The 55,869-nt window shown below is 62.8% G+C and carries 56 protein-coding genes (2 of these 56 running past the window's edge); 13 read left to right on the top strand and 43 right to left on the bottom strand.

Features of this window, described 5'->3' with window-relative positions; genetic code table 11:
* From IB267_RS00635 to dusB, 7 genes are all read right to left on the bottom strand, one after another.
* Window positions 1-528, bottom strand: partial view of a D-amino-acid transaminase gene (locus tag IB267_RS00635; RefSeq protein WP_192446015.1) — the 5' portion only. 336 nt of this gene lie to the left of the window's left edge; 528 of the gene's 864 nt are visible here — the first part of the coding sequence; the start codon lies at window positions 526-528; the stop codon falls past the left edge of the window.
* 10 nt (window positions 529-538) lie between these two features.
* The gene (gene trkA / locus IB267_RS00630) at window positions 539-1,915 is read right to left on the bottom strand and encodes a Trk system potassium transporter TrkA (protein ID WP_043622072.1); all 1,377 of its coding nucleotides are present in this window, start codon (window positions 1,913-1,915) and stop codon (window positions 539-541) included.
* 47 nt (window positions 1,916-1,962) lie between these two features.
* Entirely contained in the window at window positions 1,963-3,327 is a 1,365-nt protein-coding gene (ntrX, locus tag IB267_RS00625; RefSeq protein ID WP_192446014.1) for a two-component system response regulator NtrX, read from the bottom strand.
* On the bottom strand, window positions 3,317-5,587 hold the full coding sequence (locus IB267_RS00620) for a PAS domain-containing sensor histidine kinase (RefSeq protein ID WP_192446013.1): 2,271 nt from the start codon (window positions 5,585-5,587) through the stop codon (window positions 3,317-3,319). The genes ntrX and IB267_RS00620 overlap by 11 nt, the downstream gene beginning before the upstream one ends.
* Window positions 5,588-5,808: 221 nt before the next feature.
* Window positions 5,809-7,263 (bottom strand): nitrogen regulation protein NR(I), encoded by a 1,455-nt coding sequence (gene ntrC, locus IB267_RS00615; protein ID WP_034795776.1) that lies wholly within the window; start codon window positions 7,261-7,263, stop codon window positions 5,809-5,811.
* Window positions 7,260-8,411: a nitrogen regulation protein NR(II) gene (locus IB267_RS00610; RefSeq protein ID WP_192446012.1), complete on the bottom strand. Its 1,152-nt coding sequence runs from the start codon at window positions 8,409-8,411 to the stop codon at window positions 7,260-7,262. The genes ntrC and IB267_RS00610 overlap by 4 nt, the downstream gene beginning before the upstream one ends.
* Window positions 8,408-9,451: a tRNA dihydrouridine synthase DusB gene (gene dusB / locus IB267_RS00605; protein ID WP_192446011.1), complete on the bottom strand. Its 1,044-nt coding sequence runs from the start codon at window positions 9,449-9,451 to the stop codon at window positions 8,408-8,410. Before dusB ends, IB267_RS00610 begins: the two co-directional genes overlap by 4 nt.
* Before the next feature lie 148 nt (window positions 9,452-9,599).
* Between dusB and IB267_RS00600 the strand changes: the two genes are divergently transcribed.
* Together IB267_RS00600 and IB267_RS00595 are read left to right on the top strand one after the other, a co-directional pair.
* The gene (locus IB267_RS00600) at window positions 9,600-10,805 is read left to right on the top strand and encodes a bifunctional 2-C-methyl-D-erythritol 4-phosphate cytidylyltransferase/2-C-methyl-D-erythritol 2,4-cyclodiphosphate synthase (protein ID WP_371742509.1); all 1,206 of its coding nucleotides are present in this window, start codon (window positions 9,600-9,602) and stop codon (window positions 10,803-10,805) included.
* Window positions 10,805-11,302, top strand: a complete 498-nt coding sequence (locus IB267_RS00595) for a CinA family protein (protein ID WP_192446009.1) — start codon at window positions 10,805-10,807, stop codon at window positions 11,300-11,302. The genes IB267_RS00600 and IB267_RS00595 overlap by 1 nt, the downstream gene beginning before the upstream one ends.
* Here the strand turns inward: IB267_RS00595 and IB267_RS00590 are convergent.
* The 16 genes from IB267_RS00590 to IB267_RS00515 all read right to left on the bottom strand — a co-directional run bounded on the left by IB267_RS00590 (window position 11,290) and on the right by IB267_RS00515 (window position 25,508).
* On the bottom strand, window positions 11,290-11,739 hold the full coding sequence (locus IB267_RS00590; RefSeq protein WP_192446008.1) for a type II toxin-antitoxin system RatA family toxin: 450 nt from the start codon (window positions 11,737-11,739) through the stop codon (window positions 11,290-11,292). The genes IB267_RS00595 and IB267_RS00590 overlap by 13 nt on opposite strands.
* 9 nt (window positions 11,740-11,748) lie before the next feature.
* Window positions 11,749-12,339, bottom strand: coding sequence for an AAA family ATPase (locus IB267_RS00585; RefSeq protein ID WP_192446007.1), 591 nt, complete (start codon window positions 12,337-12,339; stop codon window positions 11,749-11,751).
* Between the two features lie 90 nt (window positions 12,340-12,429).
* Complete coding sequence (gene lipA / locus IB267_RS00580; RefSeq protein WP_192446006.1) at window positions 12,430-13,401, bottom strand: lipoyl synthase; 972 nt, start codon at window positions 13,399-13,401, stop codon at window positions 12,430-12,432.
* 131 nt (window positions 13,402-13,532) lie between these two features.
* Window positions 13,533-13,784 carry a GlsB/YeaQ/YmgE family stress response membrane protein gene (locus IB267_RS00575; RefSeq protein WP_192446005.1) on the bottom strand — a complete coding sequence of 84 codons (252 nt, stop codon included), beginning with the start codon at window positions 13,782-13,784 and terminating at the stop codon, window positions 13,533-13,535.
* Window positions 13,785-13,858: 74 nt separating this feature from the next.
* Window positions 13,859-15,304, bottom strand: coding sequence for a dihydrolipoyl dehydrogenase (gene lpdA / locus IB267_RS00570; protein WP_192446004.1), 1,446 nt, complete (start codon window positions 15,302-15,304; stop codon window positions 13,859-13,861).
* 18 nt (window positions 15,305-15,322) lie between these two features.
* On the bottom strand, window positions 15,323-15,904 hold the full coding sequence (locus tag IB267_RS00565) for a GNAT family N-acetyltransferase (RefSeq protein WP_192446003.1): 582 nt from the start codon (window positions 15,902-15,904) through the stop codon (window positions 15,323-15,325).
* 2 nt (window positions 15,905-15,906) lie between these two features.
* Window positions 15,907-16,548 carry an SGNH/GDSL hydrolase family protein gene (locus IB267_RS00560; RefSeq protein ID WP_192446002.1) on the bottom strand — a complete coding sequence of 214 codons (642 nt, stop codon included), beginning with the start codon at window positions 16,546-16,548 and terminating at the stop codon, window positions 15,907-15,909.
* Window positions 16,549-16,614: 66 nt separating this feature from the next.
* Window positions 16,615-17,934, bottom strand: a complete 1,320-nt coding sequence (locus IB267_RS00555) for a pyruvate dehydrogenase complex dihydrolipoamide acetyltransferase (protein WP_371742508.1) — start codon at window positions 17,932-17,934, stop codon at window positions 16,615-16,617.
* Window positions 17,935-17,967: 33 nt separating this feature from the next.
* Window positions 17,968-19,338 carry a pyruvate dehydrogenase complex E1 component subunit beta gene (locus IB267_RS00550; protein ID WP_043618014.1) on the bottom strand — a complete coding sequence of 457 codons (1,371 nt, stop codon included), beginning with the start codon at window positions 19,336-19,338 and terminating at the stop codon, window positions 17,968-17,970.
* A 17-nt stretch (window positions 19,339-19,355) separates the two neighbouring features.
* The gene (gene pdhA, locus IB267_RS00545; RefSeq protein WP_192446000.1) at window positions 19,356-20,402 is read right to left on the bottom strand and encodes a pyruvate dehydrogenase (acetyl-transferring) E1 component subunit alpha; all 1,047 of its coding nucleotides are present in this window, start codon (window positions 20,400-20,402) and stop codon (window positions 19,356-19,358) included.
* A 136-nt stretch (window positions 20,403-20,538) separates the two neighbouring features.
* Entirely contained in the window at window positions 20,539-20,859 is a 321-nt protein-coding gene (locus IB267_RS00540; protein ID WP_192447137.1) for a septum formation initiator family protein, read from the bottom strand.
* Window positions 20,860-21,005: 146 nt separating this feature from the next.
* A complete protein-coding gene (eno, locus tag IB267_RS00535) occupies window positions 21,006-22,280 on the bottom strand; it encodes a phosphopyruvate hydratase (RefSeq protein ID WP_034795843.1) in 1,275 nt (424 codons plus the stop codon).
* A 135-nt stretch (window positions 22,281-22,415) separates the two neighbouring features.
* Window positions 22,416-23,258 carry a 3-deoxy-8-phosphooctulonate synthase gene (gene kdsA, locus IB267_RS00530; RefSeq protein ID WP_192445999.1) on the bottom strand — a complete coding sequence of 281 codons (843 nt, stop codon included), beginning with the start codon at window positions 23,256-23,258 and terminating at the stop codon, window positions 22,416-22,418.
* Window positions 23,258-24,148, bottom strand: coding sequence for a VOC family protein (locus IB267_RS00525; protein WP_192445998.1), 891 nt, complete (start codon window positions 24,146-24,148; stop codon window positions 23,258-23,260). The genes kdsA and IB267_RS00525 overlap by 1 nt, the downstream gene beginning before the upstream one ends.
* 180 nt (window positions 24,149-24,328) lie before the next feature.
* Window positions 24,329-24,499 carry a hypothetical protein gene (locus IB267_RS00520; RefSeq protein ID WP_156134117.1) on the bottom strand — a complete coding sequence of 57 codons (171 nt, stop codon included), beginning with the start codon at window positions 24,497-24,499 and terminating at the stop codon, window positions 24,329-24,331.
* A 196-nt stretch (window positions 24,500-24,695) separates the two neighbouring features.
* Complete coding sequence (locus IB267_RS00515) at window positions 24,696-25,508, bottom strand: class I SAM-dependent methyltransferase (protein ID WP_192445997.1); 813 nt, start codon at window positions 25,506-25,508, stop codon at window positions 24,696-24,698.
* 531 nt (window positions 25,509-26,039) lie between these two features.
* On the opposite strand from IB267_RS00515, the gene IB267_RS00510 reads away from it, so the two are divergent.
* From IB267_RS00510 to IB267_RS00490, 5 genes are all read left to right on the top strand, one after another.
* Complete coding sequence (locus tag IB267_RS00510) at window positions 26,040-26,684, top strand: lysophospholipid acyltransferase family protein (protein ID WP_192447136.1); 645 nt, start codon at window positions 26,040-26,042, stop codon at window positions 26,682-26,684.
* Window positions 26,681-27,631 carry a phosphatidate cytidylyltransferase gene (locus IB267_RS00505; protein ID WP_192445996.1) on the top strand — a complete coding sequence of 317 codons (951 nt, stop codon included), beginning with the start codon at window positions 26,681-26,683 and terminating at the stop codon, window positions 27,629-27,631. Before IB267_RS00510 ends, IB267_RS00505 begins: the two co-directional genes overlap by 4 nt.
* Window positions 27,628-28,026 carry a hypothetical protein gene (locus tag IB267_RS00500; protein ID WP_192445995.1) on the top strand — a complete coding sequence of 133 codons (399 nt, stop codon included), beginning with the start codon at window positions 27,628-27,630 and terminating at the stop codon, window positions 28,024-28,026. Before IB267_RS00505 ends, IB267_RS00500 begins: the two co-directional genes overlap by 4 nt.
* Window positions 28,010-28,666 carry a CDP-alcohol phosphatidyltransferase family protein gene (locus IB267_RS00495; RefSeq protein ID WP_192445994.1) on the top strand — a complete coding sequence of 219 codons (657 nt, stop codon included), beginning with the start codon at window positions 28,010-28,012 and terminating at the stop codon, window positions 28,664-28,666. The genes IB267_RS00500 and IB267_RS00495 overlap by 17 nt, the downstream gene beginning before the upstream one ends.
* A 243-nt stretch (window positions 28,667-28,909) precedes the next feature.
* Window positions 28,910-30,097, top strand: coding sequence for a DUF418 domain-containing protein (locus IB267_RS00490; protein WP_192445993.1), 1,188 nt, complete (start codon window positions 28,910-28,912; stop codon window positions 30,095-30,097).
* A gap of 74 nt (window positions 30,098-30,171) precedes the next feature.
* On the opposite strand, the gene IB267_RS00485 is transcribed toward IB267_RS00490, so the two are convergent.
* The 7 genes from IB267_RS00485 to IB267_RS00455 form a co-directional block, all read right to left on the bottom strand.
* The gene (locus tag IB267_RS00485; RefSeq protein WP_210335732.1) at window positions 30,172-30,351 is read right to left on the bottom strand and encodes an alpha/beta fold hydrolase; all 180 of its coding nucleotides are present in this window, start codon (window positions 30,349-30,351) and stop codon (window positions 30,172-30,174) included.
* Window positions 30,352-30,523: 172 nt separating this feature from the next.
* Window positions 30,524-32,161: a CTP synthase gene (locus IB267_RS00480; protein ID WP_305877765.1), complete on the bottom strand. Its 1,638-nt coding sequence runs from the start codon at window positions 32,159-32,161 to the stop codon at window positions 30,524-30,526.
* Window positions 32,162-32,299: 138 nt separating this feature from the next.
* A complete protein-coding gene (secG, locus tag IB267_RS00475) occupies window positions 32,300-32,791 on the bottom strand; it encodes a preprotein translocase subunit SecG (protein WP_043617978.1) in 492 nt (163 codons plus the stop codon).
* A gap of 131 nt (window positions 32,792-32,922) precedes the next feature.
* Complete coding sequence (gene tpiA, locus IB267_RS00470; RefSeq protein WP_192445990.1) at window positions 32,923-33,693, bottom strand: triose-phosphate isomerase; 771 nt, start codon at window positions 33,691-33,693, stop codon at window positions 32,923-32,925.
* A gap of 146 nt (window positions 33,694-33,839) precedes the next feature.
* Window positions 33,840-34,733 carry a class I SAM-dependent methyltransferase gene (locus IB267_RS00465; RefSeq protein WP_192445989.1) on the bottom strand — a complete coding sequence of 298 codons (894 nt, stop codon included), beginning with the start codon at window positions 34,731-34,733 and terminating at the stop codon, window positions 33,840-33,842.
* Between the two features lie 61 nt (window positions 34,734-34,794).
* Entirely contained in the window at window positions 34,795-35,280 is a 486-nt protein-coding gene (locus IB267_RS00460; RefSeq protein WP_192445988.1) for an N-acetyltransferase, read from the bottom strand.
* Window positions 35,281-35,465: 185 nt separating this feature from the next.
* Window positions 35,466-35,945 carry a hypothetical protein gene (locus tag IB267_RS00455; RefSeq protein WP_192445987.1) on the bottom strand — a complete coding sequence of 160 codons (480 nt, stop codon included), beginning with the start codon at window positions 35,943-35,945 and terminating at the stop codon, window positions 35,466-35,468.
* Between the two features lie 190 nt (window positions 35,946-36,135).
* On the opposite strand from IB267_RS00455, the gene IB267_RS00450 reads away from it, so the two are divergent.
* Both IB267_RS00450 and IB267_RS00445 read left to right on the top strand, forming a co-directional pair.
* Window positions 36,136-36,756, top strand: a complete 621-nt coding sequence (locus tag IB267_RS00450) for a cytochrome b (RefSeq protein WP_192447135.1) — start codon at window positions 36,136-36,138, stop codon at window positions 36,754-36,756.
* Entirely contained in the window at window positions 36,753-37,352 is a 600-nt protein-coding gene (locus IB267_RS00445; RefSeq protein ID WP_192445986.1) for a YceI family protein, read from the top strand. The genes IB267_RS00450 and IB267_RS00445 overlap by 4 nt, the downstream gene beginning before the upstream one ends.
* A 36-nt stretch (window positions 37,353-37,388) precedes the next feature.
* Here the strand turns inward: IB267_RS00445 and IB267_RS00440 are convergent, their stop codons facing one another.
* From IB267_RS00440 to IB267_RS00415, 6 genes are all read right to left on the bottom strand, one after another.
* Window positions 37,389-38,840, bottom strand: coding sequence for an aspartate aminotransferase family protein (locus IB267_RS00440; RefSeq protein WP_192445985.1), 1,452 nt, complete (start codon window positions 38,838-38,840; stop codon window positions 37,389-37,391).
* Window positions 38,841-38,851: 11 nt separating this feature from the next.
* Window positions 38,852-39,862, bottom strand: coding sequence for an NAD(P)-dependent oxidoreductase (locus IB267_RS00435; RefSeq protein WP_192445984.1), 1,011 nt, complete (start codon window positions 39,860-39,862; stop codon window positions 38,852-38,854).
* Window positions 39,859-40,299, bottom strand: coding sequence for an EamA family transporter (locus IB267_RS00430; RefSeq protein ID WP_192445983.1), 441 nt, complete (start codon window positions 40,297-40,299; stop codon window positions 39,859-39,861). The genes IB267_RS00435 and IB267_RS00430 overlap by 4 nt, the downstream gene beginning before the upstream one ends.
* A 93-nt stretch (window positions 40,300-40,392) precedes the next feature.
* A complete protein-coding gene (locus IB267_RS00425) occupies window positions 40,393-41,715 on the bottom strand; it encodes an FAD-binding oxidoreductase (RefSeq protein WP_192445982.1) in 1,323 nt (440 codons plus the stop codon).
* The gene (locus IB267_RS00420; RefSeq protein ID WP_192445981.1) at window positions 41,712-43,154 is read right to left on the bottom strand and encodes a UbiA family prenyltransferase; all 1,443 of its coding nucleotides are present in this window, start codon (window positions 43,152-43,154) and stop codon (window positions 41,712-41,714) included. Before IB267_RS00420 ends, IB267_RS00425 begins: the two co-directional genes overlap by 4 nt.
* Window positions 43,155-43,280: 126 nt before the next feature.
* Window positions 43,281-44,201 carry an alpha/beta hydrolase gene (locus IB267_RS00415; RefSeq protein ID WP_192445980.1) on the bottom strand — a complete coding sequence of 307 codons (921 nt, stop codon included), beginning with the start codon at window positions 44,199-44,201 and terminating at the stop codon, window positions 43,281-43,283.
* Between the two features lie 212 nt (window positions 44,202-44,413).
* On the opposite strand from IB267_RS00415, the gene parE reads away from it, so the two are divergent.
* A complete protein-coding gene (parE, locus tag IB267_RS00410; RefSeq protein ID WP_043616536.1) occupies window positions 44,414-46,474 on the top strand; it encodes a DNA topoisomerase IV subunit B in 2,061 nt (686 codons plus the stop codon).
* Window positions 46,475-46,562: 88 nt separating this feature from the next.
* Here the strand turns inward: parE and IB267_RS00405 are convergent, their stop codons facing one another.
* Complete coding sequence (locus tag IB267_RS00405; RefSeq protein WP_192445979.1) at window positions 46,563-47,033, bottom strand: GNAT family N-acetyltransferase; 471 nt, start codon at window positions 47,031-47,033, stop codon at window positions 46,563-46,565.
* Between the two features lie 218 nt (window positions 47,034-47,251).
* Between IB267_RS00405 and IB267_RS00400 the strand changes: the two genes are divergently transcribed.
* Entirely contained in the window at window positions 47,252-47,665 is a 414-nt protein-coding gene (locus IB267_RS00400; RefSeq protein ID WP_192445978.1) for a hypothetical protein, read from the top strand.
* Between the two features lie 14 nt (window positions 47,666-47,679).
* Here IB267_RS00400 and IB267_RS00395 read toward each other — a convergent pair whose 3' ends face one another.
* Together IB267_RS00395 and IB267_RS00390 are read right to left on the bottom strand one after the other, a co-directional pair.
* A complete protein-coding gene (locus IB267_RS00395) occupies window positions 47,680-48,699 on the bottom strand; it encodes an aldehyde reductase (protein WP_192445977.1) in 1,020 nt (339 codons plus the stop codon).
* A 31-nt stretch (window positions 48,700-48,730) separates the two neighbouring features.
* Window positions 48,731-49,867, bottom strand: coding sequence for a DUF2336 domain-containing protein (locus IB267_RS00390; protein ID WP_192445976.1), 1,137 nt, complete (start codon window positions 49,865-49,867; stop codon window positions 48,731-48,733).
* Between the two features lie 74 nt (window positions 49,868-49,941).
* Between IB267_RS00390 and IB267_RS00385 the strand changes: the two genes are divergently transcribed.
* A complete protein-coding gene (locus tag IB267_RS00385; RefSeq protein ID WP_192445975.1) occupies window positions 49,942-50,643 on the top strand; it encodes an aldolase in 702 nt (233 codons plus the stop codon).
* Window positions 50,644-50,665: 22 nt separating this feature from the next.
* Here IB267_RS00385 and IB267_RS00380 read toward each other — a convergent pair whose 3' ends face one another.
* Both IB267_RS00380 and IB267_RS00375 read right to left on the bottom strand, forming a co-directional pair.
* A complete protein-coding gene (locus tag IB267_RS00380; RefSeq protein ID WP_192445974.1) occupies window positions 50,666-51,268 on the bottom strand; it encodes a flavin reductase family protein in 603 nt (200 codons plus the stop codon).
* Window positions 51,268-51,852: a nitroreductase gene (locus IB267_RS00375; protein ID WP_192445973.1), complete on the bottom strand. Its 585-nt coding sequence runs from the start codon at window positions 51,850-51,852 to the stop codon at window positions 51,268-51,270. The genes IB267_RS00380 and IB267_RS00375 overlap by 1 nt, the downstream gene beginning before the upstream one ends.
* 100 nt (window positions 51,853-51,952) lie before the next feature.
* Between IB267_RS00375 and IB267_RS00370 the strand changes: the two genes are divergently transcribed.
* The gene (locus IB267_RS00370) at window positions 51,953-52,966 is read left to right on the top strand and encodes a hypothetical protein (RefSeq protein ID WP_192445972.1); all 1,014 of its coding nucleotides are present in this window, start codon (window positions 51,953-51,955) and stop codon (window positions 52,964-52,966) included.
* Window positions 52,967-53,001: 35 nt separating this feature from the next.
* On the opposite strand, the gene IB267_RS00365 is transcribed toward IB267_RS00370, so the two are convergent.
* Together IB267_RS00365 and thrS are read right to left on the bottom strand one after the other, a co-directional pair.
* Window positions 53,002-53,841: a lysophospholipid acyltransferase family protein gene (locus IB267_RS00365; protein WP_192445971.1), complete on the bottom strand. Its 840-nt coding sequence runs from the start codon at window positions 53,839-53,841 to the stop codon at window positions 53,002-53,004.
* A gap of 79 nt (window positions 53,842-53,920) precedes the next feature.
* On the bottom strand, window positions 53,921-55,869 hold the 3' portion of the coding sequence (gene thrS / locus IB267_RS00360) for a threonine--tRNA ligase (protein ID WP_192445970.1). 34 nt of this gene lie beyond the right edge of the window; the window shows 1,949 of its 1,983 coding nt (coding positions 35-1,983); its start codon lies beyond the right edge, outside the window; its stop codon occupies window positions 53,921-53,923.

Genomic DNA, 55,869 nt, shown 5'->3' with positions numbered 1-55,869 from the left:
GGCATCGACGAAGATCGCCTCCTGCGCGCCTTCTTCCTTGGCCTTCTGGCGCGCCAACACGTTGGGCAGAAGCCCGACCGACTTGATGTCCACCCGGTCCCAGCGGTTTTCCGGCACCGTGATCGCCGCAATTCCGTGGGTCGCCTTCCTGGCAATGGCCCCGGCATCGGTGCGTTTCGCCGTCACGACGATGGACGGGCGGGTTTCTGCCGCCGGAAAGACGTGGTCGCGGCGCGCTACGCCGCGCGTGACCTGCATGTAGAACAGGCCGTTCCTTACCCGGTTGCGCCGGACGACTTCGCGGATCACGTGGACGAGCGCCGCCCTAGTCATCGGCCAATCGATGCGCAACTCGCTGAGCGACCGGCCAAGGCGGTCGAGATGACGGGTGAGGTCGACGATATAGCCGTGTCGCACCTCGCAGACCTCGTAGACGCCGTCGGCAAACTGGTAGCCGCGGTCCTCGATATGCACGCCGGCGTCTGCGTGCGGCACGTAGGCGCCGTTGACATAGGCAATTCGGGACATCGTCTCGCCTTTAGAAATACTGGATGCTGACGCGGAACAGCTGCTCGACGTGGCGCACCGCATCCGCGGTGGCGAAGAGCACGACGCGATCCTTCGCCTTGATCCGGGTGGCACCGTCAGGACGGATGAACGTCTTGTCGCGATAGAGCGCGCCGATGCGGATACCGTCGGGAAGTTCGAGATCGCGCAGGGCCTTGCCGACGAGCGGCGAGGTTTCGAGAGCCTCGGCCTCGATGACTTCGGCCATGCCCTTCTGCACTGCGTAGACCGAACGGATGCGGCCCTTGCGGACATGCTGCAGCACGCGCGAGATCGTCACGGCGCGCGGGTTCACATAGGCATCGACGCCGGCGGTCGCAGCGAAATCCTGGTAGGACGGCTCGTTGATGAGGACGAGCGTGGACTTTGCACCCAGGTGCTTCGCCATCATGCTGCCGAGGATGTTGATCTGGTCGTTGTTGGTCAGCGCCACCACGAGATCGGCATCCTGGACATCGGCCTGCGCGAGGATCCGCTGGTCCATGGCCGAGCCGTTGAGCACGACCGTGCTGCTCAGCTTGTCGGCCATCATCACGGCGCGGTCACGATCGCTCTCGATCAGCTTCACCCGCGTGCGCGACTGATGGTCCTCGATCGCCTTGGCAACGAAATATCCGACATTGCCGCCGCCGAAAATGATGATGCGCCGCGCCTCCTGCTCTTCATGCCCGAACAGCGCCAGCGTGCGCCGCGCATGATCCCGATCGCAGACGACATAGGCGATATCGCCCGCCTGCAACTGGTCGTCGGAATGCGGCACGATTACCTTGCCGTTGCGGAAAATGCCGGTGACCGTCGCAAGCAAATCGGGAAACAGTTCGCTCAACTGCTGCAGCGGCGTTCCGACGACGGGGCAATCCTCCAGGCATTCGAACGCGACCATGGCGATGCGGTCGTCGGCGAAACGTACGACGTCGATCGCGCCGGGAAAGGAAATGCGCCGCAACACCAGCCGCCCGACTTCGACTTCGGGCGAAATGGTGACGTCGATCGGCACGTTCTCGCGCGAAAACAGGTTTGCATATTCCGGCGCGAGATAGCTCTGCGCCCGGATTCGCGCGACCTTGGTTGGCACGTTGAAGATCGCGTGCGCCACTTCACAGGCAACGATGTTGACTTCGTCGGACAGCGTCACCGCAATCAGCATGTCGGCCTGGTCGGCACCCGCCTTGGCCAGCACGTCCGGGTGCGCCCCATGGCCGACATAGCCGCGCACGTCGAGGCTCTCGGTAATGTTGGCGATCAGTGCCGCCGACGTATCGATCACCGAAACGTCGTTGTCTTCCTGTGCCAGCCGCTCGGCAATGCCGTAGCCGACCTGCCCCGCGCCACAAATGACTACCTTCATGTCGTTCTTTCACATGCGAGCGCGGGCGGGTTGGCCGGGAATTCCGGTCACACACCCAGCGACTTCAGCTTCCGATGCAGTGCCGACCGCTCCATGCCGACAAATTCCGCCGTGCGCGAAATGTTGCCGCCGAATCGGTTGATCTGCGCGATCAGATAATCACGTTCGAACATTTCGCGAGCCTCGCGCAACGGCAGCGTCATGATGTGCTGGTCGCCCTGCGCCGAGATCTTCGGCAGCGTGTCGCCCACTTCCGTCGGCAGCATGTCGGCCGAGATCGGCGTATCCGGACCGTCGCTGCGCGCAAGGATCATCAACCGCTCGATGTTGTTGCGAAGCTGGCGGATGTTGCCCGGCCAATCATGCGCCTGAAGCACCGCCAGCGCGTCGTCACCGATCTTGCGCGGACGGATGCCGGCCTGCTCACTGACCTGGCGCATGAACATGTCGACGAGGAACGGAATGTCCTCGCGCCGCTCGGCCAGCGCCGGGACGCGAACCGGAATGACGGCCAGCCGGTGGAAGAGGTCTTCGCGGAACAGGCCCTCGGAGATCATGTTTTCGAGGTTGTAGGCGGTCGACGAGATGATGCGGACGTCGACCTTCACGCGCTTGGTGCCGCCGACGCGCTCGAACTGCTGGTCGACGAGCACGCGCAGGATCTTGTTCTGCGTCTCGCGCGGCATCTCGCCGATCTCGTCGAGATAGAGAATGCCGCCATGGGCTTCCTCAAGCGCGCCCGTGCGGCGCGGCTGGCCCGGCGTGCCTTCGGTCCCGAACAGCGCGACCTCCATCCGGTCCGGGGTGATCGCCGCTGCGTTCAGCGCCACGAACGGCCCAGCGGACCGCGTCGACTTGCGGTGGATCATGCGCGCGACCAGTTCCTTGCCGGAACCCGAAGGCCCCTGGATCATGATGCGGCTGTTGGTCGGCGCAACCTTTTCGACCGTCTGGCGAAGCTGCGAGACCGCGACGGACGTGCCGATCAGCTCGACCGGGTCGCCGGACTTCTTCTTCAGTTCCGAGACTTCACGCTTGAGCTTGGAGTTCTCCAGCGCCCGCTCGGCGATCAGGATCAGGCGGTCCGCCTTGAACGGCTTCTCGATGAAATCATAGGCGCCGCGCTTGATGGCGTTGACGGCGGTTTCGATGTTGCCGTGGCCGGAAATCATGACGACCGGCAGATCCGGGTGGCGTCCCTTGATCTCGTCGAGCAGCGCCAGGCCATCGAGGCGGCTTCCCTGCATCCAGATGTCGAGGAAGACCAGCCGCGGCACACGATCGCTGATCGCCGCCAGCGCGCTGTCACTGTCGAAGGCGGTGCGCGTTTCGTGCCCCTCGTCGGACAGGATACCCGACACGATCTCGCGGATATCTTCCTCATCGTCCACAACCAGAATATCAGCGGCCATCGCTCGCACCCTTATCCTTCAAACTCTCTTCGCCCCCGGTTTCTCCGGCAGGCGGCAGGATCACGCGGATCATCGCCCCGACACCGCCGTCGTATTCGGCTGGCGCGTCGTGCAATTCCAATTGTCCGCCATGGTCCTCGATGATCTTCTTGACGATGGCGAGACCCAGGCCCGTCCCCTTCTCGCGCATCGTCATGTATGGCTCCAAAATACGGTGCCGGTTTTCGGTGGGCAGGCCCTTGCCGTTGTCGATGATATCGACGACGAACAGGCCGGTCGCCGCATCGCTTCGCGCACGCGCCACGATAACAGGCTGGCCGCGGACAGCGTCCGCCGGCACCGCCTCGATCGATTCGACGGCATTCTTGACGATGTTGCCGAAGGCCTGGGCGAGCATGCGCTCGTCGAACAGGCCCTCAAGCGGCTCCTCGCCAAAGTCGCGCACGAAGTTGATATGGTTGTTGCCCATTTCGCGCAGGAACACTGCATCCTTCAGGATCGCGCGAAGATCCGCCCGTTCCTTTGTCGGCTTCGGCATGCGCGCGAAGGCCGAGAACTCGTCCACCATGCGGCCGATGTCTTCCACCTGGCGCACGATCGTATCGGTGCACTGATCGAAGACCGCCTTGTCGTCCTGATTGATCTGCTTGCCGTAGCGTCGCTTCAGGCGCTCGGCGGAAAGCTGGATCGGCGTCAGCGGGTTCTTGATCTCGTGCGCGATGCGGCGCGCCACGTCGGCCCAGGCGGTCGAGCGCTGGGCGATGACGAGATCGGTGATGTCGTCGATGGTGATGACGTAGGATTCGTTCGCCTCGCCGCCCTCTTCCCGCGTCACCTGCACGTTCAGCGTGCGCTCGGTTCCGCCGCGCATGACGTTGATCTGCTTGCGGTAATCGTTGCGATGGCGGCCTTCGGCCTCGACCAGGACCTCCTCGATCTCCGGCGCAACCTCCCGCAGGTCAGCACCGAGAAGATCCGGCGCCGCCTTCTTCAGGAAATCCTCGGACGACGGGTTGGCGATGGTGATCTGGCGATCGCGCCCGACACCGATGACGGCCGCAGTCACGCCCGAAAGAACGGCCTCGATGAAGCGGCGGCGGTGGTCGACTTCGTCCTTGGCCTCCAGGATCTGCTCCTGCTGGCTGCGGATCTCCGAAACCATCTTGTTGAAGGTTCGCGACAGATTACCGACGTCGCCATCGACGGCGCGGACCGGCACGACGACGTCGAGATTACCGGAGGCAACGCTGTCGGCGGCACCGATGAGCTGGCGGATGGGCCGGACAATCCGGTCGGCGACCGCGATGGCGGTCCAGATCGCGGCAAGCAATACGATGAGGGCAAAGCCGATATAGAGCACGCCGAAGGCGATCTGGGTGAAGGTTCGCCCGGCCTCGAGCATCTTGTACTCGGCGGTGTTCTCCTCCATCAGCCGGAGCGAGCGCATGACCTCCGGGTCGACATTGCGAACCGTGTAGAGGAAGGTGCCGGGAATGTCGTCGAGCGGGATGACCGCGCCGACAAGGTTGGTGATGCCCGGCGGGATCAGGGTCGGCTGGCCGGAGACGGAGCTCTTCAATGCATCCGGGGGGATGGCCGGCAAGGGCCGGTCGGTCGAGATGCTCGCCTGCACGATGGGGCTGCCGTCGGCGCGCACAAGAAAGGCGCCCAGCATGCCGCGTCCCCGCGCCTGTCGGGTCATCAGCTCGGCAAAGCCCGTACGGTCGAGGCTGTAGAGCTGGCGATTGCGTTCGAGGTCGTTGGCCATCGACACGGTCTGGCCCTGCAGATAGCTCGCATTTTCGAGCACATAGGCCTGCGCGACGTTGATCGAGGAGCGGACGATCGCCTGGGTTCGGAGCGAGAACCAGCGATCGAGGCCGACATCGAGCGTGATGCTGGCAAAGATCGCGACGAGCACCGCCGGCGTGATCGCGACGATCGAAAACAGCGCGACGATGCGCACGTGCAGGCGTGCAGCCGCGCGCCCCTTGTGGCGGGCGCGCAGGAGACGCAGAATTTCACGGGCAATCAGATAGATGAGGCCGACGACGAAGAGGCTGTTGATCGCCGCGCAGGCGATGACGACATTTCGTTCGAGCTTGATGGGCGTCAGGCCGAGAAGCACGAGCAGGGAGACGGTCGCGCAGATCAGCGCGCCGGTTGCCAACATCAGGCCCGGCAGGGCAAAGGACCCACGACGATCCTGCGCCGCCAGTCCCTCATCTGTGCCCAGCGGCAAGGCCATTGCGTCCACCATGAAAAGCGTTCCCCCAACCGTCGCCAGCCGGCGACGGCATCTTTTACTTGCATTCTCGGGTCAAAGGTTGACCTCACCACCCAGCTGGGCTGCCGCGCTGCACCCCCGTCAATCGATTGGGTCAAATCGATTGAACAGGACGGCAACGACGCGCGATTCGGCGGCCGTTATCCGTTCAAGCAACGCATTGTGGCGAAAATGCAACGGTGGGTGTGGCCAAGTCAAGCGCTGCGTGAGCTGCGATAGACCGAAACACCGAGCTCGCGGATCTTCTTGCGCAGAGTGTTGCGGTTGAGGCCGAGCAGATCGGCCGCCTTGATCTGGTTGCCGCGAGTGGCGGTAAGCGCCGCAAGGATCAGCGGATACTCCATTTCCGCCAGCACCCGGTCGTAAAGGCCAGCCGGCGGCAAGGCCTCACCGAAGCTTGCGAAATATTGGCGCATGTTTTCTTCGACCGCCTGCGAAATCGTCAGCGAGCCGGGGCGTGCCGCCGCCTTCTCGATCGGGCTGTCCGGAATCTCGGAGCGAAGCTCGTTTTCGATGATCTCACGGCTGATGACGTCCTGTGGATAAAGTGCCGTCAGGCGCCGCACCAGGTTCTCCAGCTCGCGCACGTTGCCCGGCCAGGGATGCGCCTTCATCAGTTCCAGCGCCTCATGGTCGAAGCGCTTGACGTCCAAGCCCTCCTTCTCGGCCTGCTGGACGAAATGGCGCACGAGGTCCGGAATGTCCTCGGCACGGTCGCGCAGGGGCGGCAGCCGAAGCGGCACCACGTTCAGGCGATAATAGAGGTCTTCACGAAAAAGGCCCTGATTGATCGACTGCTTCAGGTCCTTGTTGGTCGCAGCGACGATGCGCACATCGGAGCGGATCGGCGTACGCCCGCCGACGGTCGTATATTCCCCCTGCTGCAGCACGCGCAAAAGACGCGTCTGCGCGTCCATCGGCATGTCGCCGATTTCATCGAGGAAGAGCGTCCCGCCCTCAGCCTGCTCGAAGCGACCGGTCGAGCGCATCTGCGCGCCGGTGAAGGCACCCTTCTCGTGGCCGAAGAGCTCCGATTCGATCAGGTCGCGCGGGATCGCCGCCATGTTGATCGCGACGAACGGGCCGTTGCGGCGCTTGCCATAATCATGCAGCGCGCGGGCGACCAGCTCCTTGCCGGTGCCGGACTCGCCGGTGATCATCAGCGTCAGGTCGGTCTGCATCAGGCGCGCCAGCACCCGGTAGATTTCCTGCATCGCAGCCGAGCGACCGACCAGCGGCATGCCGTCCTGGGTGTCGTCGTCGAGCTTTGCCGGCCGGCGCTTCGGCTCCGACAGCGCCCGGCCGATGATGCCGATCAGTTCAGTCAGATCGAAGGGCTTCGGCAGATAGTCGTAGGCCCCCTTCTCCGACGCCTTGATCGCCGTCATGAAAGTGTTCTGAGCGCTCATGACCAGCACCGGCAGGTCGGGACGCGCCTTCTTGATGCGCGGCAGAAGATCGAAGGCGTTTTCGTCCGGCATCACCACGTCGGTCACGACCAGATCGCCATCGCCCGCCGCAATCCAGCGCCACAGCGTCGCCGCGTTGGAGGTGATGCGGACATCGTAGCCGGCGCGGCTCAGCGCCTGGTTCAGCACGGTGCGAATGGCGGCGTCGTCATCCGCGACGAGGATCGTGGCACCGGTCATGCAAGGTTTCCTTTTGTCATCGGCATGTCGTCGTCATCCGCGGCCTGGCCCTTGGAGGCAGGCATCAGCACGCGGAAGGTGGTGCGGTTCTGCTGGCTGTCGCATTCGACGATCCCGCCATGGCCGCCGATGATCTTGGCCACCAGAGCGAGACCCAGGCCTGAACCATTGGTCTTGGTGGTGATGAAGGGGTCAAACAAGAGCGGCAGCAGGTCCTGAGGGACGCCTGGGCCATTGTCGTGCACGCAGAATTCCAGCGGCAGCGAGATCTTCTCGCGCGTCCCGGCAACCGACAGGCGAATGCCCGGCCGGTAGGCGGTCGTCAGCAGGATTTCGCCGTCGTGGCGCTCGCCGATCGCTTCGGCCGCGTTCTTGATCAGGTTCAGGAACACCTGAACCAGCTGATCGCGGTTGGCATAGACCGGCGGCAGCGACGGATCGTAGTGCTCGGCGAACTTGATGTGGCGGGCAAACCCCGCCTTTGCGATCGCCTTCACGTGGTCGAGCACCGAATGGATGTTGAGCGGCACGCGATCGACGGGGCGTTCGTCGGAAAACACCTCCATGCGATCGACCAGCGAAACGATGCGGTCGGTCTCGTCGCAGATCAGCCGCGTCAGAGCGCGGTCTTCGTCGTTCGCCGAAGCCTCCAGCAGCTGCGCCGCACCGCGAATGCCCGAGAGCGGGTTCTTGATTTCATGCGCCAGCATCGAGGCAAGACCGGTGACCGAACGGGCAGCGCCGCGATGCGTCAGCTGCCGGTCGATCTTGTCTGCCATCGAGCGCTCCTGGAAGACGACGACGACCGCACCCGGCTCGGACAGCACCGGGGCGACATAGAGGTCGACCAGCTTGTCGGCGCCAAGGCGCGGCGAACTCAGGTCGACGCGATACTCGTTGACCGGCGCCTTGCGCTCGCGCACCTGCTCGATCAGCGTCAGCAGCGGGCTACCAAAGGGAATGAAGGCACTGATGTCGTGGCGCGCCAGGTGGTTGGCGCTGGCGCCGAAAAACGATTCGGCCTCCCAGTTGGCAAAGGCGACGAGCCCCTTGGCATCGACCATGATCACCGGGTTCTGGATGGCGTTCAAAACCGCCATCGACAGGCCGTTGGCGACGGCATCCGGCATGCTCGGTTTCTCGGTCATGCGGCGATCCCTTCCGCGACCGCCTCGCCTTCCGGTTTGCCCGGGGCGGCGTCGAGCATCGCCGCGCGAGCCCTGTCGCGGACGAAACGAGCATCGGTCGATGTCAGGATTGCCGCCTTTTCACTCCCCGCCATGTCAGGGGCGGCTCGATCGAGGTACCATGCAACATGCTTACGGGCATGCCGAAGGCCGACCTCGACGCCATAGAATTCGAGCATCATTTCGTAGTGCTCCGCAAAGATATCGGCGACCTCCGCCGGCGATGGATGCTTCACGGCGCCAGCAAGGAGGCCGACGTGCCACGGGCGCCCTTGGGAGGAACGGCCGGCCATGACGGCGTCCGCGCCCGATCGGCGAAGGATCTCCTCGGCGTCGGCAACCGTCTCCACGTCACCATTGGCGACCAGCGGCACGGTAACGACCTCGCGAACCAGCCGGATCGCATCCCAATCCGCCTTGCCGTTGTAGAACTGCATGCGCGTGCGACCGTGCACGGTGATCGCCTTCACGCCTGCCTCTTGCGCCCACTTGGCAATCAGCGGCGCGTTGATCGAGTTTTCGTCCCATCCAAGCCGCATTTTCAGCGTCACCGGCACATCGACGGCGTTGACGGTCGCCTCGACCAGCGACAAAGCATGATCGGGGTCGCGCATCAGGGCCGATCCGGAATAACCGCCCGTCACTTTCTTTGCCGGGCAGCCCATATTGATGTCGATGATGTCGGCGCCATTGTCGGCGGCGATCTTCGCCGCCTCCGCCATCCAATGCGCCTCGCGGCCCGCAAGCTGGACGATATGCGGCTTGATCCCGGAGTTCTTCAGCCGCGCCCAGGATTCCTGGGCATTACCGACCAGTTCACGGCTCGCCACCATTTCGGTGACGACGAAACCCGCGCCGAAGCGCCAGGCAAGCCGCCGGAATGGTAGGTCGGTGACGCCGGACATCGGCGCGAGCGCAACCCGGTTGCGGATTTCGATGGATCCGATGCGAAGCGGAGACGAAAGAGCCGGAATTGGCAAATGCATATCTTTCAGGCACATGTTGTTCCTGCACTATTTTTAGACATTGTTCTCGGACTTGCCAAGCGATTTCGGCGCGGCGCGCAAAATTCTAAGCTCGGCTGGCAAAGCACGACCCTTCGCGGTACATCACGGCGAAGATCGGCGAATGCGGGACCTCATACAGAAAATGCAGCCTCAAGAACAGCTCAAGTGCGGCGTCGTTATCGTTGCGGCAGGACGCGGCGAACGCGCCGGACAATCGGCCGAGGGTCCGAAGCAATACCGAACCATCGGCGACCGCCCCGTTATCGCCCATACGCTTGACACTTTCGCGACATGGCCGGACGGCGGCCCGATCGTCGTCGTCATCCATCCGGACGACGAAGCGCTGTTCGACACTGCACGCAAGCGCTCCGCGGCCAACGACGTAATCATCGTCCACGGCGGCGCGACCCGGCAAATATCGGTGCTCGCCGGCCTTGAGGCCCTGGCCGACATCGGCGCGCGCCGCGTGATGATCCACGACGCGGTGCGCCCCTTTGCCGATCACGCACTGCTGTCGCGCTGCGCTGCGGCACTGAGTGAGGACGTCAAGGCCGTGCTGCCGGCAGTCGCCGTTGCAGACACGCTGAAGCGTGCCGGCAAGGATGGCACGGTCACGGAAACCGTGCCCCGCGACGGCCTTTATGGTGCGCAGACGCCGCAGACCTTCGATCTCCAGGCCATTCTTGCCGCCCACCGGGATGCGGCAAGAAGCGGCCGCACGGATTTCACCGACGACGCGTCGATCGCCGAATGGGCCGGCCTCAAGGTCGTGCTCGTCGAAGGCGCCGTCGACAATGTCAAGCTTACGCTGAAAAGGGATATCGCCATGGCCGACGAGAAACTCAAGCGCATTGCCCTGCCCGATGTGCGCACGGGCAACGGCTACGACGTGCACCAGCTCGTCGAGGGCGACGGTGTCACGCTCTGCGGCGTCTTCATTGCGCACACCAAGAAACTCTCCGGCCATTCCGATGCCGACGTGGCGCTGCATGCGCTCACCGATGCGCTGCTGGCCACCTGCGGCGCCGGCGACATTGGCGATCATTTCCCACCGTCGGACCCGCAATGGAAAGGCGCGCCGTCGCGCATCTTCCTGGAACATGCGGCAAAGATCGTGCGCGAGCGCGGCGGCGTCATCACCAACGCCGATGTTTCGCTGATCGCGGAGGCGCCGAAGGTCGGTCCGCACCGCCAGACGATGCGGGAGAACCTTGCCGACATGCTGGACATTTCGCTCGACCGCTGCTCGGTCAAGGCGACCACCAACGAACGTCTCGGCTTCGTCGGGCGCGATGAAGGCATCGCGGCGATCGCAACGGCCACCGTCGTCTATGGGACCCTCACCTGATGTGGCCCGCCGATATCGAAGTCCAGGCCGGGCAGATCATCGCTGTGTTCAGCGTGAAGGGCTTCAAGGTCGCGACGGCTGAATCGTGCACCGGCGGCCTGATCGCCGGCGCGCTCACCGAAATATCCGGCTCGTCCGCCGTCGTCGATCGTGGCTTCGTCACCTATTCCAACGAGGCGAAGGTCGCAATGCTCGGCGTCGAGGCGGCAACGCTCGCCGCCCATGGCGCCGTCGCGCGACAGACGGCGGTCGAGATGGCCGAGGGTGCCGTTCAGCATTCTGCGGCCGATTTCGCAGTGGCCGTCACGGGCATTGCCGGACCGAGCGGCGGGTCGGCTGACAAGCCGGTCGGGCTGGTGCATCTGGCCGCAGCCGGCCGAAACGGCGGGCTGCTGCACCGGGAGATGCGCTATGGCGATATCGGCCGCAGCAACGTCAGGCTTGCGACGGTGCGCACCGCGCTCGAGATGCTGATGCAGATCGCTCAGGCCGAATAGATGCTGTCGGCGCGCTTTTCGAAGGCGTCGGAAAACATGCGAAACGCGCGATCGAACATCGAGCCCATCAGCGCGCCGAGAATGCGGCTCTTGAATTCGTAGTCGATGTCGAAATGCACGACCGACTGCCCCTCGCCCGAGGGCTCGAAGCGCCAGCGGTTGTCGAGATATTTGAACGGCCCGTCGATGTACTTCACATCGATGGTGCGCTCGGCCTTGTTCAACAGCACCTGCGTCGTGAAGGTCTCTCGGATCGCCTTGTAACCGACGGTCATGTCGGCAAGCAGCAGCATCTTGCCGTCACGTTCCTTGCGGGAACGTACTTTCAGCGCCTCACAGAGCGGCAGAAACTGCGGATACTTTTCGACGTCGGCAACGAGATCGAACATCTGGTCTGCGGTGTGCTTGACGACGTGGTTGGTTTCGAAATGCGGCATAAAGGGGAGTTAAGCGGGAGAGCCGAGAAGATCAAGGAGCCTGCGTATCTGGCGGCGCGATTTCAGCTGCAGAACCGGCACGTCGGGGCCGTGCTTTGCCAGACCTGCGACGATGTGCGGCGTAAATTTCTGCTCGAACGTCCAGATGAATTGAAGGAAATCCCAATCGACCTTTTCGATGCACCCCGGCGCCATCTGCGGGCGGGTGCGGCCGAAGTGTTTCAGCCAGCGGGTAACGACGCCACGTATGCAGACAAGCCGCGGCATGCGCACCCAGATCACGATGTCGCTTCTTGGCACCCGGATATCGAATGAGGACGGACTGGTGCCATCCATGACCCAGCGATCGGCGGCGATCCTCTCGACAATGCGCTGGCGCTGCTCCGCCCGGTCACGCTCGGCCCAACCCGGCAACCAGCGGATATCCCGATCGATCGAAATATAAGCTAGCTGGAACTGACGGGCGAGCTTCAGTGAAAGCGTCGACTTGCCGCCGCCGGAGCACCCGACAACGAGGATACGCCTGGCACTGCGAATATGGTCGGCGGCAACGGCATCGTCGACATAGTTGACGCTTGCCGGTTTTGACGGCTGGTTCATGGAAACTCCCGTGGAATTCGGGAAGAACGAAACCCAATGTGAAACTCCGGCGCGGGGCCGGAGTTTCGGTATCTTTTGAAAGCCGGGCTATCAGCCTGCCACGGCCGCCAGCTTCTTCTCGCGAGCCGCGCGCAGGCGGGCGAAGTCGTCGCCGGCGTGGTGCGAGGAGCGCGTCAGCGGGCTCGACGACACCATCAGGAAGCCCTTGGTGTAGGCGACGGTCTCGTATGACTTGAACTCCTCGGGCGTCACGAACGCTTCGACCTTGTGGTGCTTGCGGGTCGGCTGCAGGTACTGGCCGATCGTCAGGAAGTCGACGTCAGCGGTTCGAAGGTCATCCATCAGCTGCAGCACTTCGTTGCGCTCTTCACCGAGGCCAACCATGATGCCTGACTTGGTGAACATGGTCGGGTCCAGTTCCTTCACGCGCTGCAGCAGTCGGACGGAGTGGAAGTAGCGTGCACCCGGACGGACCGTCAGGTAGTTGCCCGGTACGGTTTCCATATTGTGGTTGAAGACGTCGGGCTTGGCAGCAACGACACGCTCGAGCGCGCCCGGCTTCTTCAGGAAGTCCGGCGTCAGGATCTCGATGGTCGTCGAAGGCGATGCTTCGCGGATCGCCCAGATCACCTTCTCGAAGTGCTCGGCCCCACCATCTTCCAGGTCGTCGCGGTCGACCGAGGTGATGACCACGTGGCTGAGGCCCATCTGCTTGACGGCCTTGGCGATGTTCGCCGGCTCTTCCATGTCGAGCGCATTCGGCTTGCCGGTCGCGACGTTGCAGAAAGCGCAGGCGCGGGTACAGATCTCACCCATGATCATGAAGGTGGCGTGCTTCTTGTCCCAGCACTCGCCGATGTTCGGGCAGCCGGCTTCTTCGCACACGGTCACGAGCTTATGCGACCGCACCAGTTCGCGGGTCTCCATATAGCCCTTGGACATCGGCGCCTTGACGCGGATCCACTCCGGCTTGCGCATCACTTCCGTGTCGGGCTTGTGCGCCTTTTCCGGATGGCGGACGCGTTGCGCCCGGTCAGAGACGGCATCGAATACCGTTACCATACTGTCTTCCTCGTCGCGGCGGGGCCGGCATCAGGCCGGGTGACCCATTTTCGCTCTATATAGACGGCCCGATGGCAAATGTCAGGCCGTCTTCATATCACGCCCGACGGAAGCGCAGATGGCCCGGCAGGCTATCGTTTGACGGCGCGACCAACGGCGATCAGCAGGCAGGCGCCGATGAAGCCGATGACCAGATAGGCAACCCAGCCGCCAAAGGTCATGCCGAAGGCCGCCAGGATAAAGTTCAGCACCACCGCGCCGATGATGCCGAGCAGTATGTTCATGAACAGCCCCATGTCGCTGTTCATGAACCTCTCTGCGAGCCACCCGGCCAAACCGCCGATGATGATCGCAGCCAGAATACCGACGCCGTTCACGCTCATTGTTATCTCCGTGCATTGAAAACGAGGCAGTAATCAATGCCGAAGCCGCGTGAAAAGTTCCGTCGCTACACCCTTTAGGCGTTGAGCGCGCGGCCGTAGGCGTCGAGCACGCTTTCCTTCATCGTCTCCGAGATCGTCGGATGCGGGAAGATGGTGTGCATCAGGTCTTCCTCGGTCGTCTCGAGGTTCATCGCGACGACAAAACCCTGGATCAGTTCTGTGACTTCGGCACCGACCATGTGGGCGCCGAGCAGCTCGCCGGTCTTTTTGTCGAAGATCGTCTTGACCAGGCCCTGGTCCTCGCCGAGCGCAATCGCCTTGCCGTTGGCAACGAAGGGGAAGCGGCCGACGCGAATGTCGCGGCCGAGTTCCTTGGCCTTAGCTTCCGTCAGACCGACCGAAGCGACCTGCGGGTGGCAATAGGTGCAGCCCGGGATCTTCAGCTTGTCCATCGGGTGCACGTTCGGCAGGCCGGCGATCTTCTCGACGCAGATGACGGCTTCGTGCTCGGCCTTGTGGGCGAGCATCGGCGGGCCGGCAACGTCACCGATCGCGTAGACGCCGGGAACGTTGGTCTTGCCGTAGCCGTCGATGACGATGCAGCCGCGGTCGGTCTTCACGCCGAGCGTTTCGAGGCCGAGGTTCTCGATGTTGCCCTGGACGCCGACGGCCGAGATCATGCGATCGGCGGTGATCTTTTCGACCTTGCCATCCTTCATCTCGACATGGGCGGTGATCGAGTTGGCAGCCTTCTCGACCTTCGTTACCTTGGCCTGGAGATGGATCTTCATGCCCTGCTTTTCGAACTGCTTCTTGGCAATGCCCGAGATCTCGGCGTCTTCGACCGGCATGACGTTCGGCATGACTTCGACGACCGTCACGTCGACACCCATGGTGCGGTAGAACGAGGCGAACTCGATACCGATCGCGCCCGAGCCCATGACCAGCAGCGATTTCGGCATTTCCTCGGGCTTCATCGCCTCGAAATAGGTCCAGATCAGCTTGCCATCGGGCTCGATGCCCGGCAGCGCGCGCGGACGGGCGCCGGTGGCAATGATGATGTGCTTGGCGGTGTAGGTGCCCTCACCCTTGGTGTTCTTCGGCTGCGGCGCCTGCGGCTGGACGACGGGCTTCGTCGACTTGCCGACGACGATCTCGCCCGGCTTCGTCAGCTTGGCTTCGCCCCAGATCACGTCGACCTTATTCTTCTTCATCAGGAAGCCGACGCCGCCGTTCATGCGCTCGGCAATGCCGCGCGAGCGGGCGACGATCGCCTTCAGATCCGGCGTCACCGTGCCCTCGATCTTGATGCCATAGCTGCCCGGATGCTGGGCATAATGAAGAACCTCAGCGGAGCGCAGCAGCGCCTTGGTCGGGATGCAGCCCCAGTTGGAGCAGATGCCGGCCAGATGCTCGCGCTCGACGACCGCGGTCTTGAGACCCAACTGTGCCGCACGAATGGCGGCGATATAGCCCCCCGGACCCGAACCGATGACGATGACGTCGTAATTCTCAGCCATGTGTTTCCTGCCTTTGTCTCAAGCGACCTTGCGGGTGAAGAGCACCCAGTCGTGTTTCTTGCTTTCCTCAAAGAGCGGAACCGCTTCGACGCGCGCTGCCTCGCCGAAGCCGTTTGCCCTGTATAGTGCCTGCGCCCTCACGTTGTGGCTTTCGGTGATCAGGCTCACCGGCGCCGATCCGGCGCGTTCGAATTCCTTTGCCAAGAGCGCCTTGCCGATCCCGCGACCGCGCTGATGGCGATAGACGCCGAGGCTCTCGATGAACCAGTGCCCGACGATCTGCCTCTGCAGCGCCAGCAGGGGCTCGAGAACCGGGTGCCTGGCCGTAATCTCAGCCGCTTCCGGCCCGATCCCATAGCCGACCGACAGTCCGGCAACCTCATCATCGATCTCGGCAACCAGCGCATCGCGCCAATTCCCCGGGCCGGGCTCTTCGCGCAGCTTGTTACGGCCGCGCTCGAAGGCCGTATCCGTCACCCCATGCTGAACCGCGCCGTACCAAAGCCAGGAGGCAAAGCCATGCGCGGCGATGTCGACGAGGATGGCGAGTTCCGCCGCCTCACGTCTTTCCGCCGGACGTATGGTGACGCCCCCGACCATTCTCAGACCCCGAGCATCATCCGCACGACCGGTTCCAGGCCGCGGCCGATCGCTCGCGTATTTTCCGCATCGAGATGTACGCCATCGAGCGGCGTGGTCTCCGCCACCGAGCCAGCGTCGAAGAAGCCGCAATCGAGTTCGTCGGCGAGGTCACGGTAAAGCGGCGCCAGCATCGCCGACTGTTCGATGCCGCCGGCAAACATGGCGGCAAACCCGGCATTGGCCGTTTCGCAGAGCTGCGGCGGCGATACGATCAGGATCTCCGGGCCTTCTTCGCCAGCGACCGGCCAATCATGCCGGCGCACCAGGCTGACGAGACGTTCGATCCCTTGCACGGCACCGAACGCGGTCCCGTGAATGATCGGCTTCATGTCGTTGGCGCCGAGCAGCAGAATGACGAGATCGAGCGGGGCGTGGCTGTGCAGCACCGTCGGCAGCACCTTGGCGCCGTTGCGGTCGCAATCGGCGAGATGATCGTCATAGGCGGTGGTGCGGCCGTTCAGCCCTTCGGCAATGACCTGGACGTCCGGGCCGAGTGCCTTCTGCAATACGCTTGGCCAGCGATCGGCAAGCGCATGACGCCCGCCATCGGTAGCATCATAGCCCCAGGTCAGACTGTCGCCATAGCAGAGAACTGTTTTCATCGTCCGGGCCCGCCTTCGACTACGCGAAAAGGAACGGACCGGCCCAAAGGCCGGTCCTTATCCAACTCAGACCAGCATGCCCATCGGGTTTTCGATGTAGCGCTTGAAGGCACCGAGCAGTTCGGCGCCGAGCGCGCCATCGACGGCGCGATGGTCGGTCGAGAGCGTGACGGTCATGACATTGGCGATGACCATCTGCTTGTTCTTCACGACGACGCGTTCCTCGCCGGCACCGATCGCCAGGATCGTGGCGTGCGGCGGGTTGACGACGGCGGCGAAGTTCTTGACGCCCATCATGCCCATGTTCGAGACGGCAGTGGTGCCGCCCTGGTATTCCTCGGGCTTCAGCTTGCGGTCCTTGGCGCGCTGGCCGAGGTCCTTCATCTCGTTGGAGATGGCCGACAGGCTCTTCAGGTCCGCCTGGCGCACGATCGGGGTAATCAGGCCGCCGGGGATCGACACGGCAACACCAACGTCGGCGTGCTTGTGCTTGACCATGTTGCTTTCGGTCCAGGAAACGTTCGCGTTCGGAACGTCGCGCAGTGCCAGCGCCAGGGCCTTGATGACCATGTCGTTGACGGAGAGCTTGTAGACCGGCTTGCCGCCCTGCTCGGGAGCAGCGGCATTGAGCTGTGCGCGCAGCGCCAGCAGCGCGTCGAGTTCGCAATCGACCGACACGTAGAAGTGCGGGATCGTCTGCTTGGATTCGACGAGACGCTTGGCGATCGTCTTGCGCATGCCGTCATGCGGCACGAGTTCGTAGGACCCCGGCTCGAACAGCTTGAGAACGGCTTCGTCCGACGGGCCCTTGGCGAGCGGAGCGGCTGCAGGAGCAGCAGCGCCGGCGGCCGGTGCGGCGGCGGGCTTCGCGGTGCCACCGGAAACGGCAGCTTCGACGTCCTTCTTGATGACACGGCCATGCGGACCCGAACCGGCGATCGCCGAAAGGTCGATACCGGCGTCCTTGGCCAGACGACGAGCGAGCGGCGAAGAGAAGACGCGGGCGCCGCCCTCAGCCTTGGCCGGCTGGGCTGCAGCCGGTGCAGCGGCAGGAGCCGCAGCCGGAGCGCTCGGCGCTGCCGGTGCAGGCGCTTCGGCCTTGGCGGCAGGTGCCGGTGCTTCCGCGCCGTTGCCGCCCTTGGCGGCGGCAGCGACATCCTCGCCATCGGCGGCGAGGACGGCGATCAGCGCGTTGACCTTGACGCCTTCGGTGCCGGCGGGGACGACGAGCTTGGCAACGGTGCCTTCGTCGACAGCTTCGACTTCCATCGTCGCCTTGTCGGTCTCGATCTCGGCGATCACGTCGCCGGACTTGACCTTATCGCCTTCCTTGACCAGCCACTTGGCCAGATTGCCTTCTTCCATCGTCGGGGAGAGGGCAGGCATTGTGATGTTGATAGGCATCGAAGGGCCCTCCCCTTATTTGTAGCAAACGGCTTTCACCGCATCGACAACCTCTGCGACGTTCGGAAGCGCCAGCTTCTCGAGGTTCGCGGCGTAAGGCATCGGCACGTCCTTGCCGGCGATCGTCAGGATCGGAGCGTCAAGGTAGTCGAAGGCCTGCTGCATGACGCGGGTCGCGATTTCGGTGCCGACGGAAGACTGCGGGTAGCCTTCTTCGACTGTGACGAGACGGCCGGTCTTCTTGACGGATTCGATGACCGTCGGCAGGTCCATCGGACGGATGGTGCGCAGGTCGATCAGTTCGACGTCGATGCCTTGCGCTTCGAGTTCGGCAACTGCCTTGACGGCGTAGGTCATGCCGATGCCGAAGGAGACGATCGTCGCATCCTTGCCGACCTTGTGGATACGGGCCTTGCCGATCGGCAGAACGAAATCGTCAAGCTTCGGCACTTCGAACGAGTGACCGTAGAGGATTTCGTTTTCGAGGAAGATGACCGGGTTCGGATCGCGGATCGCAGCCTTGAGCAGGCCCTTGGCGTCGGCGGCCGTGTAGGGCATGACGACTTTCAGACCCGGGATATGGCTGTACCAGGCGGCGTAGCACTGCGAGTGCTGGGCGGCCACGCGGGCAGCGGCACCGCTCGGGCCACGGAAGACGATCGGCGCGCCCATCTGGCCACCGGACATGTAGAGCGTCTTGGCAGCGGAGTTGATGATCTGGTCGATCGCCTGCATGGCGAAGTTGAAGGTCATGAACTCGACGATCGGGCGCAGACCGGTCATGGCAGCGCCGACGCCGACGCCGGCAAAGCCGTGCTCGGTGATCGGGGTATCGATGACGCGACGTGCACCGAATTCCTGCAAGAGGCCTTGGGTGATCTTGTAGGCGCCTTGGTATTCGGCGACTTCTTCGCCCATGACGAAGACGTCGTCGCTGGCGCGCATTTCTTCGGCCATCGCGTCACGAAGCGCTTCACGAACGGTCATGGTGACCATTTCGGTGCCGGCGGGGATCGCCGGATCAGCGGCAACTTCGACCTTCGGCTGGGCTGCAACCGGAGCCGGCGCGGAAGCGGCCGGCGCTTCGGCAGCAGCTGCCTTCGGTGCTTCGGCCTTCGGAGCGGCGATATCGCCTGCGCCTTCGCCGTCCTGCAGCAGCACGGCGATCGGGGTGTTGACCTTGACGCCTTCGGTGCCGGCAGCGATCAAGAGCTTGCCGATCGTGCCTTCGTCAACAGCTTCGACTTCCATCGTCGCCTTGTCGGTCTCGATCTCGGCAATGACGTCACCGGAAGTGACCTTGTCGCCCTCGTTCTTCAGCCATTTCGAGAGCGTGCCTTCCTCCATGGTCGGGGAAAGGGCAGGCATAAGAATTTCTACTGGCATGTTTGTCCCTCCCCGGATCAAAGCAGGATGTCGGTGTAGAGCTCGGATGCATCCGGCTCCGGATCGGCCTGGGCAAAATCGGCGCTGTCGGCAACGATGTCGCGGACGTCCTTGTCGATCTGCTTCAGTTCGTCCTCGTTCGCCCAACCCTTTTCGGTCAGACGCGCCTTCACCTGCTCGATCGGGTCATGCTCCGAGCGCATCTTCTGCACTTCGTCCTTCGAGCGGTACTTCGCTGGGTCGGACATCGAGTGACCGCGATAGCGATAGGTCTGCATCTCGAGGATGATCGGACCCTTGCCCGAACGGCAATGCTCAACAGCCTCGTCGCCGGCAGCCTTGACCGCACGCACGTCCATGCCGTCGACCTGGAAACCGGGAATGTTGAAGGAGACACCGCGCTGCGAGAAGTCGGTCTGTGCCGAAGCGCGCGAAACGGAGGTACCCATGGCGTAGCGGTTGTTCTCGATCACGTAGATCACCGGCAGCTTCCAGAGCTGCGCCATGTTGAAGCTTTCGTAGACCTGGCCCTGGTTGGCAGCGCCGTCACCGAAATAGGCAACGGACACGTTGTCGTTGCCGCGATAGCGGTTGGCGAAAGCAAGACCGGTGCCGAGCGACACCTGGGCGCCGACGATGCCGTGACCGCCGTAGAAGTGCTTTTCCTTGGAGAACATGTGCATCGAGCCGCCCTTCCCCTTGGAAAGACCGCTGCGACGACCGGTGAGTTCGGCCATGACGCCGCGGGCGCTCATGCCGCAGGCCAGCATGTGGCCATGGTCACGGTAGGCGGTGATGACCTGGTCGCCTTCTTTCAGCGCCATCTGCATGCCGACGACGACAGCTTCCTGGCCGATGTAGAGGTGACAGAAGCCGCCGATGAAGCCCATGCCATAGAGCTGGCCGGCCTTCTCCTCGAAGCGCCGGATCAGCAGCATTTCGCGGTAAGCACTCAGATCTTCCTGTTTGGAGAATTCGGCGAACGTGCCGCCATTGAAGTCTTTCTTCGCCGGCTTTGCGGCACTCTTGCGGCTGGAAACGGACGCGGATTTTCGCGGAGCCATTCGTTCCTCCCAATGGTTAGCCTTTTGCGGTTACCATAGGGAAAGAAAGCAGACACAGCAATGCCATATTTGCATGGCTCACATTCCATGCAAACAATTGATTTTACTTTACAAATTTCAATTAACTGAATTTAGGTTAATTTGCGGCGCGGTGAAAAATAACGATCTCGTCACTTCGCGACATGTTGAGCGCGAGGCGAGCCTTTTCATCCAGCATGTCCCTTTCCAGCGACCCATCACTCATCAGCTGAACCTCCTTTTCAAGGATCAACCGCTGTTTCGTGAGCTTATCCAGCCGCGCCTGCCGCTCGACGATCTGGCGATCGAATTGCTCGGTCGCCTTCAGGCCATAGCCGCCGTGAATGGAATGATAGCCGAAGTAGGAGAGAAAGGCGACCGCGATCAGCGGCATCACCAGCCGTCCCAGTTTCCGTTTCTTATGATGCCGTGTCCACATGCATTCACGCCCTGATACGCAGTACGGCAATCAGATTAGCGGCGATTGATTAACCGACCGTTGACCATGAACGGCAGGAAAATAGAAACCCGCCCACACGGGACCGTGTGGGCGGGTTCGATTTTCAGACGGAAATCAGGCGGCGATCAGCCACGCAGGATCGAACGGCCGGCGTACTTCGCCTGCAGGCCGAGCTGCTCTTCGATGCGGATCAGTTGGTTGTACTTTGCGAGCCGGTCCGAACGGGCGAGCGAGCCGGTCTTGATCTGGCCGCAGTTGGTGGCGACCGCGAGATCGGCGATCGTCGCGTCTTCGGTTTCGCCCGAGCGGTGCGACATGACGGCGGTGTAGCGTGCCTTGTGTGCGGTCTCGACGGCGTCGAGCGTTTCCGACAGCGAGCCGATCTGGTTGACCTTGACGAGGATCGAGTTGGCAACGCCCATCTTGATGCCGTCGCGCAGGCGGGCCGAGTTGGTGACGAACAGGTCGTCGCCGACGAGCTGGCACTTGTTGCCGATGAGGTCGGTCACTGCCTTCCAGCCATCCCAGTCGTCTTCGGCCATACCGTCTTCGATCGAGAAGATCGGGTACTTGGCAGCGAGTTCCGCCAGGTATTCAGCCATTGCGCCCGGCTCGAGCGTGCGGCCTTCACCTTCGAGAACGTACTTGCCGTCCTTGAAGAATTCGGTCGCGGCGCAATCGAGCGCGATGAACATGTCTTCGCCCGGCTTGTAGCCAGCCTTTTCGATCGACTTCATGATGAAGTCGAGGGCTGCCGGAGCAGAGGCGAGACCCGGCGCGAAGCCGCCTTCGTCGCCGACATTGGTGTTGTGACCGTCGGCTGCGAGCTGCTTCTTCAGGGTGTGGAACACTTCCGAGCCCATGCGCACGGCATCACGCATCGTGTCGGCGCCAACCGGAACGATCATGAATTCCTGGAAGTCGATCGGGTTGTCCGCGTGTGCACCGCCGTTGATGATGTTCATCATCGGAACCGGCAGAACGTGGGCGTTCGGGCCGCCGACGTAGCGGTAGAGCGGCAGGCCGGCAGCTTCGGCGGCAGCCTTGGAAACGGCAAGCGAAACGCCGAGGATGGCGTTGGCGCCGAGGCGCGACTTGTTCGCCGTGCCGTCGAGCTCGATCATGGTCTTGTCGATCTGGATCTGGTTCTCGGCATCGAGACCGCCGATCGCTTCGAAGATCTCGCCGTTGACGGCTTCGACGGCGCGCTCGACGCCCTTGCCGAGGTAACGCGTTCCACCATCGCGCAGCTCGACAGCCTCATGCGCACCGGTCGAGGCCCCCGACGGGACTGCCGCGCGACCGAAGCTTCCGTCTTCCAGGTACACGTCGACCTCGACGGTCGGGTTGCCGCGGCTGTCCAGAATTTCTCGGCCGATGATGTCGATGATTGCAGTCATGATCTCTTCCCTATTGAGGACGGTGGGTGGTCGGGGCCTGTCATACGCCAAGGCCTCGAAATTACAATGGCGCGCAATATGCAAAAACAACCGCGCCATTGTGGTTCATGAAAATTTCACGAAGCGTCGCGGGGCTCAGCCCTTGGCGATCGCGTCGAAGGCGAGGAGCTTTTCGAGCAGCCGCGGCATGTCCTTCAGATGCACCATGTTCGGGCCGTCCGACGGCGCATTATCAGGGTCTTCGTGCGTCTCGACGAACACGCCGGCAACGCCGACCGCGACGGCGGCGCGTGCCAGGGTCTCGACAAACTCACGCTGACCGCCTGAGGAGCCGCCCTGCCCGCCCGGCTGCTGTACCGAATGGGTGGCGTCGAAGACGACGGGCGCGCCGAGCGAGGCCATGATCGGCAGCGAGCGCATGTCGGAGACCAGCGTGTTGTAGCCGAAGGAGGCGCCGCGTTCGCAGAGCATGACATTAGGATTGCCGCTTTCGGTAAACTTCGCCAGCACGTTCTTCATGTCCCAGGGCGCCAGGAACTGGCCCTTCTTGACGTTGATCGCGCGGCCGGTCTTGGCGGCTGCGACGAGAAGATCGGTCTGGCGCGACAGGAAGGCCGGGATCTGCAGAATGTCGACCGTCGGCGCGACGAGGGCGCACTGCTCTTCGGTATGGATGTCGGTCAGGACCGGAAAGCCGAATTCCTTTTTGAGGTCGGCGAAGATTTCCATCGCCTTGTCGAGACCGATGCCACGCTTGCCCGAAAGCGAGGTGCGGTTGGCCTTGTCGAAGGAGGACTTGTAGACGAGGCCGAGGCCGAGCTTGTTGCAGAGTTCCGAGAGCGCGCCCGCCATCATGAAGGCGTGTTCACGGCTCTCCATCTGGCAGGGGCCAGCGATCAGCGACAACTTCTCGGTCTGTGCGAAGGCGACCTGACGGGCGCCCTCACCGACCACGACTCTGGCATTGGTTTTCATCATCAAGCTCCAAACGCGAAGATCACCCCTTGCCCCGGCATTTCGGGAACAATGAGGCGCCCGCCCATTTCTGCAAATTCGATATCGTTGTCGGCGAACAGCGCCCGCGTCGCTTCGAGATCGGCAACCCGGAAGACGACTGCCCGCCCGCGCAAGCCCCGTTCGGCACTGCGCACCGAGCGACCGAAGAAGGCCTCCATGCCGGCGGCGTTCAGCACCGAGATCTTGGCGTTGGTGGTCGCGACATCCATGCCGAAGGAATGCGCCGAAACCTCGCGCTCATCGACCGCTTCCTGCAGCAGATACTGGAAATCGGTCGGATTGGCTTCCGACAGCACCACTTCGCTTATGCCGATCACACCGTTTTCGTGCCGTTCCAGCGCCGCCCGATCGGTGGGGAGCGCGCGAACGCGCTGACAGTTGAAGAGAAAGAGATCCGGCGCGCGAAGATCCGCGGCAAAGGCCAGGCGGAAGGAGCCCAGGCCCTCACGGCCATCCGGCAGCTTCATCGGCCGGGAAAATTCCAGCATGTCACCGCCGGAGATGCCGCACGCCCGAAAGCGGATATGATCGCTCGCCGCGTCCTTAGTGCCGAAGACCAGCGCCGAAAGACCTTCCGGGCCTTGGCGGAACCGGAAAGCCTGATCGCGCGCCACAAAGGCGTTGCCGTCGAGTGCGGCCGCCTCGCATTCCTCGCGGGACGCGATGGCGAGCGGTTCGAGATAGGTGCCGTCGGCAAAAAAGACGCAGGCATTTTCGGTGCCGAAGGGATGGCGAGCATCGTCCGCGACCGTGAAGCCGAGATCGGAAAGCCGGCGCCGCGCCTGGGTAAGCGTATCCACCGGCAGCACGAGGTGATCGAGCGGGCGGGTGGTGCGCTTGGAGAGGCTCATGGCGTGTTCCCTGATGGTTCGCCGCTGTTTGCAACTTTTGGCCGGCGAATGCAAGCCGGGTCACCGCCAGGGAGCGGATCGACGGTCCGGGCTCGGGCCGTTGCCACAAACGTGAACCATCCGCGGCCGGCTGCCCCGCCGCGGATTATGCTTGCCGACAGGAGGCTGGCCGCCGGAAGGTCAGTAGTAGCCCGGCGCCGTCGTGGCGTTGGCCGTGTTCCCCGCACCGAGACCGGGGGCGAACGTCTGGGGCTGCGTGTAGGACGTATTGGTCGAGGACGTCGAGGCACAACCCGAGAGCCCCAGCACGGCGACCGCCAAAGGCACGAACAACAAAGCGATGAAGCGCATACGGATTGACCCCTTTTCAGTTTCGCTGGTGAACAGGAAAGTACGAAAACGATGCTTTGGCGAGTACGTAACAGTAACGCGAGGTAAATAGGCGGCGACGAAGCCGGGTTCGACAACCGCAGCCCCCTACCGGCCGCTGCGGTTGCTCTTGTTGCGCGTAAGCCTTCGGCCCGACCGGGACACCGGGCTCACTCCATCAGGGGCGACGATCGCTCTTGATGGCGAAGGTGGCGATGAAGGTCGGCACGAACCTGTCGATCAGGAAACGAGCCGACGGCTGCCAATCCTCGTGAAAGCCGGCCAACAGGAAACCGGCGTGCAATTGCCCCTCGATTTGCTGAGAAAGGCTATGCCCGAACACCAGGGCCTCGCCGCGCCCGACCTTGGCCTGCACGACATCGGGAGGGAGATGCTCCGCTTCGGCAAAGGGGAGCCGGTAGGCCGGGCGGATAAGGCCCTTTTCCGCATGGGCCGGATCGCGGTCGCTGACGAAAACGATCGGATTGTAGAAGCTCGAAAGCAGCCGACCGCCTGTTTTCAGCACCCGGTGGCACTCCCGCCAGACCGGCCGGATATCCGGAACGTAGAGGTTCGAGATGGGGTGAAAGACGATATCGAAGGTTTCGTCGGCAAAGACAGAGAGGTCCCGCATGTCGCCCTGCACGGTCAAAAGCGGCAACCCTTCGCGTTCGGCGACGCGCCGATCCTGTTCGAGCTGTCCCTCGGAGATGTCGAAGACCGTAACATCGGCACCGGCCGCAGCCAGGATCGGTGCCTGCTGCCCACCCGCGGACGCCAGGCAGAGGATCCTCTTACCCTTGACGTCGGGCAACCACCCCTCAGGCAAGTCACCGGGCGTCAGCCGCGCCTGCCACTGACCCTTGCGGGCGTCGGCGATCATCTCCGGCGTGACCGGGCGCGACCATTCGCAGTCCTGGCTTGCCTGCCGGTCCCACGCCTGGCGATTGTGATCGATGATATCGAGATTGGAGGATGAAATATCTTGCATGTTCGGTCCCTGGAACTTGTCCTGATATGACCGCTCATGAAGGCGAATGGAGATCGCAGGCAGAAATGCCCTGGCGTTCGTCCGTCGATGCGGATCGCAGCAATGCCATCGTCCATCCCCTCCGCAAGCGAAGTTGAGGCGATTCGGTTTTCACCGGGCATTACTGGCGCATTGGACGACGCTCCTCTTACTGGAAGCCGCACACTAGCGGCTGGGTTGCGGGTGGTCAACACGGACCGCGGTCCATGCCGTGCGGCTTGCGGCCGCACGGGTTTGTCCAACTGCCCCGGCGAACGAATATCCGGCACGGTCTGCACGTTATCATGCTGCCTATGATTTCAACCGCTTGAGAAGCCGTCACAATTGCGTAAAATTCACCAATGCAGCCGGGAGTTATGCCGGGCAGCAGGCTGAGGGGCAGCATTTGATTATCGACTTGCAGGACAAGCAACGCATCCGGGCATGGCCGAGGGACGCCAAACGGCGCATCTGGACGCTGGCCCGGCTTCCAGTCGGGCACACGTTCACATGATGCGCGAGATGATGGCCAAGCTGGCTTCCATCGCCATCATGATGTTTGCGCGAGCGCTGACGGCGGCACGCGCCATCTGGCATGAGACCGGCCTGCCGCCAAAGCAGAGCATCTACTTCGCCAACCATTCCAGCCACGGCGATTTCGTGCTGATCTGGGCGGTCCTACCGCCTTGGCTCAGGGAACGCGCCCGGCCGGTCGCGGGCGCCGAGTACTGGCTGAAATCGAAGCTATCGCGCTTCATCGGCCGTGACGTGTTCGACGCGGTTCTGATCGAGCGCGACCCGGAAGCGCGCACGCAGGAACCGGTCGAGCAGATGGCGGCCGTGCTCAACGACGGATCGTCGCTCATTCTCTTTCCTGAAGGAACACGCAACCAGACCGAAGCACGCCTTTTGCCGTTCAAGAGCGGGCTCTTCCACCTCGCTTGCAAGCGCCCGGACGTGGCGCTGGTCCCCGTCTGGATCAACAATCTCAATCGCGTCATGCCCAAGGGGGAGTTCGTGCCGATCCCGCTCATCTGCACCGTCAATTTCGGCGAGCCGATGCGCCTCAAGGCGCAGGAGACGAAGGAAGAATTCATCGCCCGTGCCGAAGCCGCGCTGCTTTCGCTCGCGCCGTCATCGACGGATGACCGCGCATGAGCACAGCCAGCCTGGACATGCTCAAGCTGCTCTCCGGCGTCGGCGGCATTCTCGTGCTGGCGTCGAGCGTCGGCTACGTGCTCAAGCAGAAGCTTTCGCCTGACGGGTCGAACGGCGCGATCGAGAACCTCAACGCCCGCATCAAGGCGTGGTGGGCGATGGTGGTCCTGATCGCGATCGCCTTCGTTGCCGGTCGGGTCGGCGTGTTGCTGCTCTTTGCCTTCTGCTCGTTTGCAGCGCTGCGCGAATTCATCACGCTCATCAACACGCGCCGCGGCGACCACTGGGCGATCGCGGCCGCCTTCTTCGTCGTCCTGCCGATCAACTACTTCCTGCTCTGGGCCGAGCAATACGGGATCTATTCGATCTTCGTGCCGGTCTATGCCTTCCTGCTGATGCCGATCGTCGCGGTCCTTCGCGGCGACACCCGCGACTTCCTGGTCCGGATCTCCGAGGTGCAATGGGCGCTGATGATCTGCGTCTTCTGCGCATCGCACGTGCCGGCGCTGCTCACGCTGCAGATCCCGGGCTATGAGGGACGCAACGTGCTCCTCATCGCCTTCCTCGTCATCGTCGTTCAGTCGAGCGACGTGCTGCAATATGTCTGGGGCAAGCTCTTCGGCAAAACCAAGATCGCGCCCACCCTTTCGCCGTCGAAGACAGTCGAGGGCTTCGTCGGCGGCGTTGCGAGCGCGACCCTGATCGGCGCCTCGCTCTGGTGGATTACCCCGTTCACGCCGGCGCAAGCGGCGCTGATGTCGCTCATCATCACCCTGATGGGCTTCTTCGGCGGTCTCGTCATGTCGGCAATCAAGCGGGATCGCGGCGTCAAGGACTGGGGCCATCTGATCGAAGGGCATGGCGGGCTCATCGACCGGCTCGATTCCGTCGTCTTTTCCGCGCCGATTTTCTTCCATCTGACGCGCTACTGGTGGTCGCTGACATGAGCGCCAAACTGAAGGGGCTGGCATCAAGCGGCGTCGTTCATGTGGCCTTCGCCTTTTTCGCCATGGGCGGCTGGGCGCTTTTCGCCAACCGCCATAACCCGATGCCGAAGCCGCTTGTTGCCGGCCTCGTCCAGGGGACGCTGTCGGCGTTGCTGACGCTCTATCTCAAGACGGTGATCGACGCGCTTACTAAGCAGTTCAGCGGCGCTTGGCGCCTGGTCCTGCCACCACTTCTCGCCTGCCTTGGTTCCTCGGCCGTACTTGTCGCGATCCACGCGGCCAGCGGCACGCCCGAGATCCTGAAAACGATCGCGCTGCCGCTTACGGTTTCGACCACCTACGCCGCCATCTACAACTATTCCATCAGCCGAGGCGAACATGACCGAGACCGGTGACCGCAGGCCGCTCGCAAGTCGCAACACCCGCTGGGCGCAGGCCGTTGCACGCCGCCTGGCATCGATGAACCTCACGCCGAACCGGATCTCGCAGGCGAGCATGCTGGCGGCCGCCCTAGCCGGCCTTGCCTTCTGGCTCGCGGGCGAAAGCGAGGATGGCGTAAGGGCGAGCCTGTTCATCACTGCCGCCCTCTTTTGCCAGTTGCGCCTGCTGTGCAACCTCTTCGACGGCATGGTCGCCGTCGAGGGCGGCAAGGGCGAGGCAGACGGTCCTTTCTGGAACGAGTTTCCCGACCGCATCGCCGACATCCTCATCTTCGTCGGCGCAGGTTTTGCCATCGGCGTGCCGGCTCTCGGTTTTGCTGCGGCCACCTTCGGCGTGTTGACCGCCTATGTGCGCGAACTCGGCCGTGCCAATGGCGCGCCGAGCGACTTCTCCGGCCCGATGGCCAAACAGCACCGCATGGCGACGATGACGCTGGCCGCCGTTGTTTCGGCCTTTGAAGGCCTCTGGCTCGGCGATGGCGAAGTGCTGTGGATCGCGCTTCTTGCGATTTCGATCGGGGCAGCGCTGACGGCTCTTCTGCGCGCCCGCCACCAGATTGCCTGGCTTCGGAAAAACGCGCCCAACAAAGGCTAAACACCCTCTTCACGCATCATGAACGAGGCCGCCGCGACATCGCGCGGCCCCTTGACGTATGCCCACGTCAATTATTAGATAGATTAGTCTATTTATTAAACGCCGTGAGCGCCACCGATGAACGAATGCTCGCGCGCGCCAAGATTGGCGGCGATCAGACCCGTGATCGCCGCCTCCTGAAAGCAAAATTTTTCAATCGGTTACGGCGCAAATTTATAGCGCCTCCCGTAACGGAGAACACGAATGAGTACCCCGGACCGCATCGACGACGTCGACGCATTGCGCGGCTTTGCCTTGCTCGGCATCCTCCTTGTCAACATCATGGCCTTCGCCTCCGCCTTCTACGGGCTGGAAATTTCCGACCCCGCCTTCGGCGGCATCCTCGATCGCAGCGTGCATTTCGTGATCGCGCTGTTCTTCGAGATGAAATTCTACCTGCTCTTCTCGTTCCTGTTCGGCTACAGCTTCACGATGCAAATGCGCTCGGCGGAAAAATCCGGCGAGGCCTTTGTGCCCAGGCTCTTGCGCCGACAGATGGGCCTCTGGCTGATCGGACTTGCCCATGCGGTTCTGCTTTTCCATGGCGATATTCTCACCACCTACGCTGTGCTTGGCATCGCCCTCCTGATGCTCAGAAACCGCAGCGATGCAGCCCTCTTCCGGCTAGCCAAATGGCTAGTCCTTCTCCTTGCACTGGTCTGGGGCGCACTCGGCATCCTCATCACGCTGGATCCGGTGCCGCTCGATCGGTCCGCCATTCTCTCCGCTGCGGAGGCGGCCGAGCTTGCTTTCCGCGGCGACTGGCAGGCCATCATCGGTCAGCACCTGACGGAACTCAACTCGGTCTGGATCATCCTGGTCCTGTTACAAGCGCCGTGCGCGCTGGCGATGTTCCTGCTCGGCCTGATCGCCGGACGTCGCAAGACCCTGGCGCGGCCGGAGGCGAACACGGCATTGTTCCAGCGCCTCGTTCGCACCGGCCTCTGGGTCGGCCTGCCTGGCGCCGTCATCTATGCCTATGTCAGCGTCGAGATGCCCGAATCGCCGATCGCGGTCATCGCACTTTCGATCGGCCTCGCCACCGGCCCGCTTCTCACCGGCGCCTATGTCGGCGGCATGATGTTGCTCTTCGGATCCAAAGCCGGCCACGGGCTGCGCAACCTACTGGCGCCTGCCGGCCGCATGGCCCTTTCCAACTACCTGATGCAATCCTTGCTCATGGCCCTGATCTTTCATGGCTACGGCCTTTCTCTCATCGGCCAGGTCTCGCCGCTGGCAACCATGCTGATCGCGCTTGTTATCTTTGCCGCCCAGCTCCTCATCAGCCGCTGGTGGATGGCCCGCTTCGCCTATGGACCGCTCGAGTGGATCCTGCGCTTCATCACCATCGGCCGCGTGCCGCAATGGCGCCGCCCGGCGGAGGCGCGCTGACGAGCATCGATTTCGCATCACTCGGTCCGTTGGGATCGGAGGCGCCATCTTGTCCGACGGCGCCTCCGATCCGCCTAGAGGTCGAGCATCGCCAGGAAGGTCACGATTGCTGCGGCGACCTCGGTCGGTGTTTCGATCGGCGAGAAATGGCCGACGCCCTCGAACGCGACGAAACGCACCTGAGGCGGAAGCCCGCCAAGCTCACGGCGAAGCACTGGCTCCGGATCGACCACATCCCTCGTGCCGGTGATCACCAGCGCGGACATCCAACGGCACGGGTCGCGTCAGCAGCGCATCGAGCATACCGTTTATCGCTTTAACGCTGACGCGCGGCTGATTTCGCGGACCGTGAGTCACGCCTCGACGGAAAATACAAAAAAGGCCGGTCTTGTGACCGGCCTTTTTCGTTTGTCTTTCCTGTGCGCCTCAGACGAGGCGGGACTGTTCGAGCGCCGCTTCGATGAAGCTTGCAAACAGCGGATGCGGATCGAGCGGACGCGACTTCAGTTCCGGATGGTACTGGACGCCGATGAACCACGGATGATCCGGGTACTCGACCGTCTCCGGCAGGATGCCGTCCGGCGACATGCCCGAGAAGACGAGGCCGCAGGACTCGAGGCGATCCTTGTAGTCGACGTTGACTTCGTAACGGTGACGGTGACGCTCGAAAATCTCGGTCGAACCGTAAATCTCGGCAATCTTGGTGTCGGCCTTGAGCGCTGCGCGGTAAGCGCCGAGGCGCATCGTGCCGCCGAGGTCGCCGGAGGCCGAACGCTTCTCGAGCTCGTTGCCCTTGACCCATTCCGTCATCAGGCCGACGACCGGCTCCTTGGTCGGGCCGAACTCGGTGGAGGATGCCTTCTCGATGCCGGCGAGATTGCGGGCCGCCTCGACGACCGCCATCTGCATGCCGAAGCAGATGCCGAAATAGGGCACCTTGCGCTCGCGGGCAAAGCGCGCCGCGTTGATCTTGCCCTCGGAGCCACGCTCGCCGAAACCGCCGGGAACGAGGATGCCGTGCACCTTTTCAAGGTAAGGAGCCGCATCTTCCTTTTCGAAGACTTCCGACTCGATCCACTCGAGCTTGACCTTCACCCGGTTGGCGATGCCACCGTGATAAAGCGCTTCGATCAGCGACTTGTAGGCATCCTTGAGACCGGTGTACTTGCCGACGATTGCGATCGTGACTTCGCCTTCCGGCGTGCGGATGCGATCGGCAACCCGTTCCCAGGCGTCCATGCGCGGCTTCGGCGCCGGCTCGATGCCGAAGGCTGCCAACACTTCGTTGTCGAGGCCTTCCTTGTGGTAGGCGATCGGAACGTCGTAGATCGAGGCAACGTCGAGCGCCTGGATGACGGCCGACTGGCGGACGTTGCAGAACAGCGAAAGCTTGCGACGCTCGGCTTCCGGAATTTCGCGGTCCGCACGAACGAGCAGGATATCGGGATGGATGCCGAGGGCCTGCAGTTCCTTGACGGAATGCTGCGTCGGCTTGGTCTTCAGTTCGCCGGCCGCCGGGATATAGGGCATCAGGGTAAGGTGGACGTAGACAGCGGTGCCGCGCGGCAGGTCGTTGCCGAGCTGGCGGATCGCCTCCATGAACGGCATCGCCTCGATGTCGCCGACGGTGCCGCCGATTTCGCAGAGGACGAAATCGTAGTCGTCGTTGCCTTCGGTGACGAAGTTCTTGATTTCGTTGGTAACGTGCGGGATCACCTGAACCGTTGCGCCGAGATAGTCGCCGCGACGTTCCTTGTCGATGATGTTCTTGTAGATCCGACCCGTGGTGATGTTGTCGGTCTTCGTCGCCGAACGCCCCGTGAAGCGTTCATAGTGGCCGAGATCGAGATCGGTCTCCGCGCCATCGTCGGTTACGAAAACCTCACCGTGCTGGGTCGGGCTCATGGTGCCCGGGTCAACGTTGAGATAGGGGTCGAGCTTGCGCAGTCTCACCCGGTAGCCACGCGCCTGCAGCAGTGCTCCGAGAGCCGCTGCAGCGATGCCTTTTCCGAGGGAGGAAACCACGCCGCCTGTGATGAATACATATCGCGCCATGGGAGTCACCGGATACCTTTTAACAAACGATTCCGCCACCGAAAAATTCATATTCCAGAACTTTTCGTCTTGGGATGGAGGCAGATTTCACACAAAACAAAACCGGCGGATGAAACATCCGCCGGCGGGTTCTTCAGAATTGCGACCTTACTGGCCGCTGGGAACTTGCGATCCCGTATTGCTGTTGGCGCCAGCGGCGGGCGCCGGAGTCGTTGCGCCGCCGGCCGGGGCTTCGCCCGTCGTTGCCGGTGCGGCGGTCGACGGAACGCCGTTGTCGGCCGGAGCGGGGTTGCCGGTTGCCGGCTGCTGTCCAGTCGCGCCGCCAGCGGGAGCCGGAGCGCCGCCACCGAGCGAATTGAGAACGCCACCACCGTTCGAGCTGGTGCCCGGGATACGGTCGAGGATGTCGGTCGCCTGCGGCTGGTAACGCGCGAGAATTCCCATGCCGAGCGCCAGGACGAAGAACAGCGCTGCAAGGATCGCCGTCGTGCGGGTCAGCGCATTGGCCGTGCCGCGTGCGGACATGAAGCCCGAGCCGCCGCCGATGCCGAGACCACCGCCTTCGGAACGCTGAATGAGTACGACGCCGATCAGGGCGACGACGACCATGAGATAGATGACGAGTAGTACGGTCTGCATCAGCTTCCAGTCCTGCCCTTGGGGCACACGAATCAAACCCTGCGCAAACTCGGCATGGCCGGGCGCAATTTTCGCGCCTCTTTATACCATGCCGTGCGCCATTCCAAGCCCCTGCCCGGTAACCCGGGCGATCAGGCCGTCAATTCTTCATAAGCCCGGTAGATGGCGAGGAAGTCTTCGGCTTTCAAGCTTGCGCCACCGATCAGTGCGCCGTCGACATTGGCGACGCCCATCAATTCCTTCGCATTGGACGGCTTGACCGAGCCGCCATAGAGGATGCGCATCTTGGCGCCGGCGTCGGCAAAGCGCGCGACCAGCTCCTTGCGCATGAAGGCATGCGCCTCCTCGACATCGGCGGCCGTCGGCGTCAGGCCGGTGCCGATCGCCCAGACGGGCTCGTAGGCAATCACGGTGTTTTCCGCGGTTGCTGCATCCGGCAGGCTTTCGGCGAGCTGGCGCTTCAAAACATCGAGCGTCTTGCCCGCCTTGCGCTCGTCGCCGGTCTCGCCGATGCAGACGATTGCGACGAGTTCGGCGGCATGCGCCGCTTCCGTCTTTGCGCGTACCAGCGCATCGCTTTCAGCGTGGTCGGTGCGGCGCTCGGAATGGCCGACAATGACGTGGGTGCCGAAGCAATCGGCGATCATCTCGGCGGAAAGGTCGCCAGTGTGGGCGCCTGACTGCTTTTGATGGCAATCCTGCGCGCCGATCAGGAGCGGGCTGTCGTCGCAAAGCGCCGTCGCCACGTAGAGCAGCGTTGCCGGCGGGCAGATCAGCGTTTCGACCTTGGCGGAGAGTTCGCCCTTGACCCCTTCGGCCATCGCCTTGATCTGATCGAGCGAGGCGCGGGTTCCGTTCATCTTCCAGTTGCCGGCGACGAGCGGGCGGATATCGGGCGTCATGCAATTTCCTCCGGGTACTTTTCTCCGGAAGCGGCCTAGCAAATGCAGCCGGCAAATAAAAGCACCGCCGGCGATTATTCATGGGCGGCGGGTCCGGTTGCCCCGCCCCGCCGCAACGGATCGTCAAGCACTGCGCACCGCCGGCATCATGCCGTAGGGCACCTTGCCTTCGCGTCATCTTCCCCCGCCGGCCCAGCCTTTGCGGCCGCAATCGCATACATCAGCGGCAGGCTCGGCATGCCCGCAGGCGGCGCCATCCGCCCGCCGCCAAGGTCGCGCATGCCTTCGAACGCCACCCAGCCGTTGGCATAGGGATATTCCTTCAGAACTTCGATCCGCAGCCCAGCGTCGATCAGCGCCTGCACGACATCGGCGATACCCCAGTTGAACTCGAAGGACGGGTGCGGATTTGTGAAACCCACGACGCCTTCCTGGTAGCCGCCATGGGCAAGGCCTGCGCCCGAGTCGGCGACATAGTCACCGACGCCTGCCTCCGCGACCGGCTCCTTGGGGGCGTAATCGTAATGCAGCTTCCAGCCCGGATCGAAGACCATCGCAAAGGGATGGAATTCGACGAAGGCGAAACGCCCGCCGGGCTTCAGCACATCGGCGATGCCGCGCGCCCAGATCCCGAGGTCCGACAGCCAGCAAATGGTGCCATAGGACGCAAAGACGCGATCGAAACGCCGACCGCTCGCACGGGCGTCGTCGAACCAGCCGAAAAGGTCGGACCGCGCGAAGGTGGCGGCGATGCCGCTTTCCGTCGAAAGCCGCGTGGCAAAGGCAATCGCCTCGTCCGAGATATCGACGCCGGTCACGTTCGCACCGCGCTGTGCAAGGCTCAGGCTATCCTGGCCGGAATTGCATTGCAGATGGAGAACGTCGAGCCCGGCGATATCGCCGAGCAACTCGATCTCTTCCGGATAAAGCGTTGAGCCGCCGGCGCGGAAGTAGGCGGCCTGGTCGCCCTTGTGACTGTTGTGCGCCACGGTCGCGGCATTCCAGGAGAGGCGATTGGCCTCATGAAGATCAATACTCATGTTTCACTCTTAAACATCTGAGAGAGACACGGGAGTTCTTTTTCCCGTGTCCCCGGTGCGCTTAGAATTTCAGCACCGCTTCGAGTTCATCGTCATAGTGCTCGCCCGTCAGCTTGAAGCCCAGGCCTTGGTAAAAGCCTTCGGGGCTGCCAGGGCCCTGTCCGTAGCTCGTATAGAGCTCATGCAGACCCCGCGCCTTCAGATCGCGCACGACAAGGGCGATCGCCTGCTTGCCATATCCCCTGCCCTGGAACGGCCGGGCGATCATGAAGCGCCAGAGATAGACACCCGGGCAATCGATGCCGTCATCCCAGTCGGATCCTTCGTGCAGCATGATGAAGCCAATCAGCGTCTCATCGGCATAGACCGCACGGAACCAGGCATTCTCGGAAAAATGCGCCTCGGCGATCGAGGTGCCGTTGTCCGCCACCATGTTGCGCTGTTCCTCGCTCAGCGTTTCGCTGAGTTCGCAGACGTCACAGACGGTCAGGGCTGAGATGCGCCGAAGGGTAATTTCGGCATCAGACGGCAATACGGTTTCACTCATGGGAAACTCCTTAGAAAAATCAAAATGTTAAAAAAGGGCCCGAACCAGAACGGCGGACCTCGAATCACCCGCTAAAGGGGCAATCGGCCGATAAAATGAAATCATGGCGAGAAAACGCCAACGTCAGAATTGCCGAGATCCCGCCAGATTCCGGCACCGCTATTACCAAGGATAACCGCGCGCCATTACTTGGGGCGGCCGGCGGTCGGCTGGTTGCCGCCGTTCTCCAAGCCGGCGATCGCCGCGTGAACGTCGGCTTCCGCATCCTCGTCGAACTGCTCGAAGATCGCATCGCCGATCAGGACGTGAACCTCGCGGAGATAGGGTGCCGCCGCCTCGCCGTCGCCGAGCGCCAGATAAGCGCGCGCGATCGAAAGCGACGAGAGCGGTTGGCGCCGCGCAAGCGTCCATTCACGGGCGAGCAGGGAGACGGCAATGCTCTCGCGATGGTGCCCGGCATCGCAAAGGGCGGCGCCGTAGCCACTCTTGACCCAATAATACATATCCGTGAGCGCAAGATGCACATCGGCGACGTTCGATGCCAGACGCCAAGCGTCGACCGCTTCGCCATAGTTGCCTTCGGTTCCAAGCCGGATGCCCGTGCGGCCGTGTTCATAGGCTTCCCGCTCGTGCGGGCTCATTGGTGTGGTTTTCTTCTTTGTCATGTACGCCAGTCCACATGCTCCCGGGAACAACCCCTCCGTGTCCCCTCCACGAGCAAATGGACCATAGCTTGCCGAGATCAACAAGATCTCAGTGCAATTTTATGGTATTCTAGGCGAATAAAAGCGCGAGTTCGTGAGTCTTACCGCAGTCGCCGAGCCGATCCTGGCCGGGCGGACCATGGGGTCGGACATGCTGCGCAACGACAAAACCGGATTTGGGTGGATCACCATCGTCCTTCACTGGGCGATTGCGGCGTTGATCCTTACCCTCCTCGGCCTCGGCTTCGTCATGCGGCGAATGCCCGTCGATCCGGCGCTGCAGTTTTCGCTCTATCAGTGGCACAAGTCGCTCGGCTTCTCCGCACTCGGGCTGGCAACGATCCGAGCCCTGTGGCACCTCGTCGAGGTTCGTCCGCGTCCGCCGGCTGGCCTCAGCGCGCTTGAGCACCGAGCGGCCAGCGCCACCCATGTCGTGCTCATGATGCTCGCGCTTGCGGTTCCGCTTGCCGGCTGGGCGGTGGCCTCGACATCGACGCTGAACATACCGAGCTTCTATTTCAACTGGATCGTCATCCCCCATCTGCCGATGGCGAAATCGGAAGCGGCTGAAGACCTATGGACGCTCGTCCACATGACGCTCGCCTATCTGCTCTTCTGCTTCGTCGCGCTTCATGTTCTGGCCGCCCTCTACCACCACTTCGCTCGCCGCGACGACGTCCTCGTCCGCATGCTTCAGACCGGCTCACGCCAACGCGCTTCCTCCCAAGCGGCTGGTTCGGATCCGGTTATCGCCGGAAGGAAGAAACCATGACATCGCACTCGCAATCACCAACAAAGGCCATTTCCCTCACGCTGCTGCTGGCGTTCGGGAGCATTCCGTCGCCCGCTGCTGCAGCCGCACCGGACCTTGCCGATGCTGCCGGCAACTACGGCATCACGCCGGCTTCGCGTATTCATTTCACCGTGGCGCAAGCCGGTGGCGGCGGCATTGTCGGCGATTTCGCCAAGTTTTCCGGCAATTTCCGCATCGACCGAAATGATGTCGGCCACTCGACGGTCGAGTTCACGCTTTACCCCGAGAGCGTGAAAACCGGAGAAAAGCGGATTGAGGACTTCCTGAAGTCGAGTGCCGTCTTCGACACCGCCAACTTCAGCACCGTCACCTTCCATTCGACGACCGTGAAACAGACCGGGCCGGATACAGCCGCGGTCGAGGGAACGCTGACGGCGCGCGGCATGTCGCGCAAGGAGCGCTTCTCGGTGACGCTGCTTGACTGGAACCGCGGCTCGATCGCCTTCAACATCCGCGGCAATATCCACCGGTCACCGTATGGCATGGATGTCGGCACGCCGATCTATTCCAACGTCGTCGAGTTCGACATGAACATCAAAGGGCAGAGGCGCTGAACGCCCCTGCCCCTTGCAAGTCGATAGGCTTCTCGATCAGCCGATCTGGCTTCCGACGAAATCCTTGACGATCCGCACGATGCCGCGGCCGAGCAGGTCGTCGAGGGCGGCGATGAACTGGTCGACATGGGCGCGCTCGCAGATCAGCGGCGGTTCGAGCCGGATGACGTTGCGATTGTATTCGGTGAAGGCCACCAGTACATCGTAGTCCCGCAAGAGCAGCGCGCCGATGAAGCCGGAGAGTGAGCCCTTGAGCTTGTCGTCCAGCATCGAGACGACAGGACGCAGCACCATCGGCAGCGTCTGGCTGAAGTCCTGGAATTCCAGGCCAACCATCAGGCCCTTGCCGCGCACGTCCTTGATGATTTTCGGATACTTCTCCTTCAGCGCCTGCAGGCGTTCGAGCAGATAGTCGCCGCTGTCGGCGGCACGATCGATCAGGTGCTCGTCGTAAAGCACGTTGATGCCTTCGATCGCCGTCACGCAGGCCTCGCCCATGCCACCAAACGTCGCCATCGCGTGGATCATCGCCGTCTTCGGGGTGCCATAGGCCTTCATGTAGACGTCGCGGCGGGCAATCATCGCGCCGACGGCGGCCTTGCCGGCGCCGAGCGACTTTGCGAGCGCCGTCACGTCAGGAACGACGCCGTAATGTTCGAAGGCATAGAAGCGGCCGGAGCGGCCATAGCCGCACTGCACTTCGTCGGCGACCCAGAGCACACCGTACTTGTCGCAGAGCGCACGCAGTTTCTGCCAGTATTCGGCCGGCGCCTGGATGATGCCGCCGCCACCCTGGATGGTTTCGAGCACGATGACACCGATTTCCGGATCAGACTTGAAGGCATTCTCGACCGCGTCGATGTCGGCGAAGGGCACGCGCACCGTGTTGTCGGTGATCTTGAAGTCGGCGCGGTAGAGCTGGCCGTCGGTGATGGCGAGCACGCCCTTGGTCTTGCCGTGGAAGGAATTCTCGGCATAGACGACCTTCGGCCGCTTCGGGCCGGCCGCACGTTCGGCGAGCTTGACTGCGGCCTCCATCGCCTCGGAGCCGGAAGAGCCGAGGAACACCATGTCGAGGTCGCCCGGCGAGCAGGCCGCGATGTTCTTCGCCAGCGCCGCTGCATATTGCGACATGAAGGCGATCGCGATCTCGTGGCGCTTTTCGTCTCGGAACTTCTGGCGGGCGTCGAGAATGCGCGGATGGTTATGGCCGAAGGCGAGCGAGCCGAAGCCGCCGAAGAAATCGAGGATCTTGCGGCCGTTCTGGTCGGTGTAGAACATGCCCTCGGCACTCTCGATCTTCACCTTGTGAAAGCCGAGAAGCTTCATGAAATGCAGCTGGCCGGGGTTCAGGTGATCCTTGAAGGCCGTGGTGATGTCGCCGATCGACATGGCCTTCGCCTGTTCGACGGTGATCAGTTCCGGCTTGGCAACGCCGCCGTCGAGTGACGGAGCGGCAACGGCGATACGGTTCGGTCTATCCAGCATGGTCTGTCCCCTCATTCGGCCGGCACGACGACGGAAGCGGCCGAAACGGCGCCCGTCTTCTTGGCTCGATATTCGTCATAGGCGGCTATCAGCATGTCGCCATCGTTGTATTCCGCGCGCCAGCCAAGCTCGCGCTTGAGCTTGCCGGTCTCGCGCACGCACATCTCGTCGGCGATCAGATACTGTTCCGGATCCATGATCGGCTTGTTGATCAGGTCGAAGAAGGCCAGCGTCTGCTTGACCGCGAAGGCGGGCGTCGGCAGCAGAATGGACTTTGAGCCGGCATGCTTGACCAGGTTGCCGAGCAGTTCGCGCACCGACGGCGGATTGTCGGAACCGAGGTTGTAGGCTTCGTTTGGAACGCCGCCCTTCCAGGCAAGCCGCGCGGCTTCGGCGCAATCGAACACCGAGATGAACTGGTAGGGCACCTTGCCCGAGCCGATCATCGGCACCGGCAGGTTCAGGTCGATCAGCTTGAACAGTTTCTCCAGGATGCCGAGGCGGCCGGGTCCGATGATCAGGCGCGGGCGGAAGATCGAAATGTTCATGCCCTGCTTGCGCCACTGCATGGCCAGCTGTTCGGTCGCCCATTTCGACTTGCCGTATTCGCCGAGCGGCTTTGCCGGATGGGTCTCGGTTTGTGGCGACTGTACGGTGTGGCCATAGATCATGTCGGTGGTGAACTGCACCAGGCGCGACGCGCCCGCGGCATCCATCGCCTTCATGATGTTTTCGGCACCGTAATAGTTGACGGGCCAGAAGAACTCCCAGCGCTTGGCGCGGACCTGCAACGGCGACAGCATCTTGGCCGCCATGTTGTAGATCATGTCGTCAGCGCCGATCCCGACCTTTTGGACGGCCTCCAGATCGGTGACGTCGCAATGGACAAAGCGCACGCGGCCGTAATGCGGCAGGTCGGACTTGACGATATCGGCGACGACGACCTCCTCGCCCTCCTTGACGAGGCGTTCCGCCAGATGACGGCCAACGAAGCCATCGCCACCAAAGATGATATGTTTCATGACTTGCTCCCGAATTCTGCGGTGCTCACCCCGGCGGCCTCAGTCGGCTTGTCTTCGGCATGGGATGAAATGCCCGACTGGGCGATAAGAACGGTTCCCGCGCAGATCAGCGCGATGCCGGCGATGCGCCAGGTGTTGAGGTCTTCGCGAAAGACGAAATAGGCGAAGACCGCAACGAGAACGTAAGCCAGGCTCAGAAACGGATAGGCAAAGGAAAGCTCGACCTTCGACAACACGTAGAGATGCGACGCCATCGAGATGACGAAGGTCGCAAGACCGGCAAAGACCCAAGGGTTGAAGACGATCTGAAACAAGCGGACGATCGCGGTTTCGGCCGTCATCGAAATCGGTCCGAGCGTCATCATGCCCTGCTTCAGCATCAGCTGAGCGGCGGCGTTGGTGAGCACGGTAAAGAGAATGAATGGAATATATTTCATAGTTTTACTCCCAGTCCCGAAAATCTACTTACGGGCAAGAGACGGATATTCCGTGAAATTTGCGCATTTAATTGAATAAAATTGTCTGCATTCTCATTCTGGCAAAGCCAGAGCGGTGCGCTTCCAGAAGTTCGAAACCAGCGCCGGATCGCGCGACGTTTCGAGCCTCCTCCAGAAAGGAAAAGACTTTTCAAAGACTTGCGGACTCATGCGAGCATCCTTGTACGGATTGATCGCACCGCCTGCCTCGATCACGATGCGATCGAGCGCATCGAGCAGCTTTACTGTCCGTTCACCTTGATTGGCGAAGTCCAGCGTCAAAGTAAAACCGGGACGCGGGAAGGACAGGACGCCCCGGGAGCTGATATCGCCGAACCGCTTCAGGATCGTCAGAAACGACGCATGGCCGGCCTGACGGGCGGTTTCCATGAGCTTGGCCGTGATCTCGGGCGCGTTTTCTGCGGGATAGACGCTCTGATGCTGGTAAAGCCCGCGCGGACCGTAGAGCCGGTTCCAGGCGCCGATCGCATCCAGCGGATAGAAATAGGACGTCCAGGGAACGGTCGTCACAGTCTCGCCCGGCTTCACCTTGCGGAAATAATACTCGTTGAAGCCTTTGAGCGTTGCCCGGTTGAGCAGGTTGAACGGCGGCGAAAACGGCACCGACAGCTTCAACCCCTTGGGGATGTCGGGCAGTTCGCAGGAACCATCGGCATGATCGCCGGCAAGCAGCACCCCCCTGCCCATACGAGATCCCCTGGCGAGCTGGTCGATCCAGGCGACGGAGTATTCATGCTCGGCATCAACGCCGTCGACGAGGGCAAAGTACCGGTCCAGGTTTTCGAAGCGGATCGCGTGCTGCTGCACGTGCGGCGACGGCACCTTCATCAGCCGGATATCGACGGTCAGGATCAGTCCGGTCAGCCCCATGCCGCCGATGGTCGCGGCGAAGAGTTCCGGGTTTTCGACCGACGAGCAGGTCAGCCGTTCGCCGGTCGAGCGCAGCAGCGTAAAACGCGTCACGTGATTGCCGAAGGTGCCGCGTGCGTGATGGTTCTTGCCGTGTACGTCGTTGGCGACTGCGCCACCGACGGTCACAAAGGCCGTGCCGGGCGTCACCGGCAGGAAGAAGCGATGTTCGATCGCCCGTTCCAGCACCTGGCGCAACGTCACGCCGGCCTCGCAGGTCATCAAGCCGGTGCCGGGATCGAAGGCGAGTATTCGGCCGTGAAGGTTGCTTTCGATCAGCGTCCCGCGATCGTTGTGGCAGCTGTCGCCGTAGCTGCGTCCGTTGCCGAAAGGCAGATAGCCTTCTGACTCAAGGCTGCCGAGCCGGTCTTCATAGTCGTCAGGCGAAATTCCAGGCCGCACGCGATTGTCGATGCGGCCCCAGCTTTCATGGTCTTGCAGGGTCATTGCGGCCCGATGGCTCCAAATAGGATCAGCAGCGCGCCGATCAGCATGGTCAGTTGGCTGCGCCAGTCGCGCATGATGAAAACTACCGGATCCTCATGCAGCATGCCGCGGCGCGCAAGCATCCAGATGCGCAGCAACATGTAGAGCACCAACGGGCAGAGCGGCCACAACGCCCAGGGCGTGGTATACATCTCCTGCAGCTCCTTGCTGTGCACGTAGAGCGCCAGAACCAGGGCCGAGGTGAAGGCCGAGGCAACGCCGGCCTGACCGACCATCTCGAAATCAACGGCCAGATAGCCACGTCCCGGCACATTGCCGCCGTCCTTGTCCTCGAACTCGTGCAATTCGACGTAACGCTTCACCAGCGCGAGGCTGAGGAAGAAGAAGATCGCAAAGGAGACCAGCCAGAAGGAGAGTTCGGTGCCGGTCGCGGCCGCACCGGCGACGATGCGCGTGGTGTAGAGGCCGGCGAGCGTGAAGACGTCGACGAGCAGCTTGCGCTTCAGCACGAAGGTATAGGCTGTCGTCGCGCAGGCGTAGAAGGCGAGCACCCCGGCAAACTTCCAGGGCAACAGAAGGGTTAGCGCCACCGACGCGACGATGAGGCAGCCGGCAAGCACCAGCGCCGTCGGCACCGACATCTGGCCGCTCGCGAGCGGCCGGTAGCGCTTCTTTGCGTGGCGGCGATCGTTGGCAAGGTCCGAGAGATCGTTGATGACGTAGACGGCGGAAGCAAGGAAGCTGAAGGCGAAGAAGGCGATGATGACGCTGACGATCGCATCGAAGTGCAGCACCTCGTGGTTGAGGATCATCGGCACGCCGATGAGCACGTTCTTCGCCCATTGATGCACGCGGATCGACTTCAGCGGCGCGAGCGCGCTGACCTTGCCGGTATCGAGCCGCTCGGCATCATGGTTGCGACGCCATTTTTCCGCCGCCGCGTCGGGCGAGACTACGATTGCGCGGCGCGCCACTTCGAAGACGGCGATATCGTCACGGCTGTTGCCCATGTAGTCGAAGGCGCCATCGCCGAACCGCTCGACCAGCGCCCGGCGCTTGTTGCTGCTCGTCAGGTTGAGCGCGTCGGTCGAATGCATGACCGAGGAGAACATGCCGACATGGGCGGCGATGTCGCTTGCCACGGACGGTGCCGCGCCGGTCACAAGCACGAGTTCGCGCCCGCTCTTCTTTTCCTCCGCGAGCCGGTCGATGACGGCCTGCCGATAGGGCCAGTCTTCCGCCCGGCGGCCGGATCTAAGCGCCACTTCGTGCTTCAGCCGTGCCTTGCCTTTTGCCAGCCAGAATAGCATCGGAAACAGCATTAGCGGATTGCGCAGCAGGATGATCGCTGCCCCTTCCCACAGGGTGTCGGCGGCCAGCAAGGTGCCGTCAAGATCCACACACAGCGGAATGTGCCGTGTCTCGGTGCGCGCGTCCATGAAGTCTATCCCAGCCATAGTTGCCGGTATCATCACGACTTCAACTTTCCAGAGTGGAAACGCGGGGCCCTGCTTCGCTCGCAAATTGGCGGGCTGGTTAACAAATCCGCAGCAGCCGGGCGACGCCTAACGGCTGCCGATCCAGTTCAGCGCATCGCGCCAGTCGGTCATGCGCACCGGCGTTCCGTGCGAGCCGCTTTCGAAAAGCACGAAGCGCGTCGGGTAATTCTTGGCTTTCAGCGACCGATAGAGCCCCTTCTGGCCTTCTGCCGGATAGACGCTGTCGCGGCTGCCATGGCTGAAGAACATCGGCAGCTTCGCCCTGTAGGCGGCGCTTTTCGTGAAGTCCGGATCACTGACGCCGCCCATCACCATCATGCCGGAGAGTGCGGCGACGGCGGAGGCGTCACGCGAGACACCCCAGCAGATGAAACTTCCCATCGACGCGCAGGCGAGCACGACCGGACGGCCGCCGGAGCGTTCGGACGCGTATCGGACCAGGCCGGCGATATCGGCGGCCCCTGCCGTATCGAAGGACCGGACGCTCGGGGCGTAATACACGCCGCCATTGGCAACGGCGAGGTTCTTCAGCCGATTGAAGTTTCCTCCGAAGGAAAAGTCATTGGCACCCAGCCGGCGGTCGCCGCCGCGCCCGTGGATGAAGATGACCGAAAACCCGGCGCCGCGATCGGGGCCGACGCGGGTCACGTCCAGCCCACGGCCGCCGATATCGAGCGTTTCGTTGACCTGCTCGCTCTTGACGCCAAGCGACACATAGGCGCGCTTCACCCGGCGCTCCGGGATTTCGTCGCGCTCGTTGATGTCGCGCAGTTCCTGGTAGTCGACCGTCAGGTCGTCGCCGCCATCCTCCTGGCCGAGCACTTTGGCATAGGAGAACAGTTCGTCCTTGTAGGGCTCGAGCGTCTGAGCCTCTGCCGGCGAAGCGGCAATTGCCAGGGCCAGGGCGAACAGGCAGGCGCGAAACGGAAAAACAACTGTGGACACGGCCAAATGACGGGCTCCCTCTTTGGCCGCAAGCCTTGCCATTGGCCGCACCGCAAAGCAACACTTGGCCAGAAACACGGCCGTTCGTGCGAAAAATCATCGGCGGCCGGCGCCAGAAATTCTCCTTTTGTTCGCGTATCCTGTGAGAGTCTGGCAGAATTCAGGTGATTCGACCGCCGGGGGATGGCGGCAAAGCCTGGGGCTTGCTAAGGCCTCTGGCATTCCCGAACGACAGGAACGATCCGAACGGCCCCATGGACGACAACAGCGACCTCTTCTCAATGCCCGAGCAACCGAAGCCCGTTCAGCCGAGCGCCAAGCCGGCCGTGGCTGCAGCCCCCATCGCGCGCGAAGAACCGCGCCCTGCCCCGAAGGGCAGCGACGGCAGCGATTACGATGCGTCGGCGATCGAGGTGCTCGAGGGCCTTGAGCCCGTCCGCCGTCGTCCGGGCATGTATATCGGCGGCACCGACGAGAAGGCGCTGCACCATCTCTTTGCCGAAGTCATCGACAACTCGATGGACGAAGCGGTCGCCGGCCATGCGAACTTCATCGAGGTCCATCTCGACGCCGAGGGGTTCCTGACGGTCACCGACAACGGCCGCGGCATCCCGGTCGAAAACCATCCGAAATTCCCCGGCAAGTCGACGCTCGAAGTCGTCATGACGGTGCTGCATGCGGGCGGCAAGTTCGACGGCAAGGCCTATGAGACCTCGGGCGGTCTGCACGGCGTCGGCGTTTCCGTCGTCAACGCGCTTTCCGACGCGCTCGAAGTCGAGGTCGCCCGCAATCGCAAGCTCTACCGCCAGCGCTTCTCCCGCGGCATTCCGCAGGGCGGGCTCGAGGAACTCGGCGACGTGCACAATCGCCGCGGCACGCGCGTCCGCTTCCATCCGGACCCGGACATTTTCGGACCGCACGCGCATTTCGAGCCCGGCCGGCTTTTCCGCATGGCTCGCTCGAAAGCCTACCTCTTCGGTGGCGTCGAGATCCGCTGGTCGTGCGATCCGTCATTGCTGCAGGAAGGCTCGGAGATCCCGGACAAGGCGGTCTTCCACTTCCCGGGCGGCCTGAAGGATTACTTGGCGGCAACGCTCGGCAAGGAATTCACCGTCACCCGCGAGATCTTCGCCGGCAAGTCGGAGAAAGCCAACGGTCACGGCTCGCTCGAATGGGCGGTCACCTGGTATGGCGGCGACCAGCAGGTTCATTCCTACTGCAACACCATTCCGACGCCTGAAGGCGGTACGCACGAGGCAGGGTTCCGCATCGCGCTGACCAAAGGCCTGAAGAACTACGCCGAGCTGAAGCAGAACAAGCGCGCGGCGCTCATCACCACCGATGACGTGATGATCTCGGCCGCCGGCATGCTGTCGGTGTTCATCCGCGAACCGGAATTCGTCGGCCAGACCAAGGACAAGCTCGCCACCGTCGAGGCGCAACGCATCGTCGAAAATGCGCTGCGCGATCCCTTCGACCACTACCTGACCGACAATCCGGCCGAGGCCGACAAACTGCTCGACTGGGTGGTCGAACGCGCCGAGGAGCGCGTCCGCCGGCGCAAGGAAAAGGAAGTCAATCGCAAGACCGCGGTGCGCAAGCTGCGCCTGCCCGGCAAACTTGCCGACTGCTCGCAGAACACCGCCGAAGGCGCCGAACTCTTCATCGTCGAAGGGGACTCGGCAGGCGGTTCGGCGAAGCAGGCCCGCAACCGCGCCAACCAGGCAATCCTGCCCTTGCGCGGCAAGATCCTGAACGTCGCAAGCGCCGGTCGCGAAAAGCTCGGCGCCAACCAGCAGATCGCCGACCTCATCCAGGCGCTTGGTTGCGGCACCCGCAGCAAGTACCGCGAAGAGGACCTGCGCTATGAGCGCATCGTCGTCATGACCGACGCCGATGTCGACGGCGCGCACATCGCCTCGCTGTTGATCACCTTCTTCTATCAGGAGATGCCCGAGCTGATCCGCGGCGGTCACCTCTATCTCGCCGTGCCGCCGCTCTATCGCATCAGCCAGGGCGCAAGGACGCTCTATGCCCGCGACGACGCACACCGCGAAGAACTGATGCGCACCGAGTTTGCCGGTCGCGGCAAGGTCGAGATCGGCCGCTTCAAGGGCCTCGGCGAGATGCTGCCGGCGCAGCTCAAGGAAACGACGATGGATCCGAAGTTCCGCACGCTGCTGAAAGTCGAGATCGACGATGTCGATTTCGAGGGCACGCGCGAGGCGGTCGACAACCTGATGGGCACGAAGGCGGATGCGCGCTTCCGCTTCATCCAGGAACGCGCCGTCTTTGCGGACAACCTGGACATCTGAGCCGGCCTTTCGGATTACAACAGTCCAAATCAAAACGGCGGCCCAAAGGCCGCCGTTTTCGTTTACCGGGCTTGATGGCAGCCTGACTTCATGCCGCCGCGCGAACGGATTTTTCCATGAAGAGGCTTAGCGGATCCGGATGATATTCACCAAACGGCGGGCGTTCGACGTAGCCGGCCGCCTTGTAAAGGCCGATCGCTTCCGGCTGATAGATGCCGGTTTCAAGACGGATTGCCGATAACCCAACTTGCGCTGCGCGCGCCTCCAGCGCCTGCAGCAGCAATTTGCCGACCCTTAGCCCCCTCGCCTCGGGATCGACGAACATGCGCTTGATCTCCGCCGTCCCATCACCGGCATCCACCAGGGCGCAGCAGCCGACGATATCGCCGTCACGCCTTGCAACGAAGAACGATACCTCCGGCTTTTCCAGGCTCGACAGATCGACCATGTGATTGCTCTCGGCGGGATAGAGCGAGGCGGCGTAGGCGTCGGAGAGTTCCAGGAGACGCAGGACGTCAGCTTGGCGCGGCGTCTCCTGGGCTATGATTACGGCAGGCAATCGGTTCTTCCTTTTCATCCAATGGTCTTGCACCAAACTACCGCCGGCACACACCCGGACCAATAGGTCAAATGGCGCAGGTCCGCATGCCGCTCCATCAATCCGCCTAACAGGTTGAAACAATTTGTTCCGCGCTGCCGGCAACATCGCCCTATTTCGAGGAGAATCATGCAGGCATAGGTTGATCCACCACAACCTGCAAAGACGATGGGAACGCGATGCAAGCGGCGCTGATAGTCATGACCATTCTCGGCTGCGACCACGACGTCAGCCAATGCCAGTATATCTCGACGGTCAACGGCACCTGGCCATCGATCGCGCAGTGCGACACGGATTCGAACGCGCAACTGCCGAAGTTTTCCAATGCAAACTACCCGGTCGTCGTCGCGATTTGCGAGAGCTCGGCGCCAAGCGTCGCCGAAGTGCCCGCGCCGCCGCCGGGCGCCCAGCAGAACCAGGCGCTGCCCGTTCCGGCGACGGAGGCAGAACCCGAGCAAGGATTGCCGAAACGCACGCTGGCTTTCCTGTCAGGCGCGATCCCCGACCGGGAAAAGCTGAAAAACATCGTGACGAAACCGGTGCGCTATGTCGAAGATGGCTATTCCTGGGTCGCGCGCCGCTTTACCGACTGACGCGCCTGCATGCCTCAGACGAGGCCAGCCGAGATCAAGCTGTTTGCCGCGGCGACGACGGCATCCTCCGCCGAGCGTGGCCGCCACCCGAGCACGCGTCGCGCTTTTTCGTTGGAAATGCGTGAGTCATGCCCGAGTTCGCGCACGATGAGACGCAAGCCCGCATCGAAGGGTGCGGCAAGTCCCGCCAGCCAATTGGGCAGGACGAACCTCGGAAGCCTGCCCGCGTGTTCAGGGAACCGGCGCCGGAGGATGGCCGTGATGTCCGCAAGGGAAAGCGCCTCTCCCGCGATCAGGAAGCGCTCGCCCGCTGCCGCGGCGACGGTCAAGGCCCGCACATGCGCATCCGCCACGTCGCGCACATCGACAACAGGCACGGCGAACTTCGGCAAGGCTGGGTAATTCCCCTTGAGCAGGTTGCGCACCACGGCGACGGATGTGCCGATATCGTGGCCAAGAACAGGCCCGAGCACCATGCCGGGATTGACGACCGCAAGCTCCAGGCCACTTTCTGCCGCATAGTCCCAGGCTGCGCGCTCGGCAAAGGTCTTGGAGCGGTAATAGGGCGTCGCAAGCGAAGACTGCGGGTCGCTCCAGTCCTCCTCCGTAAACGGCGCTCGCCCTGCCCCGTAGATGACCGCGGCGACCGACGACGTGAGCACGACGCGTTTGACACCGGCCGCATGGGCAGCCCTGAGCACCCGCAGCGTGCCGTCACGGGCCGGCCCGATCAGATCACCTTCATTGGCGGGCAAGCGAGCCGGAAATGGCGAGGCGGTGTGGACGACGTAGGAAACATCGGCAAAGGCCTCGGCCCAGCCCCGCTCCTCCAGGAGATCCGCCTCTCCAAACGTCAGGCGCGCGGCATCGGTTCCTCCGGCCGCGCGAATGGATTGCTCGACCTCCTCGGCACGCCCGAGCGTGCGGACCGTGCCGTGCACCGGATAGCCCTCGCGCAGCAAGGCGAGCGCGACGTGCCGTCCGACGAAGCCGCCAATTCCGGTCACGGCAACGGTCGCGGTCCTCGCGTTCATATGTGTATACCTCGCTGGAAACGGGTGACGCTCAGGCGGCCTGGCGTGCGGCAAGCTCCGCGTAGTGGCGGGCCGACTGGCGCTCCTCGGCAAATGCCAGTCGCTCGAGCAGATCGATCATCGCGGCGTCGGCCGGCGACGTGGTGCCACCGCGTCGAAGGCGCGCGAGCAGTTCTGCCGAGACCGTCGCATGGCCGTCGACTGCCGCCGGCCCGTCCTGACGCCACAGGAGGACGGCTGTTGCAAAAGTTTCGCTGACGTCGCGTCCAAGTCCGGCGCTTTCGAACAAGGCACGGATCGAGTGGATGCGTCCGCCGGACAGAATGGAGCGCACGCGTTTTTCGCTAACGCCCGAGAGGTCGACGATGACTGCCGAGAAAAACTCTGCGCGGCCGGTCACCAGCGCATGCAGTAGAAAAGCCGGTGTCAGTCGGCCGGTCTCGCGCAGGTGCGTGACGAGGTCCGGCAGTTCCTCGACGGCTGTCGCTCCAACCATGCCGACGGCGGCGATATCGCAGGCCTCACGGGTGACCCGCTGCACGCGGGCTTCGCCAATCGTCACCTGTACGAGGCCGAAAGCGGCAAGTGCTGCGCCGACTTCTTCGACAAGCGCGTGGCGGGCGGCACTCGGCAGGTCGTTGCGCGCAAGAAGCAGATCACGAACGGAAGCCGAATGGCCAAGGCGCTCGGCAATGCGCTTCAGCGAACGGCGCGACAGAAGAGCACCGGGGTTTTCCAGCAGAATCAGCATTTCGTCTTCGTCGCCGATTTCGGCGATCGCAGCGGCGACCCCGCGCGAAACGAAACTGCGCGCCGCGATCAGCGCGCGGGTCTCCAGCGTTCCGCGCGCGGCGAGGTCAACCAAGTCGTCGTCGGTCAGGACAGGAGAATGCGAAACGACGAGATAGGCAATTTCAGGCTGATCGCCGGCAAGGCCAAGAACGATGGCGCGCGGCACCGAGGAACAACTGCAAAGGGCTTCGGCCAAGGCAAGGCGAACTTTCGGCGACGGATCGTCCAACAGGAAGGTCATCGCCATTTCGGCGGCGCGACGATCGAGGCCATTCAACTGCGCATCAACATAGGCGCGGCCGAGCGCGCTGGCGGCGCGAATGCGCTCACCCGTTCTCGCCGTTTCCACCCAGCGAAGAAATGCTTGTATGATCACCTACGCCCCACTAGACCACGCCAATGCCACCGATGTTCTGAGCCTAGCGAGCAAAGGTTTAAGATTGGTTCACCATGTCTGTTAACCGCCTCCAAACCATAAGGCCGCTGCTGCTAGCCGAGGGCGACGCGCTCAGCCTGGACGTGAGCGTCCTCAACACATTGGCCGGGCTCATCCTGGATGCCGGCTCCGGACACGAAACACGTATCGCCGCCCTCTCCCAGTTGGAGGGACGCGCGTTCGCGCTGCTCGCCCGCGTCGAACCGATCGAACTGCTCCATGAAGACGAACTAAACCGACTGCTTGGCGACGGTATCGAGGGCGTCGTGCTTACCGGATGCCGCGGCCGCGCGGACATACAGAAGCTCGACGTGATGCTGCGGGTTGCCGAAGCAAGGATTGGCCTTCCAGCCAACCGCACCCGTATTTACGCCGAATACGGCGCAGCACCCGAAGGCCTGCTGTCGCCGCACACACTGGCGGGGTGCTCGCAGCGACTGGAAGGATTGATCTTCAACGGCTCGGCGCTGGCAAAGGCAGTCGGCTGCAAGGAGCCGGCGAGTGCCGCGCATCAGGGCGTGGCCGCGCCCGTGCTCGCGGGTCGCGCCAATGTGGTGCTAAGGGCCCATGAGGCCGGCATCCGCGCCTATGAGGTGCTGTCGCCCACCGCCGATGCTGCAGCCACACGCTGGGCGCTTTCACAAAGCAGGAACGACGGATTCGCTTCGGTCGTCTGCCGTTCGCCCGAGCAGGCAGTCATCGCCGGCGTCGGATGATGCCGAGCCTGCGCTGCAATGGTCAGCGCGTCGGGCGGGTCATCTGGAAGACGTCGCCGCCGTCGCAGTAATCCATGTAGCCGAGGCGGGCGAGCGGCTTGACCGTCGACATGTCGAAACGGCCTTCGCGGATCGCATCCTCGCGAATGTGGATGCCGACGACCTGGCCGATCACGACGTAGTTGTCGGACAATGCGCCATCCAGATCCTTCGGCTGGAACATCTCGGTCATCCGGCATTCGAGCGCGGCATAGGCTTCGCCGACGAAAGGCGCGCCAACCAGCGCACCATCGACCGGCGTCAGTCCGGCAATCTCGAATTCGCTCTCGCCATGCGGCGCCGGGATCGAGGTCTTGTTGACGGCATCCGCCAGATCACGACTGGCGAAGCTCGCCGTGAACTCGCCGGTCGCCTCGATATTGCGAACAGAATCCTTGTAGCCGCTGGATGAAAACATCACGAGCTTTGGCCGGTCGCTGATAGCGTTGAAGAAGGAATAGGGCGCGAGGTTCAGCGCGCCCTCGGCCGACCGCGTGCCAATCCAACCGATCGGCCGCGGCGAAACGATCGCCTTGAAGGGATCATGCGGCAGACCGTGACTGTTCGAGGTCGTATCGTAAAACATCAGGCTTCCTCGCCCACCCAGGTAACGATCTCGGCAAGCTCCGGCCGCGGCCGCTCCGTCGGCGGCACCATGGCGGTGCCGATGTGGATGAAGCCGGCAATTTTCTCGCCCGACTTCACGCCCAACAGCGGATAGGCGCGCTCGTCGAAGGCATACCACTCGGTCAGCCAGTTGGAGGCGTAACCGAGAGCGTTGGCGGCCATCAGCAGGTTGAGGCAGACCGCGCCGGCCGACATGACCTGCTCCCATTCCGGGATCTTGAAATGCGGCGCAGCGGTGCTGACGACGGCGACGACCACAGGCGCACGCGACAGGCGGGTTTCCTCCACCTTGATCATCTCTTCCGACAGATCCGGCTTCAGCTCGAGCGCCATTGCCTTCAGCTTGGCGCTGATGCGTACCCTCTCCTCGCCGCGATAGACGATGAAGCGCCAGGGCGCGAGTTTGCCGTGGTCCGGCACGCGCGAAGCAAGCTTCAGCATTTCCTCGACCTCGGCCTTGCCGGGACCGGGACCTCCCATCTGGAAAGCGGGGATGGAGCGACGGGACGTCAGGTAGTCGACGAGCTTAATTTCGGTTTTCATGTCAGATGAATTCCACTAATTTGCCGCCCCACAGGCAGCCACGAAAATGCCATACCGGCGTCCCAAGTGGAGTCACTCAGTCAGGAAGTCAACTGTTCTCATGCGTGCACTCTCTCGTATTTTCCTTCAGACCGGTCTTGCGATCCTTGTCGCCGGCACCGCTACGGGAAATGTGTTCGCAGAGGATGCGACCCAGGCGTTTGAAAGTTTCCCCTCGATCGCCGGCCCGCGCAAGATGCCGAAGCTGACGGGCTTCAGCCCGATGACATCGGATCCGCTGGCGGACGGCACGCTGAAGGATATCAAGCTCGAGGCGCTGCTGACCGAAAAAGGCGGCCCCGTCGAAGCTGGCCTGACCTGGCGTGTGTTCAGCCCGATCCCCGGAAGCGACGGCAAGCTGCCGCTTCTCGCAACATCGGAAGGTGGCTCGACGGCGTTCAACCTGGTGCCGGGCGAATACTTCGTCAATGTCTCCTTTGGACGCGCCTCGGCCACGCGCAAGGTCCGCGTGCCGGAGCAAGGCGCGCTCGACAAGCAGGTGCTGGTGCTCGATGCCGGAGGCATGAAGCTCAATGCCGTCTCCGGCAGCGACGTGCGCATCCCACCGGCCGAACTCAGCTTCGACATCTTTTCCGCCGACACCAAAAGTGACGGTGAACGGGCGCTCATCGTCGAGGACGTCAAGCCGAACACGGTGGTCCGGCTGGGTGCCGGGACCTATCACGTAACGTCCAGCTATGGCGGCACGACCAACGCCTCGACTGCGGCAGACATCCAGGTCGAAGCCGGCAAGTTGACCGAAGCAACGATGCAGCACCGCGCCGCGAAACTCACGCTCAAGCTAGTCTCAGAGCCTGGCGGCGAAGCGATCGCCAACACGGCCTGGACGATCCTCACCTCCGCCGGCGACACGGTCAGCGAAGCCAATGGTGCCTTCCCGACGCAGGTTCTGCTCGAAGGCAGCTATTCCGCCGTCGCGCGCTACAAGGACAAGATCTACGAGCGCGACTTCACGGTGAAGGCCGGCGTCAACATGGACGTGGAAGTGCTGCTCAGCAGCGGCGGCAACAATGCGAATACCAATACGAGCGTCGTGTCGGAAGCCCAGGACTAAGCCCGACGTTACGGAAAGCAGCAGCTGACCTAACGTCAGCTTGCCCGCCGCATGAACCGCCGACGCGGCGGCGCCATGGAAAAGACCGCCTCATAGATGCGCGCCAAAAGGTCCTTGCGATCGCCACAGGCACCGAGATCCTCGGGCGTGAGCACGCCGCCGATGCGCGCCGCGATCGTCGTTCCCGACAGACGCCGGAACTCTCGGATTAACAGCGACAGCCTCAGCGTCAGCGAAATCTTGCTCGCCAGATGGAAGAACGGGCCATTCTGACCTTCGAAGTAGATCGGGATCACGCTCGCCCGCGCGGCCTGGATGAGTTTTGCCGGAAAGATCTTCCACGGCAGGTCCTCGGCACGGCCAAAACCCTTCGGCGCGGTCGCCACGCCGCCGGCCGGGAAGATGACGATGGTCACGCCTTCCTTGAGCAGTCGCAGCGCCTCATGACGTGTCGCCATGTTGACGGCCAGTGCCTCCTTCGTCTCTTCGAACGATACCGGCAGCGAGTAAGGCGCCATTTCCGGCACCTTCAGCAGTTCGTTGTTGATGAGGACGCGGAAGGGACGGCCGAGCTGTTCGGCAAGCGCCAGCACGGCGATACCGTCGCCGATGCCGAAAGGATGGTTGGCGATGATGACGATCGGCGTATCGGGCAGGTCCCGCGGCGGCCACTCGCCCTTCGTCTGCAGCGTCACGTCGATCAGCTGCAACATCTCTCCGAAGACGCGCTCGCTCTTGCCGACGATGTCGGACCGCCAGCGCGTATAAAGCTTGGCATAGCGGTTGCGGCCCGACAGGCCTTCCATGGAGCGAATGAACCAGCGTTTCAAGCGCCGGTCGTTTTCATTGGCGTAGGACAGCTCTTTGAACTGCACGGAAATCTCCGATGGATACGATCTTATCCGGATATTCCGCTAATATGACAGTTTGCTGACAAAGCAAGTGCTCGGGGTATCAACCCCGAGCTTTCTTTTCTGCCTTGCGCTTGAGATCCGGCGCCATGGCTTCGAGCGAAAGCGATGCGATCGCTTCGTCGAGCGACATCGCGGTCTGGGCCTGCGAGCCCAGACGGCGGATGTTGACCGAGCGCTCATCGGCTTCGCGCTTGCCGCAGACCACGATGACCGGAACCTTCGTGACCGAGTGTTCGCGGACCTTGTAGTTGATCTTCTCGTTGCGGAAGTCGGTCTCGACAGTGAGGCCTGCGTCGCGCAGCAGTTCGGCAACCTCACGACCGTAGTCGTCGGCTTCCGAGGTGATCGTCGCGACGACGACCTGCAACGGCGAAACCCACAGCGGCATGTGGCCGGCGAAGTTCTCGATCAGGATGCCGAGGAAGCGTTCCATCGAGCCGCAGATGGCGCGGTGGATCATCACCGGCTGGCGCTTCTCCGATTCCTTGTCGATATAGAACGCGCCGAAACGCTCCGGCAGGTTGAAGTCGACCTGGGTCGTGCCGCACTGCCATTCGCGACCGATCGCATCCTTCAGCGTGTATTCGAACTTCGGACCATAGAAAGCGCCCTCGCCCGGCAGGATGCCGGTCTTGATACGGCCTTCCGACTGCGCCTCGATCGTCTTCAACACGTCCGTCATCACGCTTTCGGCGCGATCCCAGAGTTCGTCGGAGCCGACACGCTTGTCCGGGCGGGTGGAGAGCTTGACCACGACTTCCTTGAAGCCGAAGTCCTCGTACACCGACAGGATCAGGTCGTTGATGCGCAGGCATTCTTCGGCCATCTGCTCGTCGGTGCAGAAGACGTGCGCGTCGTCCTGCGTGAAGCCACGTACACGCATCAGTCCGTGCAGGGCGCCCGAGGGCTCGTAGCGATGAACGTTGCCGAATTCGGCGAGACGAACCGGCAGTTCGCGATAGGACTTCAGGCCATGCTTGAAGATCTGGATATGGCCCGGGCAGTTCATAGGCTTCAGCGCAAAGATGCGCTCGTCGTCGGTCTCGTCACCGGCAACCGTCACCTTGAACATGTTGTCGCGGTACCAGCCCCAGTGACCCGAGGTTTCCCAAAGCGACTTGTCGAGCACCTGCGGCGCGTTGACTTCCTGGTAGGTGTTGGCGAGCCGCCGGCGCATATAGGCAACCAGCGTCTGGAACATGCGCCAGCCCTTGCCGTGCCAGAAGACGACGCCCGGGCCCTCCTCCTGGAAATGGAACAGGTCCATTTCGCGGCCGAGGCGACGGTGGTCGCGCTTTTCGGCTTCGGCAAGCACGTGCAGGTACTGGTCGAGCTCTTCCTGGGTGTGCCAGGCCGTGCCGTAAATGCGGGTCAGCATCGCGTTGTTGCTGTCACCGCGCCAATAGGCGCCGGCCACCTTCATCAGCTTGAAGGCGGTGCCGATCTGGCCGGTCGAGGCCAGGTGCGGGCCGCGGCAGAGATCGAACCAGTCACCCTGGTAATAGATCTTAAGGTCCTGCCCCTCGGGGATCGCATCGACGAGCTCGACCTTGTAGGCCTCGCCCTTCTCGGCAAAGACCTGGCGGGCCTTTTCGCGCGACCAGACTTCCTTGGTGAAGGGCTTGTTGCGCGCAATGATCTCCTTCATCCGCTTTTCAATGAGCGGCAGGTCGTCGGGCGTGAAGGGCTCGTTCTTGGCGAAGTCGTAGTAGAAGCCGTTGTCGATGACCGGGCCGATGGTCACCTGCGTTCCCGGCCAGAGCTCCTGCACGGCCTCCGCCATCACGTGCGCGGCATCGTGGCGGATGAGTTCGAGCGAGCGCTTGTCGTCGCGAACGACGATTTCCAGCCGACCATCGGTCACGGGATCCGACAGGTCGCGCAGCTCGCCGTCGAGCGCGATCGCGACGGCTTTCTTGGCCAGCGACTTCGAAATCGCCTCGGCGACGTCGCGGCCGGTCGTTCCCGCGGGGTATTCGCGGACCGAGC

It is taken from the genome of Ensifer sp. ENS09 (assembly GCF_014852425.1).
GTDB lineage: Bacteria > Pseudomonadota > Alphaproteobacteria > Rhizobiales > Rhizobiaceae > Ensifer.
The sequence above is the reverse complement of the archived record's forward strand: the minus strand, read 5'-3'. Positions and strand labels throughout refer to the sequence as shown.

Excerpts from the sequence above, each read along its gene's own strand:
- trkA (WP_043622072.1), bottom strand. The coding sequence starts at position 1,915 with ATGAAGGTAGTCATTTGTGGCGCGGGGCAGGTCGGCTACGGCATTGCC.
- ntrX (WP_192446014.1), bottom strand. The coding sequence starts at position 3,327 with ATGGCCGCTGATATTCTGGTTGTGGACGATGAGGAAGATATCCGCGAG.
- IB267_RS00620 (WP_192446013.1), bottom strand. The coding sequence starts at position 5,587 with ATGGTGGACGCAATGGCCTTGCCGCTGGGCACAGATGAGGGACTGGCG.
- ntrC (WP_034795776.1), bottom strand. The coding sequence starts at position 7,263 with ATGACCGGTGCCACGATCCTCGTCGCGGATGACGACGCCGCCATTCGC.
- IB267_RS00610 (WP_192446012.1), bottom strand. The coding sequence starts at position 8,411 with ATGACCGAGAAACCGAGCATGCCGGATGCCGTCGCCAACGGCCTGTCG.
- dusB (WP_192446011.1), bottom strand. The coding sequence starts at position 9,451 with ATGTGCCTGAAAGATATGCATTTGCCAATTCCGGCTCTTTCGTCTCCG.
- IB267_RS00600 (WP_371742509.1), top strand. The coding sequence starts at position 9,600 with ATGCAGCCTCAAGAACAGCTCAAGTGCGGCGTCGTTATCGTTGCGGCA.
- IB267_RS00595 (WP_192446009.1), top strand. The coding sequence starts at position 10,805 with ATGTGGCCCGCCGATATCGAAGTCCAGGCCGGGCAGATCATCGCTGTG.
- IB267_RS00590 (WP_192446008.1), bottom strand. The coding sequence starts at position 11,739 with ATGCCGCATTTCGAAACCAACCACGTCGTCAAGCACACCGCAGACCAG.
- IB267_RS00585 (WP_192446007.1), bottom strand. The coding sequence starts at position 12,339 with ATGAACCAGCCGTCAAAACCGGCAAGCGTCAACTATGTCGACGATGCC.
- lipA (WP_192446006.1), bottom strand. The coding sequence starts at position 13,401 with ATGGTAACGGTATTCGATGCCGTCTCTGACCGGGCGCAACGCGTCCGC.
- IB267_RS00575 (WP_192446005.1), bottom strand. The coding sequence starts at position 13,784 with ATGAGCGTGAACGGCGTCGGTATTCTGGCTGCGATCATCATCGGCGGT.
- lpdA (WP_192446004.1), bottom strand. The coding sequence starts at position 15,304 with ATGGCTGAGAATTACGACGTCATCGTCATCGGTTCGGGTCCGGGGGGC.
- IB267_RS00565 (WP_192446003.1), bottom strand. The coding sequence starts at position 15,904 with ATGGTCGGGGGCGTCACCATACGTCCGGCGGAAAGACGTGAGGCGGCG.
- IB267_RS00560 (WP_192446002.1), bottom strand. The coding sequence starts at position 16,548 with ATGAAAACAGTTCTCTGCTATGGCGACAGTCTGACCTGGGGCTATGAT.
- IB267_RS00555 (WP_371742508.1), bottom strand. The coding sequence starts at position 17,934 with ATGCCTGCCCTCTCCCCGACGATGGAAGAAGGCAATCTGGCCAAGTGG.
- IB267_RS00550 (WP_043618014.1), bottom strand. The coding sequence starts at position 19,338 with ATGCCAGTAGAAATTCTTATGCCTGCCCTTTCCCCGACCATGGAGGAA.
- pdhA (WP_192446000.1), bottom strand. The coding sequence starts at position 20,402 with ATGGCTCCGCGAAAATCCGCGTCCGTTTCCAGCCGCAAGAGTGCCGCA.
- IB267_RS00540 (WP_192447137.1), bottom strand. The coding sequence starts at position 20,859 with ATGTGGACACGGCATCATAAGAAACGGAAACTGGGACGGCTGGTGATG.
- eno (WP_034795843.1), bottom strand. The coding sequence starts at position 22,280 with ATGACTGCAATCATCGACATCATCGGCCGAGAAATTCTGGACAGCCGC.
- kdsA (WP_192445999.1), bottom strand. The coding sequence starts at position 23,258 with ATGATGAAAACCAATGCCAGAGTCGTGGTCGGTGAGGGCGCCCGTCAG.
- IB267_RS00525 (WP_192445998.1), bottom strand. The coding sequence starts at position 24,148 with ATGAGCCTCTCCAAGCGCACCACCCGCCCGCTCGATCACCTCGTGCTG.
- IB267_RS00520 (WP_156134117.1), bottom strand. The coding sequence starts at position 24,499 with ATGCGCTTCATCGCTTTGTTGTTCGTGCCTTTGGCGGTCGCCGTGCTG.
- IB267_RS00515 (WP_192445997.1), bottom strand. The coding sequence starts at position 25,508 with ATGCAAGATATTTCATCCTCCAATCTCGATATCATCGATCACAATCGC.
- IB267_RS00510 (WP_192447136.1), top strand. The coding sequence starts at position 26,040 with ATGCGCGAGATGATGGCCAAGCTGGCTTCCATCGCCATCATGATGTTT.
- IB267_RS00505 (WP_192445996.1), top strand. The coding sequence starts at position 26,681 with ATGAGCACAGCCAGCCTGGACATGCTCAAGCTGCTCTCCGGCGTCGGC.
- IB267_RS00500 (WP_192445995.1), top strand. The coding sequence starts at position 27,628 with ATGAGCGCCAAACTGAAGGGGCTGGCATCAAGCGGCGTCGTTCATGTG.
- IB267_RS00495 (WP_192445994.1), top strand. The coding sequence starts at position 28,010 with ATGACCGAGACCGGTGACCGCAGGCCGCTCGCAAGTCGCAACACCCGC.
- IB267_RS00490 (WP_192445993.1), top strand. The coding sequence starts at position 28,910 with ATGAGTACCCCGGACCGCATCGACGACGTCGACGCATTGCGCGGCTTT.
- secG (WP_043617978.1), bottom strand. The coding sequence starts at position 32,791 with ATGCAGACCGTACTACTCGTCATCTATCTCATGGTCGTCGTCGCCCTG.
- tpiA (WP_192445990.1), bottom strand. The coding sequence starts at position 33,693 with ATGACGCCCGATATCCGCCCGCTCGTCGCCGGCAACTGGAAGATGAAC.
- IB267_RS00465 (WP_192445989.1), bottom strand. The coding sequence starts at position 34,733 with ATGAGTATTGATCTTCATGAGGCCAATCGCCTCTCCTGGAATGCCGCG.
- IB267_RS00460 (WP_192445988.1), bottom strand. The coding sequence starts at position 35,280 with ATGAGTGAAACCGTATTGCCGTCTGATGCCGAAATTACCCTTCGGCGC.
- IB267_RS00455 (WP_192445987.1), bottom strand. The coding sequence starts at position 35,945 with ATGACAAAGAAGAAAACCACACCAATGAGCCCGCACGAGCGGGAAGCC.
- IB267_RS00450 (WP_192447135.1), top strand. The coding sequence starts at position 36,136 with ATGCTGCGCAACGACAAAACCGGATTTGGGTGGATCACCATCGTCCTT.
- IB267_RS00445 (WP_192445986.1), top strand. The coding sequence starts at position 36,753 with ATGACATCGCACTCGCAATCACCAACAAAGGCCATTTCCCTCACGCTG.
- IB267_RS00440 (WP_192445985.1), bottom strand. The coding sequence starts at position 38,840 with ATGCTGGATAGACCGAACCGTATCGCCGTTGCCGCTCCGTCACTCGAC.
- IB267_RS00435 (WP_192445984.1), bottom strand. The coding sequence starts at position 39,862 with ATGAAACATATCATCTTTGGTGGCGATGGCTTCGTTGGCCGTCATCTG.
- IB267_RS00430 (WP_192445983.1), bottom strand. The coding sequence starts at position 40,299 with ATGAAATATATTCCATTCATTCTCTTTACCGTGCTCACCAACGCCGCC.
- IB267_RS00425 (WP_192445982.1), bottom strand. The coding sequence starts at position 41,715 with ATGACCCTGCAAGACCATGAAAGCTGGGGCCGCATCGACAATCGCGTG.
- IB267_RS00420 (WP_192445981.1), bottom strand. The coding sequence starts at position 43,154 with ATGGACGCGCGCACCGAGACACGGCACATTCCGCTGTGTGTGGATCTT.
- IB267_RS00415 (WP_192445980.1), bottom strand. The coding sequence starts at position 44,201 with ATGGCAAGGCTTGCGGCCAAAGAGGGAGCCCGTCATTTGGCCGTGTCC.
- parE (WP_043616536.1), top strand. The coding sequence starts at position 44,414 with ATGGACGACAACAGCGACCTCTTCTCAATGCCCGAGCAACCGAAGCCC.
- IB267_RS00400 (WP_192445978.1), top strand. The coding sequence starts at position 47,252 with ATGCAAGCGGCGCTGATAGTCATGACCATTCTCGGCTGCGACCACGAC.
- IB267_RS00395 (WP_192445977.1), bottom strand. The coding sequence starts at position 48,699 with ATGAACGCGAGGACCGCGACCGTTGCCGTGACCGGAATTGGCGGCTTC.
- IB267_RS00385 (WP_192445975.1), top strand. The coding sequence starts at position 49,942 with ATGTCTGTTAACCGCCTCCAAACCATAAGGCCGCTGCTGCTAGCCGAG.
- IB267_RS00380 (WP_192445974.1), bottom strand. The coding sequence starts at position 51,268 with ATGTTTTACGATACGACCTCGAACAGTCACGGTCTGCCGCATGATCCC.
- IB267_RS00375 (WP_192445973.1), bottom strand. The coding sequence starts at position 51,852 with ATGAAAACCGAAATTAAGCTCGTCGACTACCTGACGTCCCGTCGCTCC.
- IB267_RS00370 (WP_192445972.1), top strand. The coding sequence starts at position 51,953 with ATGCGTGCACTCTCTCGTATTTTCCTTCAGACCGGTCTTGCGATCCTT.